Here is a 56,995-nt window from a genome sequence, read left to right as displayed (position 1 = left end):
TCGCGCCGCGACGGACAGTATGCGACCCGCGCGTGGTTATTCACGGGCGGATGACGCTGCAGGGCGGGCGTTTTCCGCCGGCGTGCCGCCTGCCACGCGAAGGTTAGCTTCCATTTCATCCAGTGCCGCCTGGTTTTCTAATCCCCACTGATACATCTGCTCAATCGGCCGGGCGAAGGTCATGCCCAGCGCGGTCAGCCGGTAATCCACTTTCGGTGGGATCACTTCGTAAACCTGACGCGCAATTAAGCCGCGCTGCTCCAGCTCTTTCAGTGTCTGAAACAGCATTTTTTTCGAAATCCCCTGCAGGCTACGCTGCAGTTCACCGGTTCGGGCGCGCTGTCCCGGCCAGTGATACAACGCGTGCAGCACCATCGTGCTCCATTTCACCGAAAACAGGTCCATCAGACGGCGCGGTGGCGAATCCGCATAGAAAAACAGTTTGCCATCAATCCAGACAGGCATCGCACTCTCCTTTATGGTCACCAAATGGTGACTACTATCAATTCTGCACCGCGTTGATTATAGTCTGCCGCCTTCATTCAGCCCACACCAGAATTTGAGGAAGGCACCATGAAAATTAACGCACTGGTGGCACAGGATGCAGCGCAACCGCTCGCTGCCGGCCAGATTACCTTGCGTCCGCTGCAGCAGCAGGACGTAAAAATTGAAATTCTTTACTGCGGCGTATGCCATTCCGATTTGCACATGGCACGCAATGAGTGGGCGGTCAGTCGTTATCCGCTGGTGCCGGGCCACGAGATCGTTGGACGCGTGCTGGAGACCGGAACTCAGGTTACGCGCTTCAAAGCCGGTGATGTGGTCGGTGTGGGCGTGATGGTGGATTCCTGCCGTGCCTGCCACTTCTGCCAGCAGCAGGAAGAGCAGTACTGCGAAGCGGGCTTCACCGCCACTTACAACGGCATCGATAAATACACCGGCGACAGCACCTGGGGCGGCTATGCGCAGAATGTGGTGGTCGATCAGCATTTTGTCGTGTCGATCCCGCAAAATCTGGCGCTGGCGGGCGTGGCACCGCTGCTGTGTGCGGGCGTGACGGTGTGGTCACCGCTGCGCCACTTTGGCGTCAAAGCCGGCGATAACGTCGGGGTAGTGGGGCTGGGTGGTTTGGGCCACATGGCGGTAAAACTGGCCAGCGCGCTGGGCGCTGAGGTTACCCTGTTTACTACCTCGCCGGAAAAAGGCGCTGACGCACGTCGTCTTGGTGCGACGCGCGTGGTGGTGTCGCGTGATGTCGCGCAGATGGCGGCATGCCAGACCTCGCTTGATTTCATCATTGACTGCGTGGCGGCACCGCACGATCTCGATCCTTACCTCGCGACGCTGAAGACCAATGGCCGTCTGGTGCTGGTCGGCATTCCTGACCAACCGCATCAGTCGCCGAACGTCACGCCGCTGGTGTTTCGCCGTCTGAGCATCAGCGGTTCATCCATCGGTAGCATTGAAGAGACTCAGGAGATGCTGGATTTCTGCGGCGAGCATAACATCACGGCAGATATTGAGCTGATCGCCGGTGAAGAGATCGAAACGGCCTTCGCGCGTATGCTGAAGGGCGAGGTGAAGTACCGTTTCGTCATTGATATGCTGGCGACTCGCTGGTAATTGCCCAGCCATGGCCGGCGATTTCAGGCTGAAATCGCCGGCTTTGCTATCAACAGATTACTCAGGCAATCTGTATTCCGTATCCGCATAGACCTGACTGCCTTCGCGTTTACCCACACCTAATACCATGACAGTGATGGTTTCATCCTGCACCAGGTACACCAGGCGATAGCCTGAAGCACGTAGTTTTATTTTGTACTGATCTTTTCGTCCGTGAAGTTGTGCTGAGGGGACACGGGGATTTTCCAGCCGTTGTACCAGCTTTTTCTTAAACTGCTCACGCACCGGATGACCCAGTTTCTTCCACTCCTTTTCAGCGGAAGGAACGAACTTTAATTTATAAGTCATCCAGCGAAATCTCTTTCGCATCCGCTAATTCAGAAATGCGTTCATCAGCGATACGACCCAGTTCTGCATCTTCTGCTAATTCCATCAGATATTGGTAAACAGCCGGTGGAACGCAGTAAAAAGCGGGCTCGTTGCGGTTTAAGATAGCAATGGTTTCCCCTTCCGCTGAACGCACTGTTCCCATGGGATCACGCTTTAAATCGGTGATGCTGGCAGCGGTGTTTGACAGGATCTGAAATGGCATGGTGAGATATCCGGACTTAGATAATGAAAACAGGTGAAGTATATTAACACTTTATGGTGCTGATATTAGCGCTTTAAGAAGTGCTTTAAAAGAGTATTTTGGCTAAATACTATACCGCTTTTATGACACAGCACATTTTCGCCCCGCAACAGTAAACAATTCCCGTTACGGTCCGATAACTCCTTCTGCAGACTCAACAAAAACAACAATGACAGGAGCGAGACATGGGACTGGTCTCCCGATTACGGAATGTGCGCATCACGCGCAAACTGGCGGCGGGCTTCGGCATCGTCCTGCTGCTAGTGGCGCTGGCCACAGCGCTCAGCGTGCAACGATTCAACCAGATTCACGACATCTATCAGAAAACCAATCTGATTTATGACATCAACATTGAAGTCTTTCAGGCCAAAATCAATCGTCTTAAATATCTGTATGGCGAGGACAAAGCGGGCGAAACCATGACGGATTACGTCACGCACGCTCAACAGCTGACGCAGCAGGCCCAGCAGCTGCCGTGGACGGCGGACGCCAGAGGGTTGCTCAACGATGTCGCCAGCCATCTTGCCCGTTTTCAGCACAGCATCACCGCCATGACCCAGGCAACCCGACAGCTCAACGATCTGCGCAGCCAGCTGGATGCGCTGAGCCAGCAGGACATGACGTCGCGCTATACCGGACTAATCCGGACCCCCGTCAGCACACCCGAAGTCACCAACCAGATATATCAGCTGCTGTTTGCCATCAGTAATGTGCGCGAAGAGGCCTGGGCGCTGCGCTTCAACGTCAGCGAGGCACTGCGCAATAAACTGGAACATGATTTTCAGCGCGCCGGGCAGGACATGAACACGCTATTGACTCAGCTGCCAGCGGAGCAGCAGGGCGGATTTAACGCGCTATGGCAGGATACCGAACGTTTTAAAGATCTGAGCCTGCAGGCGGCTGCGATTTACGGCCAGCTGCGTGTCGCGGAAAACACCGTCAAAGTGGCGGGCGATAACAGCAGCGCGGCGATCAAACAGATCATCGCCCTGGTTAAGGCGCGTAACGATGAACTGGCTAACGGGTCAGCGGCGCTCTCGCTGCTGATGGGCAGCCTGGCAATAGGGCTGGGCGTGCTGGTGGCCTGGACCATTATCCGGCAGATTACGCGCCCGGTGTTTCACAACCTCGCGCTGGCGGAACGCATTGCCAGCGGCGACCTCAGCTCGCAGTTTGTCACTAATCGCCAGGACGAGCTCGGCCAGCTCACCTCTGCCATGGGACGCATGAATGCGCGGCTGCGCGGCATGATTGGCGAGGTGCTGCACAGCGTCAGCAATGTGTCGCAGGCAGCCAGCACCATACATCAGGGCAACCTCGAGTTGTCGTCGCGCACCGCCCAGCAATCGGCTGCGGTGGTGGAAACCGCCGCCAGCATGGAGCAGCTGACCGCCACGGTGAAAAATAATGCCAGCAATGCGCGTCTCGCCAGCCAGATCGCGGCGGAAGCGACGCATAACGCCAGTCAGGGCGGTATCGCGGTACACAATGTCGTCAGCACCATGGGCGAGATCTCTGATAGTTCTAAGAAAATTGCCGAGATTACTGCGGTGATCAACAGCATCGCCTTCCAGACCAACATCCTGGCGCTCAACGCGGCGGTTGAAGCCGCCCGCGCCGGCGAGCAGGGGCGAGGCTTTGCCGTGGTCGCCAGCGAAGTGCGTAATCTGGCACAGCGCAGTGCCGGAGCCGCGAAAGATATTGAACGACTGATTGGCGAATCGGTAGGGCGTATCAGCAACGGCCATCAGCAGGTGGCGCGCGCGGGTGAAACGATGGAGCAAATTGTCAGTAGCATCGCACGCGTAAATGAAATCATGGCGGAGATCTCGGCTGCTTCTGATGAGCAGAGCCGCGGCATTGAGCAAATCGCGCGCGCAGTAGGTGAGCTGGACGGTACCACCCAGCAAAATGCGTCGCTGGTCAGCGCGTCATCCCATTCCGCACAGGCGCTGGAAGAGCAGGCATTCATGCTGCAGCGGCTGGTCAGCCAGTTCCGTTTGCAGGGAACTGTAAGCTAACAACACGCACAGCGGCAGCGAACTTCACCCGCTGGCCGCTGCTGCTATTGGCGGCAAAGCACTGTTATTTTCATTATCGCCAGTGTGCAAGGCGAAAATTCTTAAAAAAAGTCGCCGCAGGGCGACTTTTTCCCGATACACTGCCATTTTTGTCGACCTGAATTTTCCCGTGAATGAATTACTACTCGCCTGATGAAAACCATTTGAAGCGCCGGTCAAAACGCTTCGTTCGTCGTATGTTCATCATGCGTCAGCTCGGCACGATCCTCTGTTTCTTTCCGATTCTCTCAGTGCTACTGGAAATGCAGCGCGGACTGGCATTCAGCGCGCTGCTGTTTGTGAACGCCTTTTTCTGGCCATGGCTGGCGTATCAGCGTGCGCTTCGTGCCGAAGACTCAACTGGTACCGAACGCCAGAATCTGACGCTGGATGCCGCTTTCGGCGGAATCTGGGTAGCGCTGATGGCGTTAAGCCCGATGCCCTCTTTTGTCATCATGGCGGTGCTGGCATCGGATCGCTATGCCGCTGGCGGCGGCGCGCAGCTGATTGCCGCAATACAGGCATTTTTGTGCGGGTTTATTATGGTGTGGCTACTGGATGGCACCAGCGTACATCTGGCGTTCAGCACGCAAACCGTCTGGCTGACGCTGCCGCTGGCCACCTGTTACATGCTGGTACTCAGCGTGGCTTCCTACAATCTCACCTGGCATTTACGCACCCGCAACCGTGAACTGGAGCGCATCGCGCTGATGGATCCCGGCCTGAAAATCCCTAACCGGCGCCTGTTTGAGCGGCGGCTGGAGAGTGAGTTTCTCAGCACGCGGCGCGGCGATAGCAGCGGCTATCTGCTGTTGCTGGATGTCGATCACTTCAAAGTGGTCAATGATAGCTGGGGTCATGAGGCGGGCGATTTTCTGCTGGCCGAGATCTCGGCGCTGCTGCGCAACTATGTCGGGCTGCAGGACATTCCGGCGCGCTTTGGCGGCGATGAGCTGGGCGTTATCGTGCATCAGGCCAGCGATGAATCGGTGGTAGAATTGGCCGAAAGGCTAAAAGAGAAGATTGCCCAGCTGCGCTTACCGGCCTCGGCAGAGTTTCGCTGCTCTGTCAGTATCGGTATTGCGCCTGCGGTCAGCGCCGAATCGTTAAGCGACTGGCTGCGCCATGCGGATGAAGCGCTGTATGAAGTGAAGCGCGCCGGGCGCAACGGCGTGCGGCTGTGGCAAACGCCGCTGGCCCGCGCATCATAATCAGAAAAATTCAGGATCGCAGTTTACCGGAAAATTCAGCGAGTTGGCGATGAAGCAGGCTTCGTGTGCCTGATGATGCAATGCCCGCGCGCGATCGGCATCCGCAGGGTCGCGCAGTTTGATGCGCGGCTTCAGCGTGATATCGGTGAAGCGTCCACGCGCCCCCTCGACCATGTTCCCTTCGGCAGCATCTTCATACTCCTCCACCACAATGCCGGCATCGGCGCACAGGTGTAAATACCACAGCTTATGGCAGGTCGCCGCAGACGCCAGCAGCAATTCCTCAGGATTCCAGCGCGTTTTATCCCCACGAAATGCCGGATCGGCACTCAGCAAAATGGGCGGTTTACCGGGTGCCTGTAATTCGCTGTCACGATCGTAAGCGGTATAAGAAGCTGTGCCATCGCCGCGATTGCCGCTCCAGCGAAGGTGAATCTGGTAATGGTGCTGCTGTGCTGCCATGGGTAATGTCCTGTTAAGTGAGGTCACCTTAGCGGTTGTTATTCACAACGTTCGCGGCGTTTTGGTGCAAATTAATCAGGTGCGCGTGGATGCGCATCTGAACACCTTACAGTAAAACATCTGCGTAATCAGCGTATCTCATTGACATACATAAAGTGTTCCGTGCTGAAACGGTGATGCGCAAGAATCACCGGCGTGGCGCTTTGATCAAATGAGACCTCATCGATCACCATCACCGCGTGCGGCAGAGCAAGTTCCAGCAGGCTGGCATCTTCTTCTGTAGCGAGCGTGGCGCTGATCTGCTCGCGTACCGCCGCAACACGCACATCGTACTGCTCAAACAGGTAACGATACAGCAACTGCGGTAGCTGTTCCGCCGGTGGAAAGTCGGGCAGACGCGCGGCGGGCAGCACCAGTGTTTCATGCATGGCCGCAATGCCCTTCACCCGGCGCAGGCGTTTCAGGCGAATCACTGCGTCACCGGCCGCGATCTGCAGCTTATCGGCCTCGTCGGCGCTGGCGCGACTGTGCTGATACTCCAGCAGTCGCGTCTCCGACTGCAGCAAACCGCCCGATTTGTCATGCAGACGAAAATAGTGAAAGAAATGGCTGAGGTTATGCAGCGGCGCCCAGCCGGTAACCACCGTGCCGGTTTTGCGCCGGCGCATCAGCATCCCTTCCGTCGTGAGCGCCGCCAGCGCCTTGCGCACCGTACCGACCGAGACACCGAACTTCGCCGCCAGACTGTTTTCACTGGGCAAAATGGTGCCCGCCGGCAGTTCGCCCTGCAGGATGGATTCACTGATATGGCGCTTCACTACTTCGTACAGCGGAGCGCCTTCGCCTTCGTTCAGGCGACTGAATTGTGGAACGTCGTGCGCGTCATAGTTTTTTTGCATGTTTCCGATTACCGATTGACCCCAGCTGTTCATTTGCATTATCTATAAACTATATAGAAATACAATAAGTGAACAGTTTATGCAGGAAAATTCATCACTACAGCGCGCTCTGACCCATATCGCCGACGATCAGGCGCAGATTCTTGACGATCTGCAACGCATGCTGGCGGTGGATACCTGCTTCCCGCCCGGACTGGGTTACGCAGCATTCGCCGACCTGCTGAGCACGATGCTGCAGCCGCTGCATTTTAACCTGCAGCGCGTTTCGGTGCCCGACGCGCTGTGGCAGACGCCGGACGGCAGCGCGCAGGGCGAGCGGGTGAATCTGCTGGCCGCGCTGGATGCCGGCGCGGCTGAAAACTGCAATCTCTACTTTCACACCGATACGGTTCCGGCCGGTGATGGCTGGCGCTTTCCGCCGCTGGCGCTCAGCGTGGCGGAAAACAAGCTGTTCGGACGCGGCGCCGCGGATATGAAAGGCACCATCGTGGCCGCGCTGGCTGCGGTGCGGGCCGCGCAGCGCTATCAGCTCAGCCTGCGCTATAACCCTGTGTTTTTACTCTGTACCGATGAAGAGGGCGGCCTTTATCCCGGTATTCGTTATCTGGCGGAGCAGCAGTTATTTCACGGTCACCTGCTCAGCTTCAACGGCGGCGCGGTGCCGCGCATCTGGGCCGGCTGCTTTGGCAGTATCGATATCAAAATTATCGTCAGCGGCCGCTCGGCGCACTCCGGCGATCCGCTGCAGGGTATTAACGCCATTGAGGCTGCGCTTCCGCTGATGAATGCGCTGTATCAGCTGAAAGGCGAGGTGGAACAGCGGGTTTCGGCAATGCCCGCGCCGCCGCATTATCAGGGCCAGCCGCTCACCGCCTTACTGACGCTGGCCGCCGCGCACGGTGGCAGTAAAGGCTCCACCATTCCGGAACGCTTCGAGCTGCTGGTTAATCGCCGCTATGCGCCGGAAGAGCCTTTTGCCGACGTGTGGCAGGAGCTGACGCAGTGCGTGGATAAGGCGATGCAGGGCAGCGCCGCCAGTGACGTCACGCTACAACTGATTGGCCATCTGGCGCCGGTCGCCGATCCCACCGGTCCGCACTGGCCGCGCTGGCAGGCGGCGCTCAGCCAGGGCTTCGGCTTCCCGCCAGCAGAATTCAAAGCCTGGGGATCCGCCACCAGCTCGGATATGGGCTGGGTACAGCAGGCCGGCATTCAGGAAATTCTGCTGGGCGGACTTGCCCGTCCCGATAACCGCATTCATGCCGCCGATGAATACACCACGATGGCAGATGTTATTGCACTTTCGCAGTCGATTCTGGCGTATCTCGCCAATGATTTTCAGCCAACCCAGGGTAATTAATAAACCAACGAGGAACAGAAGATGTGCGCCATGAAAGGGTTAAACCGCAGACAGTTTATCGCCAGTTCAACCGCCCTGACCGGAGCGGCGCTGCTGCCCTGGTCATTCAGTGCCTCGGCTGCCGCCGTTGCCAGCGCGACCCCGGGCGGCACGCCGCGTAAAGGTGGCGTATTGCGCATCAGCGTTGACCAGGCGGTCAGCGTGCTCAATCCCCATCAGGTGCGGGTTAATCCGGAATATCTGGTGGCAGAGCTGTTGTATAGCGGCTTAACCCGCCTGACGCAGGCGATGAAAGCGGAAGGCGATCTGGCGCAGTCCTGGCAGCCGAACGACGACTTAACCCAGTGGACCTTCACGCTGCGGCCCGATCTGCGCTTCAGCGACGGTTCGCCGCTCACCGCAGCGGACGTGGTCGCCAGCCTGCAGGCACTGCTGGACCCGAAAAACGCCTCACCGGCGCTGCACAACATCGGCCCGATTAAAACGGTAAGCGCCAAAGACAACAACACCATCCTGATTGAGACCGAGGCGCCTTATGCCGATCTGCCGGTGATGCTGGCCTATCCGGATGCCAAAATCATCCCGGCGCATATCGCGCAGGGGCAGTACGACAAGCTGAGTAGCGCCTCGCTGGGGGCCGGGCCGTTCCAGCTGGTGTCTTACGATCCGGAACGCAAAATCGTGGTGAAACGCAACCCGCACTATTACGACGCCACGCGGCCGTATCTGGATGGCGTGGAAGTGGTGGTGTATCCCGACGCTATCGCTGAAAGCTCCGCGCTGATTGCCGGCGATACCGATCTGATGCTGAGTGCGCAGTCGAGCGAGTTCGCCCGCTTAGCCAAATCGGCGGGCGTACTGCCGCTGCGCGTGGCGTCCGGCCAGTTTCTTAACGTCAACATGGGCTGCGATCAAAAGCCGTTTAATGATGTGCGCGTCCGCCAGGCGCTGGCGTTATGCGTGGACCGCCAGGCATCGGTGGATTTTGTCGCAGACGGGCTGGGATCGCCGGGTAACGACACGCCGATCAACGCCGCTTATCCGTATTACGCACAGCTGACGCAAAAAGCGCTGGACTACAGCAAGGCCAAAGCGCTGCTGGCGGAGGCCGGTTATCCGAATGGGCTGGACTTAACGCTTATCGCCTCAGACAAGCCGTCAACCCGCACCCAGCTGGGGATTGCCCTGCGGGAGATGGCGAAACCGGGCGGTTTCCGTATCAACGTGCAGACCATGGCGCACAGCACCTATCTCGATCAGGTGTGGAAGAAGGGCAATTTCTACGTCGGCTTTTACAACATGCAGCCGACGCCAGATGCGGTGTTTTCTCTGCTCTATACCTCAACAGCGGCGTGGAACGAAACGCGCTGGAACAATGCGGCTTTCGACGGTGCGGTGATGGCGGCGCGCGAAACCAATGACGAAACGCTGCGCAGCCAGCTGTACGGCAAAGCCCAGCAGCTGATGCACGACGAGGTGCCCTCGTTAATCCCGACCTTCTTTGATTTGCTGGCTGCCAGTCGTGAGCACGTGGCGGGCTATCATCTGCATCCGCGCGGTGCGGTGTTCCGCCTCGATCATGTCTGGCTGACTGCTAACGCGCCAAAGCGCAGCCTGTAAGGAGCGACCGTGACAGCAAGTTACCTGCTTAAACGCCTGCTGCTGATGATTTACACGCTGCTGGTGGTGTCGCTGCTGGTGTTTGGCATCACTCAGCTGCTGCCCGCCGATGCCGCGGTTACGCTGCTGGGACAAAACGCCACGCCGGAAGCGCTGGCGGCGGTGCGGGCGCGGCTTGGGCTGGATGCGCCCGCCTGGCTGCAATACTGGCACTGGCTGACACAGGCGCTGCAGGGCAACTTTGGCGTGTCGATGCGCAATGGCCTGGCCGTCGGGCCAACGCTGCTGACGGCGCTATCGCGCTCGCTGCTGCTGGCGCTGTGCGCCCTGTTACTGATGCTGGTGATCGCCATTCCGCTCGGCATCTGGGCGGCCGTGCGGCGCGGTAAGACCGCCGATGTGCTGGTCAGCGTGATCTCGTACATGGGCATCTCGTTTCCGGAATTCGTCACCGCCACGCTGGTGCTGCTGCTGTTTGCCGATGTCTGGCAGATTCTGCCCGCTACCGGCTACGTGCCGCTCAGCGAAAATTTTATCAGCGGTATTCAGCACCTGATTCTGCCGTCGATCACCGTTGCGCTGATTCTGGTGGCACACGTTTCGCGCATGGTGCGCTCGGAAATGGTTGACGTGCTGCACACCGACTACGTTCGCGCCGCGTGGCTGAAAGGCCTGTCGCGCCGGCGCATCCTGTGGCGCCATGCGCTGCGCAATGGCCTGTTGCCCACCATCACCATTGTGGCGCTCGACGTCGGCTATCTGCTGGGCGGGATTGTGGTGGTGGAGGAGATTTTTGCCATTCCCGGTATTGGCCGGGAGCTGATTGTCGCGGTACAGGCGCGCGATCTGCCCACTATTCAGGCCGGCGTGATGATCCTCGCGGCAACCTATGCCGTGGTGAATTTCCTCGCGGATTTGGCCTATGTGATGCTCGATAAGCGGATTTCCTATGCCTGAAATACTGAAACGATTACTGCGCTCGCCGCAGGGTGCGGCGGGGGTGCTGATTCTGCTGCTGGCGCTGCTGATGGTGGCGGGCGGCGCGCACGTGGCACCGTTTGATCCGGAAGCGATCTCGATCCTGACGCGTTACCGCCCGCCCAGCGCAGAACACTGGTTCGGCACCGATCAGCTGGGGCGTGACATTTTCAGCCGGGTGCTGGTCGGCGCGCGATCCACCATTTTGCTGTCGCTGCTGGCGACCGCGCTGGCGATGGTTATTGGCTCGGTGCTGGGCACCGCCAGCGCCTACCTTGGCGGCAAAGTGGATGAATTCCTGATGCGCACCATGGATGCGGTGATGGCGATTCCCAGCCTGCTGTTTGCGCTGCTGATTGTCAGCACTTTGGGGCAGAGCAGCATGAACGCCGTGCTGGCCATCACCATCGCCTTTGTGCCGGGCATGGTGCGCATTGCGCGCAGCGTGGCGCTGGCGGCGCGTCAGCAGGACTACATCAGCGCCGCCATCGCGCGCGGCGAAGCGGGTTACTACATCATTCTGCGCGAAATGCTGCCGAACATTCTCGCGCCGATCATCGTGGAAGCCACCATTCGCGTGGCATTCGCCATCATGCTGTTTGCCACGCTGAGTTTTCTCGGCCTCGGCGCGCAGCCGCCCGAGCCGGAGTGGGGGCTGATGGTGTCCGAAGCGCGCAGCTATTTCTTTAAAGCACCGTGGATGATGATGATCCCCGGTCTGGCTATCGCGCTGGTGGCGATTGGCTTCAACCTGCTGGGCGATGGCCTGCGTGATGTGTTAAATCCAGGGAGCCACAAATGAAGAGTCCGCACAACCCGGTGCTGTCGGTGGACAATTACAGCCTCGATTATGCGTTAGCGCGCGGCCATTCGCTGCCAGTACTGCGCGATATCACCCTGCAGGTGATGCCGGGCGAAGTGCTGGGGCTGGTGGGGGAGTCCGGCTCCGGCAAGACCACCCTCGGCTGGGCGATCATGCGCTGGCTGGCCAGTAACGCACGCGAGCAGGCGGGTGATATCCGGCTGAACGGCGAAAGCCTGCTGCAGCTGCCAGCGCACCAACTGATGGCGCTACGCGGTAAAAAGCTTGGCATGATTTTTCAGGATCCCAGCGCGTCGCTGAACCCGACGCTGACGCTGGGTGAACAGGTCACCGAAGTGCTGCGACGTCATCGTGGGCTGTCAGCGCGCGAAGCGCAGCAGCTGGGGGAGTCGCTGCTGCGCGATGTCGAGCTGAAGCACCCGGCACGCATGATGCAGCGCTATCCGCATCAGGTTTCCGGTGGTGAGAAGCAGCGCATCCTGATCGCTACCGCCTTCGCCTGCCAGCCGGACTGCCTGATTTTTGATGAGCCGACCACGGCGCTGGACGTCATCAGCTCGGCGCAAATCCTCGATCTTTACGAGCGACTGCGCGCCGAGACCGGTGTCGCATCGCTGTATATCTCACACGATCTGGCGCTGGTGGCGAAAGTGGCCGACCGCGTGTGCGTGCTGGAGCAGGGCCGCATCGTCGAGCAGGCCGCGACGCGCACGCTGTTCAGCGCACCCGCGCATGCGTATACGCGCAAACTGATTGCCGCGGTGCCGGATCCGCAGCATCGGCTGGTCGCGGATGCGGCCGGCAGTCAGCCGCTGCTCAGCCTGCAGGCGCTGACGATTGATTATGGCCAGCACGGCGTGCTCGATCGGCTGCTGAAACGGGAGGCGAACACGACGCGGGCCGCCAATGCGGTTTCGCTGACGGTGCATCAGGGCGAAATTCTCGGCGTGGTCGGCGAGTCCGGTTCGGGTAAATCTTCACTCGGTAAGGCGATAACCGGCCTGGTGCCGTTCACTGGCAGTCTCGATTTCTGCGGCGCAACGTTATATGGCCGCGCGCAGATGGACCCGGCGTATCGCCGCCGTGTGCAAATGATTTTTCAGCATCCGGACGCGTCACTCAACCCGCGCATGACCGTCGGCGAAATCATCGCGCGTCCGCTGCGGCTGTATGGACTGCCACCAGGAGAAAGCGAGGCGCAGGCGGTGGCGCGTCTGCTGCAGGAAGTGCGGCTGTCTGCGGAATTTGCCAGCCGCTATCCGCACGCGCTGTCGGGTGGGCAAAAGCAGCGCGTAGCGATTGCGCGCGCCTTCGCTAACCCGCCGGACCTGGTGATTTGCGATGAAATCACGGCGGCGCTGGATGTGTCGGTGCAGGCCACCATCATCGAGCTGCTGCTGGAGCTGCGCCGTCGCTACGGCACGGCGTATCTGTTCATCACCCACGATCTCAATCTCATCCGGCAGATCGCTCATCGCGTGGCGGTGATGTATCGCGGCGATGTGGTGGAAGTGCTGCCCGGCGAGAATATGCGGGCGCAGGCACAGCATCCTTACACCCGTGCACTGCTTGATGCCGTGCACATCCCTGATCTGACCCAATCCGTGGCATAACGAGAAGCGCATGAACCCTGAAGAGTTAATTCATCACATCGATCGTGAATACTGCCTCGCTTTCCTGGCAAAAATGGTGCAGCACAAAAGTTACAGTGCCACCGAGGGCGAGCGCAAATTAGCCCGCTATATGGCACAACAGATGGCGCAGCTGGGCCTGGAGACTGAACTGCAGCCGGTGGCCGGCGATCGGCTGAACGCCATTGGGCGGCTGGCCGGCAGCGGAGGCGGCCACAGCCTGCTGTTCAACGGTCATCTTGATACTAACCCGGTCACCGAAGGCTGGACCGTCGATCCCTGGGCGGGAAAAATCGACGAGCAGTTTATTTACGGCATCGGCGTTTCTAACATGAAAGCGGGCGATGCCGCCTATTTCTGCGCGCTGAAGACGTTGATTGATGCCGGCGTGAAGCTCAGGGGTGACGTGATCCTCACTTATGTGGTCGGCGAGTTACAGGGCGGCATCGGCACGCTGGCGGCGATTGAGCAGGGCGTGCGCGCCGACTATTTCATCAATGCCGAACCCACGGATTTACAGGCGCTGACCATGCATGCCGGCTCGCTAATGTTCACCATTGAACTGACCGGCGATACGCGCCATCTGTCAAAGCGTGAGGAGGCGGTTGATGCGATTGCGGCGGCGGTCGAACTGATTCCGCAGATCAATAACATCACCTTCAGCGGAGCGAAAAGCGCAGAACACCGCAAAATTAACCGTGGTCATATTGGCACCGTACACGGTGCGCTGGGGCGGGATTTGCAGGAGTGGCGGCCGCCGCAGGTCGCGGATTTTGTCCGCCTGAAAGGCTCCGCCCGCTTTGCGCCGGGGCAAACGGTGGACGGCGTGCTGGCCGACCTGCAGGCCTTGCTGAATGTACTGTGCCAGCGTTATCCGGGTCTGCAGGCGCAGCTGTTCGATGACGGCCTGCGCGATAAACCCACCATGCTGCCGTTTGAGGTGTCGCCGGAATCGCCGATTGTTCAAGCGGTCAATCGCGGTTGGCAGACTGTGCGCGGCACGCCGCAGCCCACCGGGGTGATCACGCCGCCCGCCTTCTACGGTACCGATGCGGCCCACCTGTATCAGCATGCGGGCATGGAGGGCATCGTGTGCGGGCCCGGCGGCAAGTACAACACCATGCCGGACGAGCGCGTCGAGATCAGTGAGTTTCTCGATATGGTGCGCATCTATTTGCTGGCGATCCTCGACATCTGCCAGCCGGTTGAACCGGCGTCATGATCGCCGACGCGCTGTCACGGCTGCGCAGCGCCATGCGCGCCGCCGACATCGAGGTGATGCTGATCGATCATGGCGAACTGCTGGCATGGTTAACCGGTTATACCGTGTCGGAAACGCGTTATCGTGCCTGTCTGGTGCCGTTGCAGGACGAACCGTGGATGGTGCTGCGCCAGCTGGATGCCGCGCCGTGCCGCGCGCAGTCACCGCAGCTGGCGATTGACGCGTACCGTGATGAAGACGATCCGTGGCTGGCGGTGGCGCAAAGCCTGACGCGGCGCGGCTATCAGCGGGCGCGGCTGGGCGCGGATTATGCATCCTACGGCATGACGGTACATAGCTGGCAGCAGCTGGCGCGCCATCTGCCCGGGGTGCGCTGGTGTGATGTCAGCGGTCTGAGCGACCGGCTGCGCGGCGTCAAATTTCAGGCTGAAATCGCCAGCTTACGCCAGGCCGCCGGCATTGCCGATGCCACGCTGGCCCAGCTTAGTGCGCAGGTGCAGGGCGGCTGGCGCGTGCGTGATGTCGCCGCGCTGGCGGCGGCACAATTTCTGCGGCTCGGTGCTGACAGCGGTGAAACCGGACCGATTGTCATCGCCAGCGGCGATAGCGGCTTTTTGCATGCCAGCGGCCATGAGCAGCGTCTGCAAGCGGGCGATGTGCTGCACGTTGAGCTGATCCCAAAAGTGCGGCACTACAGCGCGCGCCTGATGCGTCCGCTGATTGTCGGTGAAATCTCTGCGGCGCGCGCGGCGCTGGCACAACAGCTGATCGCCATTCAGGATCGCCAGCTACGGGCGATGAAGCCGGGCATTGCGGCTTGTACGGTGGATGCCGTCGCGCGTGAGGCGGTGCTCAGCGCCGGGCTGCGTGAGGATTACAGCAACATCACCGGTTATGCGCTGGGTCTGTATACGCGCACTCCGCGTCCGAGCGATTTCAGCTGCTGTTTTCATCCTCAGGCGCCGTGGTTACTGGAGGAAAACATGGTGTTTCACATGTATATTTCAGCGCAGGGCCTCGCCTTCAGTGAAACCGTGCGCGTCACGGCACAGAGCGCAGAGCGACTCACCACGCTGCCGCGCCAGCCGTTTACGCTGCCGGCTAACAATTAACAGGATGATGTACAGTGCAGGACGTTGAATTAATCGATTTGGCTGCCACCTTGCCGGGCCTGATATTTGATCTGAAATACGCCACCGCCGATAACATCGCCGGATATGCCATTTATCGCGACGCGCAGGCGCTGCTGCATCCGGATGCCGCAGCCGCGCTGCGCCGCAGCTGCGATATCGCCCGGCTGGCGGGATTTCGCCTGCTGGTGCTGGACGCGTATCGTCCGCAGCAGGCGCAGTGGCACTTGTGGGATGCCTGTCCGGACGCGGATTATGTGGTGCCACCGGCGCGGGGCTCGAATCACAGCCGTGGCGTGGCGATCGATGTGACGCTGGTGGATGAGGCGGGCAACATTCTGGAAATGGGGACCGGGTTTGACGACATGTCTGCTGAGTCGCACCCGTTCCATCCCAACGTGCCGCAGCAGGCGCAGCGTCATCGCCTGTTGCTGAACGCCATCATGCTTGGCGGCGGTTTTGTCGGGATGCCCACCGAATGGTGGCACTTTGAACTGCCGGATGCGCAAAACTATCCGCTGCTCAGCGATCGCTTTGCCTGCGTCAGCCGGGCTGATCGCGCTCCTGTGAGTGATATTGCGCGTTAATAATCGCGTTGCTGAAGCGGGGGGTTCTGCGCCTTCCCGCCTTGACACGCCCTCCGTTCCGACCCCAGAATGCAGCTTGTTCCAAGGGGTGCCCTGTTAGAGGGCTGAGATTCTACCCGCGCGGCTGTCACGGCCGGCAACGTAGTGACCCTCTGAACCTGATCCGGCTAATACCGGCGTAGGGATGTGGAACCGGGGTCACTGCACGCCCTCATTCCCTCTTTGCGCCTTTCTGCGAATTCTGCGCATCACTCAGCCCCTGGCTGGCCGTTATGCCGCAGTCCAAAGAGGGCACCTTCATGACCGAAGCGTCAATCATTGCCGCGCTGCTGGCATTTATGCAGCGCGAAGAAACCACCGAAGCGGATTTCAACCAGCTGGCGCTGCAGCTGTTCGCGTGGCAATTCGAACACAATCTCCCTTACGCCCGTTTCGCCCGCCAGCACGGCCGTACGCCGCTGACGGTCAAACAGTGGCGGCAGATTCCGGCGGTGCCGATTACGGCGTTTAAAGATCTGACGCTGAGCTGCCGTCCAGTGGCGGAGATTCCCCACATCTTTATGACCAGCGGCACCACGGGGACCGGCCGGGGGCGCAGCTATCACCCGACGCTGGCGGTTTACGATCGCTCGATGCTGATCAATTTCCGCCAGCGCTTTATGGCCGGATATCCGCGCCTGCCGATGGCGATCCTGTTTCCACACAGCAGCGAGCTGCCCAACTCTTCGCTGGCCCATTATTTGACGCTGGCGATGCAAGAATGTGGCACGCCAGACAGCGAAGTGATGGTGGATGCGCAGGGGCTGAAACTGCCGCGTCTGATCGCCGCGCTGGAGCAGGCGCAGGCCAGCGGCCAACCCTATGCCCTGCTGGGTGCCAGCTACAGTTTTGTCCACCTGCTGGACGAACTGGCGCGTCAGCAGCGGCGTTTCAGGCTGCCGCCGGGCAGCCGCATCCTCGACACCGGGGGTTTTAAGGGCCAGTCGCGTGAAGTTGCGGCGGAAGCGTTTTATAGCGCGCTGCAGCAGACGCTCGGCGTGCCGCGTTCGCACTGCATCAATATGTACGGCATGACTGAACTCAGCACGCAGTTTTACGATGCCGGCAATGAAATCTGCCCGCCGGTGAAATCCGGACCGCACTGGATCCGCACGCGTGTGGTCAACCCGCTGACCGGTGCGGACGTGCCGGAAGGTGAGACAGGCGTACTGGTGCATCACGATCTCGCCCATTTCAATTCTGTTTCCGCCATTCTGACCGAAGATGCCGGCGTGATGGTGCCCGGCGGGTTTCAGCTGCTGGGGCGCGTCGCGGACGCCGATGCCAAAGGCTGCTCGCTGGCGATGGAATCGTTTCTCGCTGCCGCGCAGGCGCGGGCATGAAACTGTATGCCGGCCATCTGCCGGGCATCCGCCACAGCGAGGTGGCGTGGCACAGCCTGCACTTTGGCCAGCAGGGCAGCGCGCTGGAAGTGTGCGTGCCGGTGCTGTCCGAGGCGCAGATTGTCACGCTGGCGGCCAGCGTACGCGATAACGCGCGCCGCTACCTGCACACCCTGAGCGTAGCGCGCATCACCGCGTTGATTGATGAAGCTATCGCGCGCCTGCTTGACCGTTCGCACCCGGTGCGCCAGCAGGCGGAGCGGTTGCTGCCGCTGGTTACCGGCTATGACGCCGGGATGCTGCGGCTCGGTTTAACCGGCTATCTCAAAACCTTCCGTGAACCGCAGCTGCGGCGTTTTCTGGCGGAGGATTTCGGCAACGTGCAGATGCTGGACGATTTTCAGCCGCGGCCAAAAGGCGGCTTTGCCCGCGCGTTTGGTCCGCAGCTGTTGCTGCAGGTCTGGGCCGGCAATGTGCCGGGTTTGCCGCTGTGGAGCCTGATTGCCGGCCTGCTGGTGAAGGCGGGAAGCGTGGGCAAAGTGGCGAGCGCTGAGCCGCTGATGGCGGGCTGGTTCGCCCAGCTGCTGGCGGAGATCGATCCGCAGCTGGGCGACTGTCTGGCCGTCGTATGGTGGCAGGGGGGTGATGAAAGCACTGAGCAGCAGTGGTTCCGCGAGTCAGACGTGGTGATGGCTTATGGCGGAGAAGCCGCGCTGACGGCGATGCAGCGGCGTCTGCCGCCAGCCACGCGCTTTCTGCCGCACGGCCATAAAATCAGTTTTGGCATGGTGGCGCGGTCGGCGCTGGACGTCCGGCGCGGTACGGCGCTGGCGCGTCAGGTGGCTTACGATGTGATGCGCTATGACCAGGCCGGCTGTTACTCGCCGCAGGCGCTGTTTATTGAGCGCGGCGGCCGGGTGACGCCGCAGGAGTTTGCTGCTTACCTCGCCCATGAACTTGCCGCGCTGGCACAGCGCTATCCGCGCGCGACGCTGACGCTGGGTGAAAGTCAGGCTGTGGCCGCGTGGCGTAACGCGGAGGAAATGCATGCGCTGAGCGGTGACCGCACGCTGTACGGCGATGAGCACGATGCCTGGGCGGTGGTGTACGTCGACAAGCCGGAGCCGTTACAACCGGGCGCGCTCGAACGTACGCTGAAGGTGATTGCCGTGGATATGCTGGAGGAGACGGTAAGCTGGGTAGCCGCGCAGCGCGCGTATCTGCAAAGCGTTGGCCTCGCGGCCGCGCCCGAGGTGCTGTTTCGGCTGGCGGCGCAACTCGGAGCGGCGGGCGTCACGCGCATCACGGCGCTGGGTAACATGACTTCACCGGAGGCGGGCTGGCATCACGATGGCCGTTTTAGCCTGCTGGATCTGGTCACACTGTGCGAAATCGAACAGGCGGCGGAAACCGCCGCTGAACATTATGCGCCCTATCTTGACTGAGCGGGCGTGGAGAAACGCAATGAAATTCAGCAATCACACCGTGCTGGTGACCGGCGCCAGTCGCGGTATTGGCGCCGCCATTGCCCAGGCCTTTGCCGCCGAAGGCGCGTTTGTCGTGGTCAACTATTTACGTAATCACGACGCCGCTGCGCAGGTAGTCGCGGCCTGTGAAGCACAGGGCGGGGGGGCACTGGCGATTGCCGCCGATGTGACCTGCGCCGCACAGGTAGCCGATATGATGCAGCAGATCGACGCCGCTACCGGACGACTGGATGTGGTGGTGAACAATGCCTTCGCACCTTATCGCTTCGATCCGGACCAGCGCCAGCGCTTCTGGGAAACGTCCTGGTCCGCTTACCAGACGCAGTTTGATGGCGCAGTGAACGCCTGCTACAACGTGTGTCAGGCGGCCTTGCCGCTGATGCGCCGCCGGGCGCGCGGCAGTATCATCAATCTGGTGAGTGATTTGATCGCCCGGCCAGCGGTGGCTTATCACGACTATATCACCGCAAAAACCGCGCTGACGGGCTTTAGCCGGACGCTGGCGGCCGAACTGGGGGCGCTGGGTATTCGGGTGAACTGCGTGGCGCCGGGACTGGTGTATCCCACCGATGCCAGTCAGCATACGCCAGAAGCGGTACGCCATGCGCTGACAGCGCAAACGCCGCTCGGACGACTGGCGCGCGCTGCGGATATCACCGGGCCGGTGCTGTTTCTGGCATCAGCATGGAGCGAATTTGTCACCGGCCAGACGCTGTATGTCGATGGCGGGTTGGTGATGCAGGACCATTAAGCCAGGTCGCCAGTCACCGCACTGGCGACCTGCCACCGCCCGCCCGGTACCTCAATCCCTTATTCCGCCATGCCCACCGTCATGCAGCTATCTGCGCATTGCAGGCAAATTTCCGCACAGGTCTGACAGTGTGGATGCTGGTGCTTCTGGCACTCCCAACCAGCCAGCTGACAGGCCATCGACGTGATGGTACAGAGCTGCTCGCTCAGTTCACTCTGAGCAGCCAGCAGTTGGGCGGTTACGCGACACAGCGCCGCGCACTGCTGATTCAGGCTAATGCAGACGCTCATCTCACTGGCGTCAGCGTCCAGCAGACAGGCGGCTGCACATTGGTCGCAGGCGGTCGCGCAGCGATAGCACAGCGCAATACAGTCATTGAGGTCAGCGTTCATGCGTTTCCCTTAGCGTCAGGTTAATAGCGACGCAATAGTGAGCGTGAATGGAGAATTTAGCTAAAAGCGGGGTGATATCAAGCGGATAGCGGGTAATTAATCCATGTAAGGTGCATTGCGTATGCAATAATTCCTTAAATATTGCGGAGTTAGCCAATTGTAAGCTTGTGTATATATATCAGCCCGGGTAATTAACGCAGATTAAATAAAAGTGTACAACTCTGCGTGGCTTGTACAAATATAGGGTGCCTGAAGCTGATAGTTAGATAATCAATGATTTAATTTTAGGATAAATAAACTGAAAAGCGGTCGCCTGATAAGCGAAGCGGTAAATAACGCAGGATCGCTGAAGATTTGATCGATTAATTGTTTTCGGATGGGAAAATTACTCTCCTGACAAGGTTAGACGTGCGTTTAAGCGAAGCGTAAACGCGATGTCAGGAGAGCACAGTGCAAAAAGTTATCGAGGTTAAATCAATACAAAGATGGGGAGTAGTTATTTACGACGACTGATCTTTCCTCCCTTCCTGCCGGCTTCAATGGCGCGCTGTGGGTCATTTTTGAAGTTACCACCACTGACCTGACCGCCTTTGCGGCCTGCTTCAGCCGCGCGCTCCTTATCGGCGGCGAAGTTGCCTGAACCCCCACGACGTTGCGTCACTTTTTCTTCCTCTTCAGGTTTCTTCTTTGGATCCTTCATTTTTTCCTCTCTGTTCATACCCGCATGAAGCAAAAATAAATGTAGCGATGTTTTTACCATAATCAAGCCAGGAATAATCTTAACTTTTAATTTACAGCACGTTGGTTGTTTAACGATGAGTCAATTTCAGCTGATTTATTCCGGCAAATCATTTGGGGGGGGATTGTTAACATTTTACTTTCATAAAGGGAAGCGTTCTTTTAGCGGCGCTAATGTGAATTGATGACGTTATGACAATTAACCGCTGTCGCATTTCTTAAAAACCTTTCTTGCACAGCCCGGCTTGCTTGCTACGTTTAATTAAGTTGTTCGCCTGGACTTAATTAGCGCTTCGCTTATTTTTCAGATAACCAGCCTGAAAGCGATGAGGTCAAAGCGTGCTGCCCGATCAGGGATCCATCTCTGACGCCGTTGAGGTAGATCGCCCGTGTCATTCACTTTGGAGCAAACCATGACGAAGGAATCTGTATATCTGGACTGGCTGCGCGATGCGCATGCTATGGAGAAACATGCGGAGAGCCTGCTGAAGGCGGCTGCATCACGTCTGACGGATCATCCCGCATTGCAGGCGCGTATTGAGCAGTATCTTGAGCAGAGCCGTGACCAGCAGCAGCAGGTGAAAACGCTGCTGCGCCAGTATGACAGCAGCTGGTCGGTGCTGAAGGAGTCGTTAGGCCGGATGTCGGTGGTCGGTCAGGCCGCCAGCGACATGCTGCAGGATGAAGAGGGCATCCGTGTGGCCGTCAGCAGCTACGTGTTCTGTAACTATAAAATCGCCACCTACTCGACGTTGCTGGTGGCCGCAGAGCAGGCGGAAGAGGGGGAGGATGTCAGGATTGTGCGGCGCATTCTGCAGCAGGAAAGCCAGATGGCCAGCTGGCTGCTGCAGCTGCTGCCACAGGCGGCAGAGGAAGCCATTGTGCTGCGCACGGAACCTGAGCTTTCCGGCACGGATTAAGTCATCCTGCGGCGCGCCCTAGAGATCAATCACCAGTTCCGCCGATTTGCTGCGCGAGCAGCATAAGGCGATGTACTGCTCCGGGGCGCTTTTTTCGCTGTCAGACTGCACGGTATCGCGGTGATCGATCTCTCCAGCGGTAACCCGCGTCAGGCAGGCGCCGCACATGCCCATCTCGCAGGAGAGCGGAACGTCGACGCCATGCTCCAGCAGCACCGTGGCAATGGTTTTGTCAGGCGGAATGGTACATTGCTGCCCACTGCGTGCCAGCGTCACGGTAAAGCCTTCTTCAGCCCCAGCCTTGCGGGCGACAGGTTTGAACGCTTCAGCGTGTATGTTGGCGCTGTCCCAGCCGCGCGCCAGCGCCTGCTGCTGCATGTGCGTCATAAACCCTTCCGGCCCGCACAGGTACAGATGCGTGTCGGCGGCAGCATCAAGCAGTTCCGCCGGTGGATAATCACGGGCGCTGCGGCCTTCGCTGCTGTACCAGATTTCACAAAATCCATGCTGGTAACGCTGCGCCAGTTCGGCGGCAAAAGCTTCATCACCGCGCTGGCGCACGAAGTAATGCAGCACAAAAGGCACGGCGGCGGCCTCCAGCGCCAGCGCCATGGCGTACAGTGGCGTAATGCCAATTCCAGCCGCCAGCAAAATGACTTTAGCGGCCGGTTGCAGAGGAAACAGGTTGCGCGGTGGCGAAATCGCAATCGTCTGGCCGGGGCGCAGCGTGTCGTGCACGTAGCGCGATCCCCCGCGTGATTGCCCGTCGCGGGCAATACAGATTTGATAGCCGCGCGCGTCATCGCAGCGTCCGGTCAGTGAGTACTGACGTATCAGGCCATCACGCAGGTGGACATCAATGTGCGCACCCGGTTGCCAGTCCGGCAGCGGCTGGCCATTTTCTGCCACCAGCGTGACGCTGAGATTGTGACGTCCCTGACGATACAGGCCATCCACCACCACATTCAGCAGATCACTCATCGTTGCCTCCTTACACCAGGAAAAATTCGCCGAAGCCCATGCGCTTCAGACCACGACGATAAGCAATGGAGCTGCGATCGGCCGGGATATGCGCTTCCAGAGCGGGGTCGAGCGGCAAACGCTCCGGCTGCTGGGTTTCCACCATCAGGCGGTCTTCTTCGAACACGCGCTGATTGAAGGCGTGCACCTCTTCAACCGGGATGTGCAGGTCAAAATTACGCGCGATAGGTGCAAACATGCGCGTTTTGCGCGCCGATACCGGCGACGCGGCATTCATGATCACCAGGCGCGATTCGCCGGGGAAATGAATGGTCAGCGTGGCGGTAAACGGCAGATGCATCTCGAAATGACGCAGCCAGCTAAATCCTTCCGGCGCCTGCTGCGGACTGTCAGCGGCAAAGTTACTCACTGAGCTCCAGTAATCCACGGCAAAGCCGGTCTCGGTTTCGACCGGGTTATAGGCAGGTACTACCTGGTTGTTGGGATCGGCGAAGGTTTCCGTGTGCACCCAGGCGAAGTGCGCCACATCCAGAAAACCTTCCACCTGGCGTCCGGCAAAGCCGTTGACGTCAAAACCGGGGCAGTTGATCTGTTGAAAACCGGCATCATCCCAGTGCGGCATGGTGGGCAGCGGCGCGGGCTGGTCAGCATCCGGTGCGAGGCACACCCAAATCAGACCAAAGCGCTCTTCCACCGCATAGCTGATCAGATTGAGTTTGGCCGGAATCGGCTGATCGGGGCTGGACGGGATGCGATTGCAGCGGCCACCGGCACCGAAGCGCAAGCCGTGATAAGGGCAGACGATACCCTCTTCATCATGAAAACCCAGCGTCAGCGGGACGCCACGATGCGGGCAAACGTCGCGTGCCGCTACCACCTGACCCTGCAGACGATACAGCACCAGCTGCTCGTCAAGCAGCACCGCTTTGGTCGGTGCGCCGGCGATATCACAGGAACGGGCAACCGGATGCCACTGTCGCGCCAGACGCAGCCAGTCATCAGGTTCAAACGTGCAGTGTGCGGGAGGCGTAATGTTATTCATGCTGTTGTCCTGTCAGGTGCTCACACAAGGCGAAATAGAAGGCTTCATTTTTGTCAGGACATTGTTAATATGCTTGCCTGTGCAAATCCATCAGCAAGAATGCAGCCAGGTGTTGCAAAAAACCGTACAGGTGAGCAATGAGCCCGTTTTCCCGCTTTGCCGTCTATTTTGCCGAAGTGGCGCGCAGTGGCAGTTTGCGCAAAGCCGCTGAGCAACTGCACGTTTCCGCTTCTGCCATTAACCGGCAGATTCTGCAGGCGGAAGAGAGTTTTGGTACGCCGCTGTTCGAACGTTTGCCGGAAGGGCTGCGCATGACCACCGCCGGAGAATTGTTGTATGACGATGTGATGCGCTGGCAGCGTGAGTTTCGCGTCACGCGGCAGCGTTTCGATGATATTCAGGGACTCAAGCGCGGTAACGTCACGGCCGGGCTGGTGCAGTCGCTGACCAAAGGCAGCGTGGCAGACGCCATCGCCGATATCGCACGCCAGCATCAGTGGCTGCGGCTGGAGCTGACGGTAGACAACAGCCACCGCATCAGCCAGATGATTCGCCAGTCGGAAATCGATTTTGGCCTGATTCTCGATCCCGCCGGGCAGAGCGGACTGGAAGTGCTGGCGTTTGCCGAACTGGAGATGGGCGTGGTGATGGCCGCTGACCATCCGCTTAGCACGAGGCCGCTGCTGTCGCTCAGTGAGCTCAGTCATGAGCGACACATTGTGCCTGGCGCCGCGCTGGTGGTCCACGAACGTGTCGATGCGCTGTACCGCAAGCAGGGCCTGGCGCCGGAAAACATTATCGCCTGTAACGACATCCGCCTGATTCGCAGCCTGATCGCGCAGGGCACCGGCATCAGCGTGCTGAGCCTGCTGGACGTAATGACCGAGGTGCAGGAGAACCAGCTCTGCTTTGTACCGCTCAGGCACAGCGTGATGCGACCGCTGACCCTGGCGCTGTGTACTGCGCCGTCACGCCAGCTATCGCGGGCGGCGCAGATGGTGATTCAGCGCATGACTGAGGTGATAGAGGCGATGGCCAGTGTCAGGCCCGCAGGCGGGCCGTAATCACGTTCAGTGCCCGGTTTCGGCATGCGGCGCGCGGGTTTTGCTGGCACCGGCACCGCCCGATGGACGGGCGATAATAATACCGAGAATACCGCCGACAATCAGCGCTATCGCCACAATCAGCAATCCTGAGTGATAACTCTGCGTCGCATCTTTCATTTTTCCCAGCAGCGGCGGTAAACCCAGTCCGACAAAGTTTGCCACCGTATTGATAAAGGCAATCGATGCCGCAGCGGCTACGCCAGCTAATTTTTCTGTGGTCACGGCCCAGAATATTGGCGTCAGGGCAAAGTTAAGCCCGACGGTGAAGACCAGCAAAATATAGGCGAGCAACAGGCTGCCCGAATAAATCGCGCCGGTTAATGCCAGGCCCGATAAAATTAATGGCAAGCCCATATGCCAGGCGCGTTCACCGCTGCGATCGGAATGGCGTCCGTTTAAATACATAAATACGCAGGCCATCACAAAGGGCAGGGCGGATAGCAGGCTGATAATAAAATTGCTCTGTTCTGCGGCCATGCTTTTAATAATCAACGGCATGAATAACGTAATGCCGATGGAGCCGAACGCCTGTAAAAACCACACCAGACTAAGCAATAACACCGTACGATCTTTTAATGCCTGCAGCCAGGAGTGGTTCTTATTCAGGATAACACCCAGATTGTCCTGTTCGAGGCGCTGACGCAGCCAGTGTTTTTGCGGTGTAGTTAACCAGACAGCATCGTCAGGCTTATCGGGTAAGCGCCACAGAACCAGACAACCAAGCACCACTGCGGGAATGCCTTCCAGCGCGAAAAGCCAGCGCCAGCCTGCGATATCGGCAATGCCATGCATATTGAGAATGGCACCGGAAATGGGCAGACCAATAATCGACGCGCCCACCGATCCCATATAAAAGAAAGACATTGCCCGTGCGCGGTTACTTTTAGGGAACCAGCAGGAAATATAATAGATAATACCCGGCGCAAAACCGGCTTCGGCCATACCGAGTAAGAAACGCATCACATATAACTGATTGGCGCTATGAACCAGCGCCATGCCGGTACTGACAATGCCCCAGGTAATCATAATGCGCGCTATCCAGCGCCGGGCACCGACTTTGGTCATAATGACATTGCTGGGAATCTCAAACAGAATGTAGGAAATATAGAACATGCCGACACCGAGGCCGTACATGCTGGTGGTAAGCCCGAGATCGGCATTCATTTGCAGCGCAGCGATAGAGATATTGGTTTTATCGAGATTAGCGACAAAATAACAGATTACGATAAACGGGATGATGCGCTTATTTAATTGACTCAACGTAGAACCAGAAACATCGGAACTTATCATATCCACCTCGTCACGCAGCATTACGCCACTCCGCGCCGGCAGACAGGCGCAAGGGTAGCGATGTCATGAATGATCTGTTTCGCTTGCTAAGCAATAAATGAAGTGCAGCCGAAAATAAAAATCATTTTATTTCGGCCACGCGGCAGCATTAACTATGCCGATAGTGATATTGCACATGAGCGATATAAATCGTCATGAGTAAGAAGTGTAGTACAATCTATTTTGATTGTACTACAATAGAGATCACAGATTGGACGATTGGCAGGCGTTAAACGATCGCGGCGTAATCACCGGTACCCTCCGGCCAGGGTGTGAGCAGGTCGAAGCCGGTATCCGTGACGGCGACAGTGTGCTCCCACTGCGCGGACAGGGAGCGATCTTTGGTCACCACCGTCCAGCCATCAGACAGCACGCTGGTGCCCGCTTTGCCGGCGTTAATCATGGGCTCAATGGTAAAAATCATGCCAGCCTGCAGCGCCAGCCCCTGGCCCGGCGTGCCGTAATGCAAAATTTGCGGATCGCCGTGGTAGATCTCGCCGACGCCGTGACCGCAATACTCGCGTACCACGGAAAAACCGGCCTTTTCAGCGACCTGCTGAATAGCCGCACCGATATCGCCCAGCGTTGCACCGGGTTTCACCACCCGAATGCCTGCCACCATTGATTCATACGTCACGTCAACCAGGCGCTTAGCGCGTACCGAAGGCTGACCGACGAAATACATGCGGCTGGTGTCGCCGTACCAGCCGTCTTTGATGACCGCCACGTCGATATTGACGATGTCGCCGTCTTTGAGCTTTTTCTCGCCCGGAATCCCGTGGCACACCACGTGATTAACCGAGGTGCAAACGGTACGGGTATAACCCTGATAGCCAATGTTAGCCGGAATGACCTTTAGCTCATTGACAATATAGTCGTGACAGCGGCGATCCAGTTCATCGGTGGTGACGCCGGGTTTCACCCAGGGCGCGATCATCTCCAGGACTTTGGCGGCGGCGTGACCGGCGGCACGCGCCCGTTCAATCTCTTCAGCGGTATGCAGTTTGATACTCATTGCGCGATTCCCTGCGGAATAAAGGAAGGTTGGTCAAGCAGCTGCGCCAGTTCAGCGCCGCCATCACGTTCGACCCGCATCAGCAGACGCGTCAGTTCCTGATGGCTGAGCTGCGGATAAAGTTCGGCCAGCATGCCGATTTTCATCCAGTGCTCCGCCTGCGCGTTGATCGAACGACTGAGCGCCGTGCTGGCGATGCGCAGGTTCTCATGCATTAAATCTGAAATTTTGACGATACCCATGGCTGGCCTTTATATGAAACGTATATGCTATGTATATAGCGTATCCACAACGGCATGATTTGCAAGTTCAGATTTTCGCCTGTCGGTAAATTTGCGAAATTTGTCAGAAAATCAAAAACATTGTTTAGACCAATACGTTCTCGTCTCCACGCGGACCGGGATACTTTTTGGTCATAGAAAGATTTTTATGACCGGGTAGCCGCTGCGATTCTCGTGAAGAGAAATGAGGTGATACGAAAACGGCACGGCTTTTGCTTGACTCACTTTTTGGCATCAAAGGGTGGGGGAGCAATGGATGACGCACTGAGTTGGTTACAGGCCTCAAGGCAAAGCGATATTGCCAGCCTGCAACGCCTTCGCCAGACCGGCAAACTCATTACCACCGTCAGCGAGCTGGTGCATCAGCTTCAGCGCGAGCGGGGGGCGAGCAATCTGTGGATATGTTCAGAAGGCAGGCTTTACGGCGAGCAGCGGCTCGCCAGTGAGCAGGATGTGACGCGCTGCCAACGGGATTTTTGCCAGGCCTTACCCAGGGTTGAAGCCCAGCCGGGATACAGCCGCTTCTGTAACCTGATCGCCGCCGCGCTGCAGGCCCTGGCTGGATTACCGGCGTTGCGCCAGCAGATTACGCAACAGCAGATCGCGCACGCGCAGGCCGTTGCGGCGTTCAGTACCATTATCCGTAGCTTACTGAACCTGGTTTTTGAGGCCGCCGACACCGCCAGCCATCCTGACATTACCCGCGCGCTCATTGCGCTGTTCAGCTTTATGCAGGGCAAAGAGCTGACGGGACAGGAACGCGCCCTGGGAGCGGCCGGCTTTGCTGCCGGACAATTCAGCGCGGAGCAGCGCAGCGCCATGGTGGCCTTAATTGAAGCACAGGAACAAAGCTTTTCGACCTTCCAGCAGTTTGCCGATGAGGCGGTTTTACACCACTGGCAGCCGCTGGCGCAGGCCAGTCGTGAAATTGAACGACTGCGACGCATTGCCTGTACCGACGGTCGGCGGGACGACAGTGGCGCGCTGCACTGGTTTTCGCTGCTGTCACAGCGCATCGACCAAATGAAATTGCTGGAGGATCGGCTGTCAGCCACGCTGATGTTGCGCTGCCGCGAGGCGATCGCACTGGCACAGCATCAGGCAGCTGAACCTCTGCATGTGGCGCAGTCGGGCTGCGATTTTACATTATATGTCTCCGGGGTGGACTGGCTGCCCACCGAGTCCGGTGCGCTGAACAGCGACGGGCTGGCACCCCAGCTGGGTCGTTCACTGCTGTCGTTGATCACGGAGCAGTCTCAGCGTTTACAGCATCAGGCCAATGAGCTGGCCACCCTGCGCGCCACGCTGGAAGAGCGCAAACTGCTCGACCAGGCCAAAACCTGGCTGATGCAGCAGCATGGGCTGAGTGAAGAGCACGCCTGGCAACGGCTGCGTAAAAGCGCGATGGATCAGAATAAACGGCTACCGGAAATCGCCCAGGCGATCGTCACGGTGGCAGCCACAATGAAGAGATAACTCTAAAGCGTTAGCTGCACAATGCTTGTGCGTGGTCTGCGTCACAAACGTGCAAAATCGGTTAAAAAACCAGCCCGGCGAAAGCCCTGATCGCCACGCGCAGGGCCGTTTCAAAGCTGGCATGCAGTTTGCTTTACCCTATTAAGTGTATGCATTTGCTTTGCCAACGGCGGTAAAGCGAGTGCTTTTGGATAAAGGCGTCCATCTCCCTGTAAAAGCAGTGGAGAGGACGCCTTTTTTATTTCCTGAGGGTGGCAAAAAATGAGCAAATCGCCAGTTTCACTGTCTCGACGTCAACTGCTGTTATCCAGCGCCGCCGCTGGCGGGCTGTGGCTGTTACCGGGATTGCGCAACACCGTATGGGCGGCGGGTTCCGATGCGCCAGAAAAAGCCACCGTGCGGGTGGGATTTATCCCACTGACCGACTGTGCGCCGGTCGTCATGGCCTCGGTGAAAGGCTTCGACAAAAAATATGGTCTGACGCTACAGCCCAGTAAAGAAGCCAGTTGGGCAGCCGTCCGCGACAAACTGATCTCCGGTGAGCTCGATGCGGCACACGTCCTGTACAGCATGATCTATGGCCTGCAACTGGGCGTTGCCGGCCCTCAGCATGCGATGGCGAACCTGATGACGCTCAATAACAATGGCCAGGCAATCTCCCTGTCGAACCAGCTTAAAGCGCAAAAGGTCACCGATGCCGCCAGCCTGAAAAAGACCATCGACAGCAAGGCCAAAGGCAGTCTCACCTTTGCGCATACCTTTCCGACCAGTACCCACGCGATGTGGCTCTACTACTGGCTGGCGAATGCCGGTATCAATCCATTTGATGACGTGCGCACTGTCGTCGTGCCGCCGCCGCAGATGGTGATGAATATGAAGATTGGCAATATGAGCGGCTTCTGTGTGGGCGAGCCGTGGAATCAGCGCGCTATCAGTGATGATATTGGTTTTACCGTCGCTACCAGTCAGCAGATTTGGCCCGATCACCCCGAAAAAATTCTTGGCACCCGCGCCGCGTGGGTGAAAGAGAACCCCAATACGGCGCGCGCGCTGACGGCGGCTGTCCTGGAGGCGGCACGCTGGATCGATGCCTCCGATGATAACCGCCGCGAAACGGCGCAGGTGCTGGCCGGACGCGCATGGATCAACACCAAACCTGAGATTCTGCAGGGTCGCATGCTCGGCCAGTACGAAAACGGGCTGGGACAGAAATGGCAGGACCCGCATGCGATGCGCTTCTTCCATGACGGCAGCGTCAGTTTCCCGTATCTGTCCGATGGCATGTGGTTCCTCACCCAGCTTAAGCGCTGGGGAATGCTGACCGAGGATCCGGACTATCTGGGCGTCGCAAATCAGATCAACCGAATTGATATCTACAAACAGGCAGCGAGCGCCGTCGGCAACATCACGTTGCCCGGCAGTGAGATGCGCAGCAGCACCCTGATCGACGGCAAGGTGTGGGATGGCACGAATCCTGCCGTTTACGCCGCCAGCTTTGCCATTAACCACAAAGAGAGGTCGTGATGAAAAGCCAGACTCGCTCCCTGACGCAGCCTGAGACGCTGCCCACCCGGGCCACGGTGGTGCCCCTTCAGGTCACGCCAAAAAAGATGCGCTCGCCTGCGCGCCTGCGTCCGTTTTTGCAGCGTGCCATTCCCGCGCTGTGCGGTGTGATGCTTCTGCTTCTGATCTGGCAGATCGCGGCCCTTTCCAGCAAAGGCTTTCCCGGCCCGTACGCCACCTGGGAAGCGGCGAAAATCCTGTTCGCCGATCCGTTCTATAACAACGGCCCTAACGATCAGGGCATCGGCTGGAATGTGCTGGCCTCGCTGCAGCGCGTCGCTATCGGCTTTGGCCTGGCCGCGCTGGTGGGGATTCCCGCAGGCTTTCTGCTGGGGCGTTTTGCCTTTGTGGCACGCATGTTCAATCCGGTTATCGCGCTACTGCGTCCGGTCAGCCCGCTGGCCTGGCTGCCTATCGGCCTGCTGCTGTTCCAGCGCGCCGAACCGGCCTCCAGCTGGACCATTTTTATCTGTTCTATCTGGCCGATGATTATTAATACCGCCGAAGGTGTACAGCGCATTCCACAGGATTACCTCAATGTGGCGCGCGTGCTGCAACTGTCGGAATGGACCATCCTGCGCCGCATCCTGTTTCCCGCCGTTCTGCCTGCGGTGCTGACCGGGGTCCGCCTGTCGATTGGTATCGCCTGGCTGGTGATCGTGGCTGCCGAAATGCTGACGGGAGGCCTGGGGATCGGCTTCTGGATCTGGAACGAGTGGAACAACCTCAATGTTGAAAACATCCTGATTGCCATTTTGCTGATTGGCGTCGTCGGCCTGCTACTGGAGCAGGGACTGATGCTGCTGGCGCGTCGCTTTAGCTGGGATAAATAAGGGGAACACTATGCAACCTATCATTCGTGTACAGCAGGTCAGCCAGCGTTTTACCACTTCCGGCGGCGATTTTCTGGCGCTCGATAATGTCAGCTTTGATATTCATCAGGGGGAAACCCTGAGCCTGATCGGCCACTCCGGCTGTGGTAAATCCACGCTGCTCAACCTGATCGCCGGTTTAACCCGACCTACCAGCGGCGTCCTGTTATGCGATAACCGCGAAGTCACCGGCCCCGGCCCTGAGCGCGCCGTTGTGTTTCAAAACCACTCGCTGTTGCCCTGGCTGACGGCGTATCAGAACGTTGAGCTGGCGGTAGAGCAGGTGTTTAAAGGCAAGATGAACAAGGCGGAAATGCGTGACTGGATCGAGCACAACCTGAACCAGGTGCAAATGAGTCATGCCATGCATAAACGCCCCGGCGAGATCTCCGGCGGCATGAAGCAGCGTGTCGGTATCGCCCGCGCGCTGGCAATGAAACCTCGCGTGCTGCTGCTCGACGAACCCTTCGGTGCGCTGGATGCCTTAACGCGCGCGCATCTGCAGGACAGCGTCATGCGCATCCAGCAGGCGCTGAACACCACCATCGTCCTGATTACCCATGATGTGGATGAAGCCGTGTTGCTGTCCGATCGGGTACTGATGATGACCAACGGTCCGGCGGCGCAGGTGGGCGATATCCTGACGATCGACCTGGTCCGGCCGCGTTCACGCGTGGCGCTGGCGGATGACGTGCGTTATCACCAGCTGCGCCAGAAAGTGCTGCATTTTCTCTACGAAAAACAGACTTCGGCGGCATAAGGACGACACCATGAGACAACGGCTGCTGGTTGCGGGTAACGGGATGGCGGGCATGCACATGGTAGAAACTCTGTTGCAGCTGGCGCCGATGCGTTACGACATCACTGTGATTGGCCGTGAGCCGCACGGCAACTATAACCGTGTGCTGTTGTCGCCGTTGCTGGCCGGAGAAACCACCGTTGAGCAAACGCTGATCCACGACCCTGACTGGTATCACCGTCACGGCATAACATTGCGGGTGGGAGAGACGGTGGAACAGGTGAATATTGCTGAGCGGACCTTACGCACCGACCAGCGCCTGCTGCACTGGGACCGCCTGGTACTGGCGACCGGATCGCAGCCCTGCAGACCGTCTGTTCCAGGCAGCGACCTGCCGCATGTCAGCACCTTTCGCACGCTGCAGGATGTGGACACTTTGCTGGCCGGGCACGGTCCGGTAGTGGTGGTCGGTGGGGGCTTTCTGGGTATTGAAGCCGCCGCCGGACTTCAGGCGCAGGGACGTCAGGTCACGCTGATACATCGACAGTCACGTTTGCTGGACAGACAGCTGGATATCAGGGCAGGGGAATTACTGCTGGCTCAGCTCCGGGCGCGCGGCATTCGCTGTGAACTGAATGCCAGTCTTGCGGCGATCCGCACGGATAGTGTGATCCTCCACGATGGCCGTGTGCTGGCGGCGCAGCAGGTGGTGATGGCCATTGGTGTCCAGCCGGCGATCGCCCTGGCGCAGGCCGCCGGTATTCCCTGTCAGCGCGGCATTCTGGTGGATCGCCAGTTGCGCACTGCGCACGCCGGAATTTATGCCGTAGGCGAATGTTGTGAAATCAGCGGCGAGACCTTCGGTCTGGTCGCGCCCTGTCTGGCCCAGGCAAAGATTCTGGCGGCGCAACTGGCCGATCGGCCTCAGGGAGATTTCTACAGTGCGGCCACGGGCACCCGTCTCAAAGTCAGCGGCATTTCCCTGTTTAGCGCCGGTGACGTTCGCGAAGCCCCGTCTGTCACCAGTTTTGACCCGATCGCCGGGCACTATCGACGCCTGTTCCTCAAAGACGGCCGACTGAACGGCGTGCTGCTGTATGGCGACTGCCAGCAAAGTGGCGCGCTGCTGAACCAACTCCATAATGCCGGACCGGTTTCTGTGAATACGCTGTTCGGCCTTGATGAACCTGAAACGCAGCCGCTGGCTGCAGGAAACCCTGTGATGAGCCAAACGAAACCTGTATTAGCCGTGGTGGGTCACGGCATGGTCAGCCACCATTTTCTGGAGCAGCTGGTCGCCCGTAACCTGCATCAGCATTATCACATTGTGGTCTACGGCGAAGAGCGCTATCAGGCTTACGATCGGGTTCACCTTTCTGAGTATTTCATCGGTAAAACGGCAACAGAGTTGTCGCTGGTGAGCGAGGATTTTTTTGCCCGGAACGCAATTGAACTGCGCAGCGGTTGCCGGGTAGAGGCGATCGATCGCCAGCAGCGCAGCCTGCGTGACAGCGCGGGACGTGAGCTGGCCTGGGATAAGCTGGTGTTGGCCACCGGCTCCCGCGCCTTTGTACCACCGGTACCCGGCCATGACGCCGGGCGCTGCTTTGTCTACCGCACGCTGGACGATCTGGATGCCATCGCAGCTTGTGCCCGCCAGAGTCAGCGCGGCGTGGTGATCGGAGGCGGGCTGCTGGGGCTGGAAGCCGCCAATGCGCTGAAGCAGCTGGGGCTGGAGACGCACGTGGTTGAGTTTGCGCCGCGCCTGATGGCCGTGCAACTGGATGACGGCGGGGCGCTGATGCTGCGGCAAAAGATCGACTCGCTGGGCGTGACGGTGCATACCTCGAAGCAGACCGAACAGATTGCCACCCAGCCTGACGGCAGTCTGGTGCTGCACTTTGCCGATGGCGGCGAGCTGACCACCGATCTGGTGCTGTTCTCTGCCGGTATCCGCCCGCGTGATGAGCTGGCCCGGAGCGCCGACATCAGCGTGGGGCCGCGCGGCGGCATTACCATCAATGATCAATGCCAGACGAGTGACAGCGACATTTATGCTATCGGCGAATGCGCGTTGTGGAACGGGCAGATTTTTGGCCTGGTAGCACCTGGCTACCAGATGGCGCGTGTGCTGGCCGGGCATCTGGCGGCCGAACCGGCGCAGTTCACCGGTGCCGACATGAGCACTAAACTGAAGCTGCTGGGCGTAGAAGTCGCCTCCTTTGGCGATGCGCACGGCAAAACGCCGGGCAGCCTGAGCTACCACTGGGCCAACGGGCCAAAAGGCATTTACAAGAAGATCGTGGTTAGCGCCGACAATGCACGACTGCTGGGCGGCGTGCTGGTGGGAGACAGCAGCGACTATGCCACGCTCCTGCAAATGATGTTAAACGCCATGCCGCTGCCGACGGCAGCGGAAGCGCTGATTTTGCCTGCGTTGAATGGCGCGCCGGCCAAAGGGTTGGGCGTCGCTGCGCTGCCGGACAGTGCCCAGGTGTGTTCCTGCCATAACGTCAGTAAAGGCGATATCTGCCATGCGGTGCAGAGTGGCTGTGGCGATATGGCCAGTATAAAAAGCTGCACTAAAGCCGCAACAGGCTGTGGCGGCTGCGCCGCGCTGGTAAAACAGGTGATGGAGCTTCAGCTGGAAAACCTGGGCGTCGCTGTTAAAAAAGACATCTGTGAGCACTTCGCCTATTCCCGTCAGGAGCTGTATCACCTGATCCGTATTAATGGCATCAAAACCTTTGACGATCTGCTGGCCAGCCACGGACGGGGTTGTGGTTGCGAGGTATGCAAACCGCTGGTGGGGTCGCTACTGGCCTCGTGCTGGAACGATTACCTGCTGAAAACGGCACATTTACCGTTACAGGACACGAATGACCGTTACTTTGCCAATATCCAGAAAGATGGCACCTATTCGGTCGTACCGCGCGTGCCGGGGGGCGAGATCACGCCACAGGGCCTGATTGCCATCGGCGAAGTGGCCGTGCGTTACGATCTCTATACCAAAATTACCGGCGGCCAGCGTATCGATCTGTTTGGTGCGCGGCTGGACCAGCTGCCTGCTATCTGGGAAACCCTGCTGGAAGCCGGTTTTGAAACCGGTCATGCCTACGGAAAATCCCTGCGTACGGTGAAATCCTGCGTCGGCTCGACCTGGTGCCGTTATGGCGTGCAGGATTCTACCGCCTTCGCCATCGCGCTGGAGAACCGGTATAAGGGTCTGCGCGCACCGCATAAGATCAAGATGGCGGTGTCCGGCTGCACCCGCGAATGTGCGGAAGCACAAAGTAAAGATATCGGGGTCATCGCCACGGAAAACGGCTGGAACCTGTACGTCTGCGGCAATGGCGGCATGAAGCCGCGCCATGCGGAACTGTTTGCCAGCGATCTGGACGATGACACGCTAATCCAGTACGTCGACCGGATTCTGATGTTCTACGTGCGCACGGCGGATCGCCTGCAGCGTACCAGCGTCTGGATGGATAACATGGAGGGCGGGCTGGACTACCTGCGTGAGGTGGTGATTCATGACAGCCTGGGGATCGCCGCCACGCTGGAACAGGAAATGCAACAGGTGGTGGACACCTGGCAATGCGAATGGCAGACCACGCTGGCCGATCCCTCGCGACGTGCGCTGTTTACCGCCACAGTGAACAGCGATCAGCCGGATGAAACGCTGCACTATGCACGCGTGCGCGGACAGCGCCAGCCACACAAGGCTAGTGGTATTCCCCTGATGCATCTGCCCGCCGAACCCTGGAGCGAAATCTGCCCACTGGAGGCCATTCCGCCAGAGGCCGGCATCGGAGCCCGTCTTGGCAGCGTCCGTATTGCCTTATTCCGCATGGGTGATGACTGTTATGCGCTGGAGGATCGTGAGCCGGGCAGCGAAGCCAGCGTACTGTCACGCGGTATCCTTGGTGATGTTGCGGGGGAGCCGGTGGTGATCTCGCCGCTTTACAAACAGCGTGTACGCCTGCGTGACGGACAGAGCCTTGATAATCCCCAGCATCAGCTGCGTTGCTGGCCGGTTAAACTGGAGGACGGCCAGGTCTGGGTCGCAAACCGTCCGCTTAACCTGATGGCGCAGGCATCATGAAAACTACCTGCGCTTATTGCGGGGTGGGCTGCGGCGTCGAGGTCACGCAGCCGCAGAGCGCGTCGCCTCAGGTCAGTGGCGATACCCGTCATCCGGCGAATGCCGGGCGGCTATGCGTAAAGGGCGCGGCACTGGGCGAAACCCTGACACAGGCCGGACGGTTGCTGCATCCTCAGCTTCATCACCAGCGGGTCAGCATGGAGACGGCACTGGATGCCGCGGCTGATGGTTTGCGCAGGATTATCGATGCGCATGGCCCGGAGGCGGTGGCTTTCTACGGTTCCGGCCAGTTGCTCACGGAAGATTACTATGTGGCGAACAAGCTGATGAAAGGCTTTCTCGGCGTCGCCAACATCGATACCAATTCACGCCTGTGTATGGCCTCCGCGGTGACAGGCTATAAACGGGCATTTGGGGCGGATGCCGTACCGTGCTGTTACGAGGATCTGGATGAGGCCGAGGTAGTCATTCTTGTCGGCTCGAACGCCGCCTGGGCCCATCCGGTGCTGTTTCAGCGCCTGAAACAGGCAAAAGTGCAGCGCCCTGAGATGCAGGTTGTGGTTATCGATCCGCGCCGCACGGCCAGTTGTGAATTCGCCGATCTGCATTTACCGCTCCGGCCGGGCAGCGATCCGGCCCTGTTCTCGGGCCTGCTGCACTGGCTGGAACAGCATGACGGCATTGACGTCACGATGCTGCCGCATCTGGACGGTGTAGACACAACCTTACGGGCCGCGCGGCAGTGGGATGGTGCGGCGGTGGCAGCCCATTGTGATATCAGCCATGAAGTGATCGCCGCGTTCTACGGGTTGTTTACCCGGCATGAGCGCGTACTGACCTTATGGTGCATGGGCATTAACCAGTCACAAAGCGGCAGTGACAACAACAATGCTATTCTCAATGCGCACCTGCTGAGCGGCAAGATTGGCCGACCCGGCTGCGGCCCGTTTTCGCTGACCGGACAGCCGAATGCGATGGGCGGGCGGGAAGTAGGGGGGCTGGCCAACCAACTGGCGGCGCATATGAGTTTCACCGCAGAAGATTGCGACCGTTTACAGCGTTTCTGGCGCAGTCCGCGTATGGCGCGTGAGCCCGGCCTGACGGCGGTTGATCTGTTTGACGCCATTGACCGTGGAGCAATCAAAGCTGTGTGGATTATGGGCACCAATCCGGCGGTTTCGATGCCAGAAGGCAATCGCATTGCCCGGGCGCTGGCTGCCTGTCCGCTGGTAATTGTGTCAGACGTGCTGGCGCAAACGGATACCACCGCCTTTGCGCATATTTTGCTACCCGCGCAGGGCTGGGGGGAAAAGAACGGCACCGTGACCAATTCTGAACGCCGGATTTCCCGTCAGCGCGCGTTTATGCCTCCGGCCGGAGAAGCTAAACCGGACTGGTGGTTACTCGCGCAGGTCGCCCAGCGTCTGGGCTTTCATGAAGGCTTTACCTGGACGCATCCGGCAGCCATCTTCCGCGAGCATGCGGCGTTGTCGGGGTTTGAGAACAACGGCCAGCGCGCCTTTGATATCAGCGGTCTGGCCGGTATGAGCGACGCACAGTGGGATGCGATGAAGCCGGTACAGTGGCCAATCAACGCTCGTTATCCCGAGGGCTGCGCCCGGCTGTTTAGCGACCGGCACTTTTACCATCCTGATGGTAAAGCCCGCCTGTTGCCACCGGCCACGCCGCAGCCAGTGGTGTGCGAAACGGCTTACCCGTTATTAATGAACAGCGGACGGATCCGCGATCAGTGGCACACCATGACGCGTACCGGCCTGGTTCCCCGGCTCATGCAGCATTGTGATGAGCCATTTGCAGCCCTGCATCCGCAGGACGCACAACGCTATGGCCTGTGCGCGGGCGCACTGGCACGGGTGCAGTCCGACGCGGGCTGGGTGACGGTGCGTGTGACGCTGGACAGCGGTCTGCGGCGCGGTGAGATCTTTGTCCCTATGCACTGGAACCGACAGTTCAGCCTGCAGGGCACGGTTGGCGGACTGGTGGCTTCAACCCGCTGTCCAGTCTCGGCACAGCCTGCATTTAAACAAACCGCTGTGCGTATCCACCCGCTCAACGCCAGCTGGCAGGGCTGGCTCTGGCAGCGCGACGCAAGCCCGCCTGATGCACTGCGCTACTGGGCGCGAACACCCTATGAGGGCGTGCAACGCTTTAGCGTGGCTGGAGACGGTTCACCAGAACAGTGGCTCATGGCAACGATCCCGCTGGCCGGGCTGCAACTGCAAACCGCTCATGCGGCGGAACCGCATTACCGCCTGCTGGCCTGGCGTAACGGTGAGCTGCTCCTGGTCTTTTATGCAGGCGCGTCTTTACCCGAGATCAATCATGACTGGGTTGCGCAGGCTTTTCGCCAGGCACCTGTGAATGCGGCGGACCGGCATGCTCTGCTGGCGGGACAATCGGCACAACGTGCCGTGGCTGGCCGGACGATCTGTAGCTGCTTTGGCGTTGGGGAAAACACCATCTTACAGGCGATTAAACAGGGCTGTCACAGCACTCAGGCACTGGGTAACGCACTCAACTGTGGTACCAACTGCGGCTCCTGCCTGCCGGAGCTAAAACACCTTTTGCTTTCCGTTGCTGTACCGGAGGAAGAATGATGATTGCGATCAACCCTTTAGATAAACTGCTGGCGCCGGACAACGCGTCCAGCCCTGGCAAAGTCTGGCTGGTAGGGGCCGGACCGGGGGATGTGGATCTACTGACAGTCAAGGCGCTGCGCCTGCTGCAACGTGCGGATGTCGTGGTCTATGATCGCCTGGTCAGCGAAGCGGTGATGGCGGAAGTCGTCAGCAGTGCACTCTGTATCGACGTGGGTAAACAGCCGGGTCATCACGGCCTGAAGCAGACTCAGATTAATCAACTGCTGGTGGACCTGGCTGCCAGCGGGCGCAATGTCGTGCGTTTAAAAGGCGGCGATCCCTTTATCTTTGGCCGTGGCGGTGAAGAGATGGTCAGCCTGCAGCAGGCGAATATTGTCTGCGAAGTGGTGCCCGGTATTACCGCCGCAGTGGGCTGTGCGGCTGCCAGCGGCATTCCGCTGACGCACCGTGACTGTGCCCAGTCATTGCGCTTTATCACCGGACACGGGCGCAGCGGCGAACCGCAGCTGGATGCGGCGGCGCTGACCGCGACCAATCAGACGCTGGTGTTTTACATGGGATTAAGCTGGAGCAGCGTGATTAGCGCCCGGTTACGGGAATATGGCCGCAGCGAGGCGACGCCGGTGGCGATCATTGAAAACGGTACGCGTCAGAACCAGCGGGTGCTGATCACCACGCTGGCCGGGTTGCCTGAAACTATTGAACAGCAAAAACCGGTGTCGCCGTCGTTACTGATTGTGGGCGATGTGGTGCGCTATTACCGGGCTGATCGAGTCGCAGCGCATGGGGAGGAGTTGGCGTTAAGTGATAGTGCAGTGCAGTGATGCTTAACGTGCCGAAGGAAGGGACACGGTTTTTACGGCTGGGGGATGAGACGGTCGCAAAAGCATTATCGGCGAATATGTTAGTGAGAGCCCCTATCTTAAGCGCCTTTCACATGAAACTGATGCCTGACAGTTACCTCACTCAGACATTTTTCTTAAGATTTTACCCTGAATAAACGCTATCGCTGCATTACACAATCGGCAATCTGTCGGACACTGAGATACGTTTGCATGGTATCCAGAACGCTTCATCACAACCTGACATTGACCACTGCCAGTCGCGCCATACTTTTTTCTTCTCAGTCCAGGTAAACTTTATTCTGGCTGGTATAGGCTGGCCGAAATCTGTCCGAATAGAGGCCGAAAAAATTCTAACTGTCTGATTATAAAGAGATGCTTTGATTAGTATTGCTACCATTCATAAGCTGGTGGTTAGCGCATATCTCTTTGAATTTACTAGATTAAATGTGCGTTTTTTAACAAATATGATATGTATATAGCATATCCACAACGGCATGATTTGCAAGGTCAGATTTTCAGCTGTGCGTAATTGCCTGTGCCTCATACCAGCGAGTACTCATCGCCACGGAGGTCGAAATACTTCTGTGTCATCGCGAGATTCTTATAACCCGGTAACCGCTGTGTAAACACCTCACCCTAATGCGCTTCATATAACCTTCCCGATAAACTGCGGATCTCATGGAAAGTGGGCGGGTTGTCCGCCTCATCCAGACCGCTGCGTGTTCGCGCGCGCGTAAATGCCTGCGTCAGATTTTCCGGGCGTACCGGACCGGGTCTCCGTGATCACGGCTCCGTATATACCAGGCGAACTGGCGTGACACTCTATGTGAGAAGAGTGAAATCATGTTTCCAGTCGGTATTGCTGGGACGTGCTGTTGGCTGACGCTATGCGGGGGGAAACCGGCTCGAAAAATATCAGTCTAGTGACACGCCTGCAGACGTCATCGGTTCATGCATCAGGATGGCGCAGCTGCTCCATGAAGAAGTAAGAAAGATTGAACGGCAGGTAAAGCGGACATTCAGGCCAGCCCAGACCTGAAACGGGATTGTGCGCTGCTGACGTCGATTAAATCTGTCTGGCCCCAACTGGGGATGCACATGCTGGTTGTGCTGCGCAGCCATAACGTTGAATCAGCAGATCAGGCTGCGGCTTTTCCGGGCGTGGTGCCTCTTGAAAAACGTTCGGGTACGGCCACGCATATCTTAAATCGGCCGCCTCAGCTTAGAGCAAAGCTCTACATGTCTGCCCTATGCGGAAAAATTAACAATAAACGGATGCGTAATATCTACAAGGAAATGTGTCTCAGGGGCAAACCTAAAATGGTAGCCATCGGTGCACTGATGCGAAAACGGGGTCATCGGTGTTATGGCGTTCTGAAAACGGCAACAATTTTTGTGATCTGGAATCAAGAGTTGCATTTAACGACTGATTTATATGAATCTTATTTTACACCCTATCCAGGGATGTAGGTTTTGTCTTCATAATAAACAGGCTCTGCGCAGGATATTTTTGGTTTCCTGGCAAAGCCTTATGAGGCACAGGACGGACTCAAAAGAATCTGTCTGTATTCCGGGAAAAGATCTCAGTCGGTTTCGACAATAAACATTCGTGCTTCCTGAGCTTCCCGGCGTTCGGCCTTGATGGGGGCGTATTTTTCAGAGTTGTAGAAGGCTAATGCCTGGTTAAGGGTTGGAAACTCAAATACGCCAGCTAATGGCAGAGGCACCTCATCGCCTTCAAGAACCTCCGAGACGGTGCCAAAATGCAGAATTCGCCCGCCGGCTTCTTTCAGAGCTGCCTGAAACCGGGGAGCGAGTTTAGACTGCCTGTCAGGGTCGATAACACGCAGATTGATGTGCACGTACGCTGGCATAATGCTTCTCCTGTTGTTAAATAATGCATATACACTATTATTGGTTGATCGGGATTTCAAGAGGTACTACATGAGCGGTTTTGATCCAAAATATTTCAGGGAAATAGCAGCTGAATGTCCGGGATTTCAGGCTCGTGCCACGGCGCGCGCAGTCACGCGCTACTACAATGTCTGTTTCAAATCGCTCGGTCTCACCGCCGAGCAATTTAGCCTGTTGGTTGGAATTGGAGCTTTCGAGGGCGCCACAATAGTTGATCTTGCGGTCAGCGCGGGAGTTGATGCGACAACCCTGAGCCGAAATGTTCAGAACATGGAATTGAGAGGTTTAGTCCGTTCCGAAGGTGGACGCGGTCGCGCAGGAAAGCGGCTAAGTCTGACGGATTCCGGATACCAGCTCATGGCAAAAGCCTTGCCTGTATGGAAATCAGCTAAAGATAAGTTGTCCATGAAGATGGGTGATGACCGACTCCGGTCAGCAACACGGGCAATGGAGGAGTTAGCCAGGGCAATAAATATCGACCAGAGCCCTGAAGCAGATCGCAACTCCCACAATTAAAATACGGTAGCTGAATGACAATCTCCCCGTATCAGCACTCCTGATTGAGCATCTTGCAAAAATAGGTTTCCTCCATATGAACGATCTTTTACCTTATTTTTCTTAAGGCATGCAGAGCGTTCAGGTGTGAAGCTGGACGGCGCCATACGCCCGGCGTAGTCGGTTACAGTCGTATAAATCGTGCCATACCCTACCTTTCCCTGTATATGCCCAGAAAGTGCGGGCATGCTCATATCCGCGTCAGCACTGGGCTAAGCAGGTATTCTCAAAAAACAGGTGTGGAGTATGGGGCTTATAACACGGGACGAGTGAAGAGTTACATGCTTTCACATACTGACCATTGGGATGTTGGTACTTTGTAAAAATGCATGCTGAATGTCCGTTTTGTGCCAGGAGCGGACCATCATTAGTTTATCCAGTTATAAGAAATGATGCAGGTAACATATTTTTATCAACTTATAAGGGGTTCCGGTTATGAAACCCCTTAGGTTGACTAATCACAATTTTCAGCTTTTTGATTTTTTTCCGGACTCACAACCATCCAGACAGCTATCCCTATAGTTATCGCACCGATAATGAAACCATTATTAATGGTTTCGTTCAGTACCAGGTATCCCCACAGTACGCCAAACGGAGGAATTAAGAATGTAACGGTTAAGGAGCGTAACGGTCCGATATCGGCAATCAGTCGAAAATATAATATATACGCTAACGCAGTACAGATCACCCCCACAGCAATGACACTAATCCATGGCTCTTGCTGTAGCCAGTTAACGGCAGGCCCAACGCTGATACTCCATATGAAAAAGGGCAGTAAAAAAATAGATGCTCCCATTTGACTGCCGAAAGCAACGATTTTAGGATCGAGTCCACCTTTGTCTGAAATCCAGCTACGTGTCAAAAAACTGGAAAGCCCATAGCAACTGGTAGCGATGAGGCAGGCAATAACACCGGTAATTTGTTTATCCGATGACTGTGCTTCACCGATGGTGGTTATCACTATGATGCCGACAAGTCCCAGGAACATGCCTGCCCATTTTCTAAATGTTAATTTCTCGGCAAAACATGAAAACCCGATGAGCGCTCCCATCAAAGGGGTTGTTGCATTCATAATAGCGGAATACCCGGCAGGCAACCACCTGGCCGCAAGGCAATACATGAGAAAAGGCAATCCAGAGTTTATCACGCCAAGTATGACTGAAGGCTTGAACTTATCTTTAAAATCAAAAGAAGATTTAAACATAAACAAAATAATAGCGAGGCCCGTGAAACCTAAAAACACTCGCAAAAAAGCAGTATTAATGGCACCGAACTGTGGCACGGCTATGCGCATAAAAAGAAAGCTCGCCCCCCAGATAGCGGCAAGCAGCAATAACCGAAAATAGTCAGCAATACGCATAACAGTTCCTTTTTATTTAAATGGAAGTAACAGCGAAACTGTGAAACATGTCAGACGTGCTGACAAACAAGATTTTTGTTTATACTTAAGATTTCCTAACTCATGGAACTGTGTATCCGATGAAAATGCCACCTTTACATGCGCTTATGTGTTTTGAGTCTGCGGCAAGGCTGATGAGCATGAAAGCTGCCGCCGAAGAGTTATGTGTGACATCCAGCGCGGTCAGCCAGCAGATTGCAAAACTGGAAAACATGACGAATATCCGGTTGTTTATACGTAGTCCTCGCCGTCTCGAACTGACAACTGAGGGGCGCATCTATCTGAGGGCGATAAGACCCGCTTTTATCCAGATAGCAGAAGCAACACAACGCTTAATGAATGAGGGAAAGGCCAACAAAGTAACGGTCAGTTGCACAAGTGGTTTTGCCATTCAATGGTTGCTGCCACGGCTACCTGCATTTGAAAAAGCCAACCCGGGTGTGGAAGTGCAAATCAGTGCAACCAACAGGCAGGTTGATTTATTGTCTGAAGGGATTGATTTTGCTATCCGTCACGGCGCTGGTAACTATCCCGGACTGGAGTCTGAGTGTCTGGTGAATGACAAACTTCTCCCGGTTTGTAGTCCCCGCTTAATAACCAGAGAATACGATCTTTCATCGCCGGGCGATATGGCAAATTACACGCTGCTGCACGATGAGCACCGGCTGGACTGGGCCGTCTGGTTCCGGGCTCTGGGTATTGAAGATGTGAATACTGACACCGGTCCTGTTTTCATCGATTCTAACGGCGTGATTGAAGCTGCAATCGCGGGTAAAGGTATCGCCCTCGTACGCAGTGCCCTAGTAACTGAAGAACTGGAAAGTGGTTTATTAATTAACCCACTGCAAGTAGAGGTTAATTCGCCGATTGCGTATTATCTGGTGTATGACGAGTCAGCTATATTGCAGAAGATAAGTCGTCGATTCCGTGACTGGATAACCCTGACCGCCGCAGCGCAACATGAGCACGCAGCAATACACAAGAGAGTTAAATAAAGATGTTGATGCTGTCTTCCACCTCTAATTATGTCTCAAAAATCTTATATTTTTTGTGCCTAAAGGCGTTTTGCAGAATGCGAAATTGATTTTAATATCCCCTCAGGTAATAAGCCCTCAACGTCCGCTTCTCGCTCTCAACAGCCCCTGGGCATCAGAGGAAGCTCTGTGCCAGAAGCGGATGTTGTACTCTCAAAGGAGTTGTGCCCGGGCATTGAGAAATACTTGTTATATTTGATTTTATTTTCTGGTATAGATATCAGGACGTGTGATACTCCATGCATAGTTTTCCCGATTAACAGGCTCGTAGCCAAATTTTTCATAGAGCCAGGGCGCTGTGGTTGTAAACAACATGATCCTGCGAAGCCGCTCAAAAACAGGATGATCATGTATGCATTGCATCACCCATCTACCCAACCCTTCTCCCTGATATTCCTCCAGGATATAAACATCACAAAGGTAAGCAAACGTAGCGTAATCTGTTATTAAGCGCGCGAAACCAATCTGGGCGTCATCGTGATAAACACCGAAATTAAGGCTGTTTTCAACGGATGCACGGACAAGAGCCAGATCAATCCCTTTTGCCCAGGTTGACCTCGTGAGATAGAGATGGATAGCCTGCACATCCAGTTTTTTTCTGTCTGTACTTATCAGGTAGTTATCTTTATGCCACTCATATTTCTCTGAAATACTCACGCTCAATCCTGTTTAGGAATTCCCGGGAAACCTGACCTTACCACCTGATGGAAAATCGGACTATCAATACTTCTCAGGAAAAAATGAATCCTGCACTCTTATGCCAGCGTTTAATTCAGCGCTTTTGCGCAGCGGGCTCCGTTTCCTGGAAAATAGTGTCCATCATTACTGGACAGTAGTAATCAGCCGGTATCAGGCCCCATGATGAACTCCCGGCTGATTCAGGGTTATGCATCCAGACTAATAACCACTTTCCCGATATGTCCGGCAGCCTCAAGGTAGCGATAAGCTTTCCGTGTATCGGCAAAAGGGAAAATACGATCAATTACGGGATAAATCGTGGAGGTTTCAATCGCTCTGACCGCCGCGCGCAAATCTGAAGTCGAACCCGTATTGTTACCCACAATATTCAACATCTTTTGCATTACGGGCAGAACAGGCATGCTGACTTCAGCACCACCAACAAAGCCAATAACGAAAATGGTTCCGTTATGAGCTGCTGCGTTAATCGATTTCGCAAATGTTGAGCCACCCACTGATTCCAGTACGAGATCAGCGCCATGCCCCTCAGTCAGCTTAAGCACCCGTTGATCCCATTCGGGCACCTCGTGATAGTTAATTCCATCATCCGCATCCAGGGCTTTCACTCTTTCCAGCTTTTCATCAGAAGAGGAAATGATGATCACCCGTGCACCTGCTGCCTTCGCATATTGCAATGCAAACAGACTCACCCCTCCCGTGCCAAGCAGTAAAACTGTGCTGCCGGGCTGTATTTTACCGCGCACTATAGCGTTCCATGCGGTCGTTGCGGCAATGGGTAACGTCGCTGCCTGCTGCCAGTTGAGAAAGTCGGGTATACGCACCAGTGACTTAGCAGGCACTACAGCGTATTCTGCCAGCCCACCGTTGGTTGTAACTCCGCGTAATGTTTGATGATGTTCGGATCGTATTGCTCCAGCATGCCAGTGAGACATCATACCCGGCACCACACGTTCGCCGATTTGCCAGCCTACAACTCCCTCTCCAGACTCAACAATTTCTCCCGCGCTGTCTGCACCAGGAATAACCGGCTGCGAAACAGCGCCGAATTTACCAGTGGCCAGCGCCAAATCAAGGTAATTCAGACTCACAGCATGCTGACGAATCAGCACTTCTCCATACCCTGGTTGTGGTCGTGAAATATCACATATTTTTAAGCCGTCTATTCCTGCAGCGGATAAGTGGATAGCTTTCATGGTGTCCCCCGGTTCAATTAATACGACCATTTTGAGGCAGAACTGACGCTATAATGAGCCTGAAAAACAAATAACTGTTGCATGAGGTGCAATAATGCATGATGACGATTATCGTCAGCGGGAAGCTTTTCTTGCGGTAGTGCGCGCTGGCAGCTTTAGTGCTGGTGCGCGCGATTTGGGAAGAGATGTCTCTGTCGTTTCCCGGCGTGTAGCTGCATTAGAAAAACGTCTGGGAATTCGCCTGCTGGAACGCACCACCCGCCGCATACGTCCCACAGAAGAGGGCTTACGCTATCGGCAAAAAATTGAATTGGCTGATGAATTGCTGCGGGAAGCGGAAGAGGAAGCCCGTGATTTGGCAGCGCGTCCGGCCGGGACGATTCGCCTTACCGTTCCAGCCTCATTCGGACGAAAGTGGGTCGTGCAGGCCTTACCATTCTTTTTGAAAGCCTATCCTGACATCCGTATTGTGCTGCACTGCAGCGATCGCTACGTAGATTTACTGGGTGATAATTTTGATATGGCAATCCGTATTGGTGTTCTGAAGGACAGCAGATTAATTGCCCGAAAGCTGGCAAATACAAGTCGCATTTTATGTGTCGCGCCGGATTACCTGGAGCGCCATTCTCCTGTAACACACCCTCAGGACCTTCGTAAGCATGATTGCCTGGGTTTCACGCCCATGCACAGCTGGCCCGAATGGCGACTCGAGAAAGACGGCCAACAGATAGCGGTACCTGTTAAGACGCGTTACGAGAGTGACGAAATGGATGGCCTTATACTGGCCGCTCAATCGGGTATGGGGATATTACTCGCGGCCAACTGGCTGGTACAGAAAGAACTGGCTGAGGGTTCACTGGTGCCAGTGCTGTCGGACTGGCAGGCAACAGGCGAGGATGGTGTCTGGTTAATGAAACCTTCAAGCCAGTTGCAGTCGGCAAAAATCAGTGCATTAACAGACTGGCTGACTTCATGGTTTTCTACACCACGCTGGTAGCCTGCGGGACGCAATATGAAACAGCCTGTCACCTGTACTGAATAGCAGATGGGTTATGTATGTAAAACGTGTGCAGTCCAGCAGTCGACATACCCCAGATAATGTCGGCGCTCCTGGAGGTAATAACATATTTCTTCACGCTGCTGCCGCTCCACTTCGTCATGGATCACCGGCAGGTTAGATCGCTCTTTATAGGCTACGGCAGACTCAGCTAAACCCCGTTAACACTGCTCCGGCGGAATCATGATGTCATATAACCTTGCTGCCCGATGCAGATAACAACGGGACATAAATTGCCAGTTTGAGTGAAGGGGAGTCATTTGACGTAAACGTTGAATAGCAGTATGTCCGCGTTATCCCGTCCTTCCCTGTGAGTTTTTTCTCTCCGGACACCGGCGCCGTTATCACATGCTCGCTCCACCATGTATCAAACTCCGGACATTCACGGCTTAAGCGTTCTGCCAGCGCAGTGAAGGTCTCATCGTCTGCATTTCGTGAATAACTGGAATGAAACAGGCCGAGCATTCTCTGTGCCTCTGCAGGCCAGGTGTCGCCAAAAAGGTATCTGGCCTGCTCTGTAGTGAACATGAAAACCATGATATTTCGCTCATCTGCAGCCAACAGGCTGAAATCCGTGATGACCTGTTCTGCTGCAGAATTCCACACCAATACATCCCATCTGTCATTGGTGACGTAGGCAGGCTCATTCAGCGCCCTGACCAGATGCGATAAGCTAGCCGGGACTTCATGTTCGATATCTGCACTTTTTTTCCGGCCTGTCAGTGTTTTCAGGTGCAGAAATTCTGCCTCGTTCAACTGCAGAGCTTTACCCAGGGCGTTAACTATCCGTTCGGAAAGCGTGTTGACCCGTCCCTGTTCGATTTTGGTATACCATTCCGTACTTATTCCCAGCATCGCCGCAACTTCCTCACGCCTTAGCCCGGGCGTCCGCCGTCTTTCTGGCCCGGCAGAGGGGGGACGCTCAGGCTTCACCCTGGCACGTCGTGAACGTAAAAACTGACTGAGCTCAGTATTCTTAACCATTTTTTGAACCTGGTAGTAAATTATACCTGTATAAAACTAGTGTATTTTACGCCGTTTTTGGTCGCCCTATGATGGTTTCATATTGTTCTATGCCCTCAGGAGAATATGACCATGAAAGCTGCTGTGCTTACTGCCTTTGGCCATCCGCTAGACGTTAAGAATGTGCCTGCACCGGTGATGGGAACCGGGGAAGTCATTGTCGATGTGGTTGCGGCGCCCGTTCTCTCCTACACGAATGAAGTACTGAGTGGGGAGAGAAAATATCTGTTACCTGTGCCGGTCATCCCGGGCTGTGGTGCCATCGGAAAGGTTCGCCAGACCGGCCCTGACTCAGCCTGGCTGAAACCAGGAGACTGGGTATTCTGCGATCCGACGGTGCGTTCCCGTGACAACGCGCTGTCGCCAGAAATTGTCCTTCAGGGCTGGAGTGCCCGTGGTGAAGGAGGACAAAAAATCCAGCAATATCACCTGAATGGCAGTCTTGCTGAACAAATACGCATTCCGACTGAAAACGCAGTGCCCATTGGCGACATATCGCCTGCAGAAGCGGGGCGGTGGTGTGCCATCAATACGCTGCTTATAGCCTATGGCGGATTGTTATCTATGGATTTGAAAGCGGGAGAGCGCCTGCTGGTCAGTGGTGCAACCGGTAATTTCGGCAGCTCCGCTGTGCTTGCTGCACTGGCCATGGGAGCCCATAAAGTCATCGCACCGGGCCGTAGTGAACGGATGCTGAACGATTTGAAAAAACGTTTTGGATCGCGTGTGGAAACAGTAAAGCTCACAGGTACAGCAGAGATCGATATCGCTGCCATGAAGCACATGGCCGGGGGACCCATTGATGCGGTCCTTGATTTCCTTCCGCCGTCTGCGCAGGCCTCTGTCGTCCGGAATGCGATTATGTCAGTCAGACCTTATGGTCGTGCAGTCCTTATGGGCGGTGTTGGCATGCTGGGTGGGGACGATCTTTCGCTACCTTATCCCTGGATAATGCGTAACCTCATTACCGTAAAAGGGCAGTGGATGTATGAACCTTCGGCAGTCCCTACGCTCTGCGGCCTTATACGCGCGGGACTGCTTGATCTGAGCCACTATGACGTAACCGAGTTTCCGCTTGAGAGAGTGAATGATTCAGTCGCGCATGCTGCGAAAAACAGCGGGCCGTTTAAACTCACCGTCGTGCGTCCCTGACCAAAGGCGCCGCGATGGACCGGATTACTCTCTTACGACGGCCCTGCGTATGGGTTCAATCACAAAATTCTGGCACAAAAAAGCCCGCTGCGCGGGCTTGATAAGAACCGATTAATGCGGAATCTCAGAGACCTCTTTGACATCCGCTTTGTTGATCTGCTGTTTGACACCATTGGCATCAACGTAGCCCAGCAGTCCGCTTTCCGCTTCCTGCGGTTTACCATCGCTGACAATGGTACGGCCATCATTGGTATGAATGGCGTAGCTGGTACGGGTACAGCCGGTCAGGGCGCTCAGTGCCACAATGGCTGCCAGTGGTAACAAAATCACTTTTTTCATGTCGCTCTCCCTATCGAGTAGATCAGTTGTTCAGTTCACTCATATTGGTGATCTGGTCACGGTTAATCTGTTCTGTTTTACCGGTTTGCGCATCTTTATAAGAGACCAGGCCAGTATCACTGTCCACCTGTGGCTTACCATCGGTGACGATAGTGCGTCCGTCGGTGGTTTTAATCGCCTGATTCGATGAACAGCCGGCGATGGCAAAAATCGATGTCAATAACACAGCCGCTACAGTCAGTTTCTTCATAGTAATTTCCCTGATTGGTCTGAAGTCCAGCTATAAGCGTAGAACAAAATCCGGATTCTGGTCTGACCTGACCCGCTTTCTTTGCACAAATAATGCGGTTTAGCGTGCAATTGATGAGGAGGAAATTACCAGGCGCGGCTAATGTGTTTCGCCGCGTATATTGGGAAGGCAGGATAGCGTTGCGATATTACTCAGCGGCCAGGCGACCAAGCAGCAGAGAAAAAATAGCCTCGTAATGCGTTTTCAATATCACATCGTCGCACTGGTCGAGACTTGCTATTAGCGCGACAAAAAGGGTTTTTCGGTTCAGCAACTTGCCGCTACACAAAATTTCCTGCACCAGCGTGCCAAGTAACTCATGCTGCTTTGCCTGCAGCGATCCACCAGTCCATGGTAATGCATCTTCAGAATTATTATGAAAAGGATCGTATCGCATCATCATTACCCTGATAGCAGTGCGTTAATTCAGCTTTTTGGCCAGCAGCCTGATCGCATTATCGCAGGCCTGCTGGATGGCCGGATTCTCAGAGCGCAAGCCCGTGCGATACAGCGCGCCAATTATTTGCTGAACAGATAAGGTTTCACCCGGTTGTACAATCTGTGTGACGACTTTGCCCAATAAAAGATAGATCTCATCGGCATCTTCTAATTCATCGTGCTTCACTCAACCCCCGGAACAAATAAACATAAATCTAAGTAATATGTTACTGACTGATAAATATTATTAAGCGCGCGATTCCAGGGTTTAAAAAGTTATCGCGGCGAATATTAATTAGGAAACGCCTATTTCCTAATAGGCCAGACGAATCAGTCCAGAATGCTGAGCACCATATTAATGGTTTCTTTGCCATTAGTCACATCCTGAATTTTGCCTACCACACGCATACCAAATGCCACGCAAAGCAGCAGTCCGGCGGCGGTGTCGGCATCCAGTCGTGGCGAAATCGATCCGTCCTCTTGCCCCTGCTCAACCAGCGAAGTCAGGAAGTTGCGGTTGCGTAATACCGCTTCACGCACCAACTGGGATAACTCTTCATCCAGCGTTTGCAGTTCCACGGTACTGCCAACCACCAGGCAGCCGCGTCTGCCCTCGATCTCGCTGGCTGAGTCGAGATAAAACTGCAACAGCTCAGCAATGCGCGCCCGGCCGGTCGGGTACTGTTGCAAACGGGTGCGCAGGTCCACATTGCGCAGCAGGATGTAGCGCTCAAACACCCGCAGAAACAGGGAACGTTTATCCTGAAACGCTTTATAGATACTGCCCGCCGTCAGGTTCATCGCTTCACCTAAATCGGCAATCGAGGCCGCATGAAAACCCTTCTGGCGGAACACGATCATAGCGCTGTCGAGCGCTTCGTCGATATCAAAGTTGCGCGGTCTGCCGCGCTCTCTGGCAGCCGGCGCCGGATTGGGTTTACTGGTCATAATGCGTGCTATTTAGAATGAATCGTTTCCAAATTATCCGGCTTATCGGTGACAGGGTCAAATCCTGCACAAACGCCTGGCCCGGCGTGCACTGATCGACAGCGAGCCGCGTTAATGTTCAGCCCAGCTAGTTGAGAATTTTTGACCGCCGGAGGATGATAAACCTTTTGCCGGGCCGGGACCTTTTCATGCTGATCTCCACTGAGGATACGCGCACTTTCAACACCGACATCCGCCTGGCGGCGACGCTGGCCGCCGTGGCGGGCGCACTGAACACTGCGGCGTTCGAAACGGTTGGTTTCTTCTCCGCCAACATGACCGGAAACGTCTCGTCACTGTCCGATCATCTGGCGAAAGCCAATCTGCATATCGGGCTGTTCTTCCTGCTGATTGTGCTGTTATTCATCGCCGGTTCGTCGGTCTCGACGCTGATCATCAATTCCGGCCGCAGGCGGCAGATACGCGGCATCTACGCCATCAATATTCTGCTGGAGGGCATAGCGTTGCTGGTACTGGGGATTGTCGAAAGCGGCTTTCATTTCAGCGAGGGCGGCGTGTTACTGATTCTCAGCCTGAGCTTTCTGATGGGCCTGCAAAATGCGGTGGTAACGCGCATCTCCAATGCCCGCGTGCGCACGACGCACGTTTCCGGCACGTCAACCGATATCGGCATTGAGCTGGCGATGCTGTTCGACGTGCTGCGTCGCAAAGAGTCACCAAAAGACGCGCCGCTGTACATTGAGCGGCTAAAACTGCATTGCTACACCGTGCTGGCGTTTCTCGCTGGCGGCGTGCTGGGCATTCTGCTGCTGCAGTGGCTAAGCTACGCGCTGCTGATCGTCATTGGGTTACTGCTCAGCGCGCTGGCGCTGTCGGCGCTGAAACGTGCGGGCAGCAACCCGCTTCACGCCCGCTAAGGAAGGGAATCATGATCTCGCTCGACGACCGCCTGCAAGCCATCTGGCAGCTGCTTAGCACAGCCACCACATCGCGTTCGGCTTTCACCCTGATGCAGCTGGCAACGGTGACCGCTGACGGCCAGCCCAGCATGCGCACCGTGGTGATAAGGCAGTTTTTGCCCGCGCTGCCGGCCCTGCGTTTTACCGCCGATCGGCGCAGCGCCAAAATGCAGGATATTGCAGCCCAGCCGCAGGTGGCGTTACTGGCTTATGATGCCGCCAGGCGCGTTCAGCTCAGGCTGGCAGGCACGGCTCAGCGCGTTGACGATGCACAACAGCGTGCCGCAGCCTGGCATGCATTGCGCCCGCATTCGCACGCGTTGTTTCAGTCACCGGTCAGGCCGGGCAGCGTGATTGCCCATCCTGATAACGCACAGCCTGTCAGCGCGCAAAAAGCGTGCACCGGGCCCGACGAACACTTCGCGCTGGTGCAGATCACCTTGCATAGCGTGGAGTGGCTGGATGTCAGCCGTGAGCTCCATCAGCGCGCACGATTCGAGGCCACTGTGGATGGATGGCAGGGCAGCTGGCGCGTGCCCTGAGATTTATTGTTCCGCCGGTGTTTTTGCCTGATGCGAGCGGCCAGCCGCACCGGCGCACACCAGCGCCAGCAGTACCATGATCAGTACCGGCAGCATCGCCATGCGCAATCCGGCATGTTCGCCGATAAAGCCCAGTCCGGGCGGGCCGACCAGAAACGCCAGATAACCCAGCGTGGCGGCAATCGTGACGCGCACCGCGCTGTTATGGCCATCGCCCGCCGCCGAGACCGTTAGCGGGAAGCCGAGCGACGCGCCGACGCCCCAGAACAGCACGGCCGCCGCCGCCAGCCATGGGTTATCGGAGAAAATCACCAGCGTCAGCCCCAGCGCGGCGGAGAATGCGCTGGCGCGCAGTACCCAGACGCGGCCCAGACGATCAACCACCAGCCCACCGAGAAAGCGCCCCAGCGTCATGCCAGCGGTGAAGCCCGCGTAGACCAGCGTGCTTTGGGTATGATTGAGGTTATGGCCGTCGATCATCAATAACGGCAGCCAGTCGTTAGCCGAGCCTTCCGCCAGCGCCATCGCCAGAATCACCACGCCGAGCACCAGCAGCTGGCGGTCACGCAGTTCACGTCCAACCTGGGCCAGAAAGCCGCCATGATGCGGCTGTTCGCTGCGTTCGCTGTCGCTGGTGGCGGGCAGATGGCGTAGCGCCAGGGCGGCAATCAGTAGGTTTACCAGCAGCACCACGCTAAAGTGCCAGTGGGTGCTGATATCGGCTGCGGTCATGGCCAGACCCGCCAGTGCGCCGATCAGCGTGCCGAAACTGAAGAAGCCGTGAATGATCGTCATGATTGACTCGCCGATGCGCCGCTCAAACGCTGCCCCTTCGACATTAACCACCACATCCATCAGCGCGGTTCCGCCGCCCAGCAACACCAGACTGGTAAACACCAGCCCGCTACTGGCGAGCGTTAACGCAGCGGTCATCAGCACCAGGCCACTGAGCAGGATCAGGTAACCCGTGCGCATCACCCGGCTGGTGCCAAAGTGCGCGACCAGCTTACCGGCCAGCAGCACGCCCAGCATGGAGCCACAGGAGAAGCCAAACAGAATCAGGCCCATCATTTCCGTCGAGGCGTGCAGCACATCGCGCATAAAGGGGGTGCGGCTAACCCAGGAAGCCCAGGTAAAGCCAGGAATAAACATCAGGCCAAAGATGGCCCATTTACCGCGTGTCTGTTGCTGAGGGTGCATAAGGTTCCTTTAGGGAGCGGTGGGCAAGCGGGGGTGAAACGCTTTCGTTGCTGATGGCCGTTAGCATGGTTCACAGAATAGCAGTTTTGCTGGCGCTCGTTGAGGCAATGTCGCTCGCGCCAGCGCGCCGGGGGAATTCGTCAGTGGGAGAAAGCCCCTCCGCGCGACGACGCGGAGGGCAAAGGGATTAGAAACTCTGCCAGTCGGCATCGCTGGCCAGTGCCAGGCGTCCCGGCTGTGGCGCTTTGTGGCTCGCCGGCGCCGGCTTGATGACCGGCGTTGCGCCGGATTCCGCCAGCACGAAGCGGGTCACCAGCTGGTTGAGCGTTTGGGCCTGTTCCTGCAGCGATTGTGACGCGGCTGAGGCCTGCTCCACCAGCGCGGCGTTCTGCTGCGTCACATCATCCATCTGATTCACCGCCTGCTGCACCTGGCTGATACCCTGGCTCTGCTCAACCGCGGCTGCGGCGATTTCGCTCATCAGTTCGCTGACCTGATGGATAGCGTCATTCATCACCTGCATATTGCTGCTGACGTCGCTGGCCTGGGCGGCTCCGGCTTCAGTCAGTCGATGCGACTCTTCAATCAGCCCTTTGATTTCGCGTGCGGCCGAGGTTGAGCGCTGCGACAGGCTGCGTACTTCACCCGCCACCACCGCAAAGCCCTTGCCGTGCTCACCGGCGCGTGCGGCTTCGACTGCCGCGTTGAGCGCCAGGATATTGGTCTGGAAAGCGATGCCTTCGATCATCGAAACAATGTCCGTGACCTTGCGCGAGCTACCACGAATATCATCCATGGTCGAGAGCATGGTGCTGAGCGAGGTACCACTTTTTTCCGACAGCGAACTGGCGTTAGCCGCCAGCTGGCTGGCCTGACGCGTGTTATCGGCGGTCTGACGTACGGTTTCACTCAGTTCAGTCATGCTGGCCGCAGTCTGCTCCAGTGAGGCGGCCTGCTGTTCGGTACGCGCAGAGAGATCTTCATTGCCGGCGGCGATTTGCACCGATGCGCTGCTTACCGAATGCGACGCGCTGCGCACGGCACTCAGCGAACCGGCCACGCTGCGCATCAACTGATTAAAGGAGCGCGCCATATTGCCCACCTCATCGCGACGGCTTTCGTCTGCGCTGAGCGTCAGGTCGAGATTTTCACTGGCGCGCATCATCACTTTGCCGACATCCGCCAGGCTGCGGCGGATGCGCAGTACGGTGAACAGGGCGAACAGACCGAATACCAGCACTGTTGCAACCACGCCGCTGATGGTCGTCCACAACACATTATGGAAGGTGCTGCGGTTGGTGGCGCGTAATTCGTCGCCAATGGCGATGTTCAGCATCAGCTGCTTCTGGTAATCGGCAATCAGCTGACGAATAGCGGCACCGATGCCGCTCTGGCCCTCAATCAGGTCGAGGCTGATGGCATTCTGGTGTGCACGCGACGCACTGAGAAAAGCGGGCAGCCGCTCAGTCACGCGCTGAATATTGCTAAAGGCCACCTCAGTCAGGCGCTTATCTTCCTCGCTGGAGATATCATGCTTCATGTAGTAATCGGTGAGCGATTTCAGCCCGCCGATCTGTTTATCAATGTCCGCTTCGACGGCGGGCATGTTGCTGTCCTGCAACTGGGTCTGGTGTTTGTACAGCGTCAGCGCCAGCTGATTGCTGCGATCAATTAACGTGTTGAGGTCTTTGATCGAAGGGATGGCATTGGTTTGCACATATTCAAAGCGTTCCTGAAAGCCGGAAAGCAGTGAGATGGCGAGCACGGCTTGTAGAATGATGGCGCCAAACAGCATGGAAAAGGTCAGTAACAATCGTTGGGAGATGTTCATCTTATTATCCTTAATCTAAACGCACCCCGACGCCTGACGCGGCGGGTACAAGGGCAGATTAAAGAACATCGGCAGATTGTGGTTTTTAGTTAATGAAATTTTAGCGCCGGGTAGCAGAAGAGGCTGGCGGGTTAACAGTGGAGCCGGTCGCCGTTAACGGCGACCCTACGGTGCATGTCCCGTTATTTCCGTAGGGTGCGCATTCATGCGCACCTGGAAACGGGGAGTGCATGTCCCGTTGTTTCCGCAGGGTGCGCATTCATGCGCACCTGGAAACCGGGATTGCATGTCCCGTTATTTCCGTAGGGTGTGCATTCATGCGTACCTGGAAACCGGGGGTGCATGTCCCGTTGTTTCCGCAGAGTGCGCATTCATGCGCACCTGGAAACCGGGAGTGCATGTCCCGTTGTTTCCGCAGGGTGCGCATTCATACGCACCTGGAAACCGGGGGTGCATGTCCCGTTATTTCCGTAGGGTGCGCATTCATGCGCACCTGGAAACGGGGAGTGCATGTCCCGTTGTTTCCGCAGGGTGCGCATTC

At 57.0% G+C, this 56,995-nt stretch carries 54 protein-coding genes, 1 pseudogene and 1 riboswitch; of the genes and pseudogenes, 30 read left to right on the top strand and 25 right to left on the bottom strand.

Annotated elements, in window-relative coordinates; genetic code table 11:
* Positions 1-36 precede the first annotated feature (36 nt).
* Positions 37-465, bottom strand: coding sequence for a helix-turn-helix domain-containing protein (locus KOL70_RS16560; protein WP_215481058.1), 429 nt, complete (start codon positions 463-465; stop codon positions 37-39).
* Between the two features lie 108 nt (positions 466-573).
* Between KOL70_RS16560 and KOL70_RS16555 the strand changes: the two genes are divergently transcribed.
* Positions 574-1,623 carry an NAD(P)-dependent alcohol dehydrogenase gene (locus tag KOL70_RS16555; RefSeq protein WP_215481056.1) on the top strand — a complete coding sequence of 350 codons (1,050 nt, stop codon included), beginning with the start codon at positions 574-576 and terminating at the stop codon, positions 1,621-1,623.
* 57 nt (positions 1,624-1,680) lie between these two features.
* Here the strand turns inward: KOL70_RS16555 and KOL70_RS16550 are convergent, their stop codons facing one another.
* On the bottom strand, positions 1,681-1,971 hold the full coding sequence (locus KOL70_RS16550) for a type II toxin-antitoxin system RelE/ParE family toxin (RefSeq protein WP_058758676.1): 291 nt from the start codon (positions 1,969-1,971) through the stop codon (positions 1,681-1,683).
* A complete protein-coding gene (locus KOL70_RS16545; RefSeq protein WP_058758675.1) occupies positions 1,961-2,215 on the bottom strand; it encodes a type II toxin-antitoxin system Phd/YefM family antitoxin in 255 nt (84 codons plus the stop codon). The genes KOL70_RS16550 and KOL70_RS16545 overlap by 11 nt, the downstream gene beginning before the upstream one ends.
* Positions 2,216-2,439: 224 nt before the next feature.
* Between KOL70_RS16545 and KOL70_RS16540 the strand changes: the two genes are divergently transcribed.
* A complete protein-coding gene (locus KOL70_RS16540) occupies positions 2,440-4,275 on the top strand; it encodes a methyl-accepting chemotaxis protein (RefSeq protein ID WP_215481054.1) in 1,836 nt (611 codons plus the stop codon).
* A 173-nt stretch (positions 4,276-4,448) separates the two neighbouring features.
* Positions 4,449-5,525 carry a diguanylate cyclase gene (locus KOL70_RS16535; RefSeq protein WP_021508737.1) on the top strand — a complete coding sequence of 359 codons (1,077 nt, stop codon included), beginning with the start codon at positions 4,449-4,451 and terminating at the stop codon, positions 5,523-5,525.
* Here the strand turns inward: KOL70_RS16535 and KOL70_RS16530 are convergent, their stop codons facing one another.
* Both KOL70_RS16530 and KOL70_RS16525 read right to left on the bottom strand, forming a co-directional pair.
* Positions 5,526-5,987 (bottom strand): OsmC family protein, encoded by a 462-nt coding sequence (locus KOL70_RS16530; protein ID WP_215481052.1) that lies wholly within the window; start codon positions 5,985-5,987, stop codon positions 5,526-5,528.
* A 128-nt stretch (positions 5,988-6,115) separates the two neighbouring features.
* Positions 6,116-6,886, bottom strand: coding sequence for a GntR family transcriptional regulator (locus KOL70_RS16525; protein WP_021508734.1), 771 nt, complete (start codon positions 6,884-6,886; stop codon positions 6,116-6,118).
* Positions 6,887-6,965: 79 nt separating this feature from the next.
* Here KOL70_RS16525 and KOL70_RS16520 point away from each other — a divergent pair, with 79 nt between their 5' ends.
* The 11 genes from KOL70_RS16520 (at position 6,966) to KOL70_RS16470 (ending at position 19,857) form a co-directional block, all read left to right on the top strand.
* Entirely contained in the window at positions 6,966-8,246 is a 1,281-nt protein-coding gene (locus KOL70_RS16520; protein ID WP_152390861.1) for a M20 family metallopeptidase, read from the top strand.
* A gap of 21 nt (positions 8,247-8,267) precedes the next feature.
* On the top strand, positions 8,268-9,866 hold the full coding sequence (locus tag KOL70_RS16515; protein WP_058758669.1) for an ABC transporter substrate-binding protein: 1,599 nt from the start codon (positions 8,268-8,270) through the stop codon (positions 9,864-9,866).
* A gap of 9 nt (positions 9,867-9,875) precedes the next feature.
* Positions 9,876-10,823, top strand: a complete 948-nt coding sequence (locus KOL70_RS16510; RefSeq protein WP_021508731.1) for an ABC transporter permease — start codon at positions 9,876-9,878, stop codon at positions 10,821-10,823.
* Entirely contained in the window at positions 10,816-11,646 is an 831-nt protein-coding gene (locus KOL70_RS16505; RefSeq protein ID WP_058781361.1) for an ABC transporter permease, read from the top strand. Before KOL70_RS16510 ends, KOL70_RS16505 begins: the two co-directional genes overlap by 8 nt.
* Complete coding sequence (locus KOL70_RS16500; protein ID WP_215481050.1) at positions 11,643-13,280, top strand: ABC transporter ATP-binding protein; 1,638 nt, start codon at positions 11,643-11,645, stop codon at positions 13,278-13,280. The genes KOL70_RS16505 and KOL70_RS16500 overlap by 4 nt, the downstream gene beginning before the upstream one ends.
* 10 nt (positions 13,281-13,290) lie before the next feature.
* The gene (locus tag KOL70_RS16495; RefSeq protein ID WP_215481048.1) at positions 13,291-14,520 is read left to right on the top strand and encodes a M20 family metallopeptidase; all 1,230 of its coding nucleotides are present in this window, start codon (positions 13,291-13,293) and stop codon (positions 14,518-14,520) included.
* Positions 14,517-15,632: a Xaa-Pro peptidase family protein gene (locus KOL70_RS16490; protein ID WP_215481047.1), complete on the top strand. Its 1,116-nt coding sequence runs from the start codon at positions 14,517-14,519 to the stop codon at positions 15,630-15,632. The genes KOL70_RS16495 and KOL70_RS16490 overlap by 4 nt, the downstream gene beginning before the upstream one ends.
* A gap of 14 nt (positions 15,633-15,646) precedes the next feature.
* On the top strand, positions 15,647-16,237 hold the full coding sequence (ddpX, locus tag KOL70_RS16485; RefSeq protein WP_215481046.1) for a D-alanyl-D-alanine dipeptidase: 591 nt from the start codon (positions 15,647-15,649) through the stop codon (positions 16,235-16,237).
* A 74-nt stretch (positions 16,238-16,311) separates the two neighbouring features.
* Positions 16,312-16,441, top strand: a riboswitch (TPP riboswitch).
* A gap of 68 nt (positions 16,442-16,509) precedes the next feature.
* Complete coding sequence (locus KOL70_RS16480) at positions 16,510-17,619, top strand: long-chain fatty acid--CoA ligase (protein WP_254185872.1); 1,110 nt, start codon at positions 16,510-16,512, stop codon at positions 17,617-17,619.
* On the top strand, positions 17,616-19,064 hold the full coding sequence (locus tag KOL70_RS16475; RefSeq protein ID WP_215481044.1) for an acyl-CoA reductase: 1,449 nt from the start codon (positions 17,616-17,618) through the stop codon (positions 19,062-19,064). Before KOL70_RS16480 ends, KOL70_RS16475 begins: the two co-directional genes overlap by 4 nt.
* A 19-nt stretch (positions 19,065-19,083) precedes the next feature.
* Positions 19,084-19,857 (top strand): SDR family oxidoreductase, encoded by a 774-nt coding sequence (locus KOL70_RS16470; protein ID WP_059011983.1) that lies wholly within the window; start codon positions 19,084-19,086, stop codon positions 19,855-19,857.
* 59 nt (positions 19,858-19,916) lie between these two features.
* Here the strand turns inward: KOL70_RS16470 and KOL70_RS16465 are convergent, their stop codons facing one another.
* On the bottom strand, positions 19,917-20,249 hold the full coding sequence (locus tag KOL70_RS16465) for a four-helix bundle copper-binding protein (RefSeq protein WP_058781368.1): 333 nt from the start codon (positions 20,247-20,249) through the stop codon (positions 19,917-19,919).
* Positions 20,250-20,745: 496 nt separating this feature from the next.
* The gene (locus KOL70_RS16460; protein WP_010615780.1) at positions 20,746-20,910 is read right to left on the bottom strand and encodes a general stress protein; all 165 of its coding nucleotides are present in this window, start codon (positions 20,908-20,910) and stop codon (positions 20,746-20,748) included.
* Positions 20,911-21,400: 490 nt separating this feature from the next.
* Here KOL70_RS16460 and KOL70_RS16455 point away from each other — a divergent pair, with 490 nt between their 5' ends.
* A complete protein-coding gene (locus KOL70_RS16455; RefSeq protein ID WP_058781369.1) occupies positions 21,401-21,907 on the top strand; it encodes a DUF892 family protein in 507 nt (168 codons plus the stop codon).
* A gap of 18 nt (positions 21,908-21,925) precedes the next feature.
* Here KOL70_RS16455 and KOL70_RS16450 read toward each other — a convergent pair whose 3' ends face one another.
* Positions 21,926-22,888 (bottom strand): PDR/VanB family oxidoreductase, encoded by a 963-nt coding sequence (locus KOL70_RS16450; RefSeq protein WP_215481042.1) that lies wholly within the window; start codon positions 22,886-22,888, stop codon positions 21,926-21,928.
* A gap of 10 nt (positions 22,889-22,898) precedes the next feature.
* Positions 22,899-23,930, bottom strand: a complete 1,032-nt coding sequence (hpxD, locus tag KOL70_RS16445) for an aromatic ring-hydroxylating dioxygenase subunit alpha (protein ID WP_215481041.1) — start codon at positions 23,928-23,930, stop codon at positions 22,899-22,901.
* Between the two features lie 137 nt (positions 23,931-24,067).
* On the opposite strand from hpxD, the gene KOL70_RS16440 reads away from it, so the two are divergent.
* Positions 24,068-24,994: a LysR family transcriptional regulator gene (locus KOL70_RS16440; protein WP_021508717.1), complete on the top strand. Its 927-nt coding sequence runs from the start codon at positions 24,068-24,070 to the stop codon at positions 24,992-24,994.
* Between the two features lie 6 nt (positions 24,995-25,000).
* Here the strand turns inward: KOL70_RS16440 and KOL70_RS16435 are convergent, their stop codons facing one another.
* From KOL70_RS16435 to KOL70_RS16425, 3 genes are all read right to left on the bottom strand, one after another.
* The gene (locus KOL70_RS16435; protein ID WP_216864122.1) at positions 25,001-26,326 is read right to left on the bottom strand and encodes an MFS transporter; all 1,326 of its coding nucleotides are present in this window, start codon (positions 26,324-26,326) and stop codon (positions 25,001-25,003) included.
* A gap of 268 nt (positions 26,327-26,594) precedes the next feature.
* Positions 26,595-27,380 carry a type I methionyl aminopeptidase gene (gene map, locus KOL70_RS16430; RefSeq protein WP_150059739.1) on the bottom strand — a complete coding sequence of 262 codons (786 nt, stop codon included), beginning with the start codon at positions 27,378-27,380 and terminating at the stop codon, positions 26,595-26,597.
* Positions 27,377-27,622 carry a ParD-like family protein gene (locus tag KOL70_RS16425; RefSeq protein WP_010615787.1) on the bottom strand — a complete coding sequence of 82 codons (246 nt, stop codon included), beginning with the start codon at positions 27,620-27,622 and terminating at the stop codon, positions 27,377-27,379. Before KOL70_RS16425 ends, map begins: the two co-directional genes overlap by 4 nt.
* 291 nt (positions 27,623-27,913) lie before the next feature.
* Here KOL70_RS16425 and KOL70_RS16420 point away from each other — a divergent pair, with 291 nt between their 5' ends.
* From KOL70_RS16420 to KOL70_RS23625, 8 genes are all read left to right on the top strand, one after another.
* Positions 27,914-29,137 (top strand): nitrate regulatory protein, encoded by a 1,224-nt coding sequence (locus tag KOL70_RS16420; RefSeq protein ID WP_021508714.1) that lies wholly within the window; start codon positions 27,914-27,916, stop codon positions 29,135-29,137.
* Between the two features lie 261 nt (positions 29,138-29,398).
* Positions 29,399-30,661 (top strand): CmpA/NrtA family ABC transporter substrate-binding protein, encoded by a 1,263-nt coding sequence (locus tag KOL70_RS16415; protein WP_215481039.1) that lies wholly within the window; start codon positions 29,399-29,401, stop codon positions 30,659-30,661.
* Positions 30,661-31,533 (top strand): nitrate ABC transporter permease, encoded by an 873-nt coding sequence (gene ntrB / locus KOL70_RS16410; protein ID WP_021508712.1) that lies wholly within the window; start codon positions 30,661-30,663, stop codon positions 31,531-31,533. The genes KOL70_RS16415 and ntrB overlap by 1 nt, the downstream gene beginning before the upstream one ends.
* Before the next feature lie 10 nt (positions 31,534-31,543).
* Positions 31,544-32,332 carry an ABC transporter ATP-binding protein gene (locus KOL70_RS16405; RefSeq protein ID WP_021508711.1) on the top strand — a complete coding sequence of 263 codons (789 nt, stop codon included), beginning with the start codon at positions 31,544-31,546 and terminating at the stop codon, positions 32,330-32,332.
* A gap of 10 nt (positions 32,333-32,342) precedes the next feature.
* Complete coding sequence (nirB, locus tag KOL70_RS16400) at positions 32,343-36,416, top strand: nitrite reductase large subunit NirB (protein WP_215481037.1); 4,074 nt, start codon at positions 32,343-32,345, stop codon at positions 36,414-36,416.
* The gene (locus tag KOL70_RS16395) at positions 36,413-39,034 is read left to right on the top strand and encodes a nitrate reductase (RefSeq protein ID WP_215481035.1); all 2,622 of its coding nucleotides are present in this window, start codon (positions 36,413-36,415) and stop codon (positions 39,032-39,034) included. Before nirB ends, KOL70_RS16395 begins: the two co-directional genes overlap by 4 nt.
* Complete coding sequence (gene cobA / locus KOL70_RS16390; protein WP_215481033.1) at positions 39,031-39,861, top strand: uroporphyrinogen-III C-methyltransferase; 831 nt, start codon at positions 39,031-39,033, stop codon at positions 39,859-39,861. Before KOL70_RS16395 ends, cobA begins: the two co-directional genes overlap by 4 nt.
* 1,119 nt (positions 39,862-40,980) lie before the next feature.
* Positions 40,981-41,352, top strand: coding sequence for a transposase (locus tag KOL70_RS23625; RefSeq protein WP_254185871.1), 372 nt, complete (start codon positions 40,981-40,983; stop codon positions 41,350-41,352).
* 113 nt (positions 41,353-41,465) lie between these two features.
* On the opposite strand, the gene KOL70_RS16380 is transcribed toward KOL70_RS23625, so the two are convergent.
* Positions 41,466-41,756 carry a DUF1330 domain-containing protein gene (locus tag KOL70_RS16380; protein WP_088517520.1) on the bottom strand — a complete coding sequence of 97 codons (291 nt, stop codon included), beginning with the start codon at positions 41,754-41,756 and terminating at the stop codon, positions 41,466-41,468.
* A gap of 70 nt (positions 41,757-41,826) precedes the next feature.
* On the opposite strand from KOL70_RS16380, the gene KOL70_RS16375 reads away from it, so the two are divergent.
* Positions 41,827-42,312 (top strand): MarR family winged helix-turn-helix transcriptional regulator, encoded by a 486-nt coding sequence (locus tag KOL70_RS16375; RefSeq protein ID WP_215481031.1) that lies wholly within the window; start codon positions 41,827-41,829, stop codon positions 42,310-42,312.
* Positions 42,313-42,805: 493 nt separating this feature from the next.
* On the opposite strand, the gene KOL70_RS16370 is transcribed toward KOL70_RS16375, so the two are convergent.
* On the bottom strand, positions 42,806-43,711 hold the full coding sequence (locus KOL70_RS16370; RefSeq protein WP_215481029.1) for a DMT family transporter: 906 nt from the start codon (positions 43,709-43,711) through the stop codon (positions 42,806-42,808).
* A 119-nt stretch (positions 43,712-43,830) separates the two neighbouring features.
* Between KOL70_RS16370 and gcvA the strand changes: the two genes are divergently transcribed.
* Positions 43,831-44,745 carry a transcriptional regulator GcvA gene (gene gcvA / locus KOL70_RS16365; RefSeq protein ID WP_215481027.1) on the top strand — a complete coding sequence of 305 codons (915 nt, stop codon included), beginning with the start codon at positions 43,831-43,833 and terminating at the stop codon, positions 44,743-44,745.
* 240 nt (positions 44,746-44,985) lie between these two features.
* On the opposite strand, the gene KOL70_RS16360 is transcribed toward gcvA, so the two are convergent.
* Together KOL70_RS16360 and KOL70_RS16355 are read right to left on the bottom strand one after the other, a co-directional pair.
* Positions 44,986-45,441 (bottom strand): GNAT family N-acetyltransferase, encoded by a 456-nt coding sequence (locus KOL70_RS16360; protein WP_215481025.1) that lies wholly within the window; start codon positions 45,439-45,441, stop codon positions 44,986-44,988.
* A gap of 227 nt (positions 45,442-45,668) precedes the next feature.
* The gene (locus KOL70_RS16355) at positions 45,669-46,676 is read right to left on the bottom strand and encodes an NAD(P)-dependent alcohol dehydrogenase (protein WP_215481023.1); all 1,008 of its coding nucleotides are present in this window, start codon (positions 46,674-46,676) and stop codon (positions 45,669-45,671) included.
* Between the two features lie 94 nt (positions 46,677-46,770).
* On the opposite strand from KOL70_RS16355, the gene KOL70_RS16350 reads away from it, so the two are divergent.
* On the top strand, positions 46,771-47,673 hold the full coding sequence (locus tag KOL70_RS16350; protein ID WP_058775118.1) for a LysR family transcriptional regulator: 903 nt from the start codon (positions 46,771-46,773) through the stop codon (positions 47,671-47,673).
* Between the two features lie 53 nt (positions 47,674-47,726).
* Here the strand turns inward: KOL70_RS16350 and KOL70_RS16345 are convergent.
* Positions 47,727-47,876 (bottom strand): annotated as a pseudogene (locus KOL70_RS16345) (DNA polymerase III subunit theta); the annotation flags it as partial.
* Between the two features lie 46 nt (positions 47,877-47,922).
* Positions 47,923-48,717: a helix-turn-helix transcriptional regulator gene (locus tag KOL70_RS16340; protein ID WP_215481022.1), complete on the bottom strand. Its 795-nt coding sequence runs from the start codon at positions 48,715-48,717 to the stop codon at positions 47,923-47,925.
* Positions 48,718-48,828: 111 nt separating this feature from the next.
* On the opposite strand from KOL70_RS16340, the gene KOL70_RS16335 reads away from it, so the two are divergent.
* Entirely contained in the window at positions 48,829-49,908 is a 1,080-nt protein-coding gene (locus tag KOL70_RS16335) for a zinc-binding dehydrogenase (protein ID WP_215481020.1), read from the top strand.
* 111 nt (positions 49,909-50,019) lie between these two features.
* Here the strand turns inward: KOL70_RS16335 and KOL70_RS16330 are convergent, their stop codons facing one another.
* The 5 genes from KOL70_RS16330 to KOL70_RS16310 all read right to left on the bottom strand — a co-directional run bounded on the left by KOL70_RS16330 (position 50,020) and on the right by KOL70_RS16310 (position 51,922).
* Positions 50,020-50,247, bottom strand: coding sequence for a YgdI/YgdR family lipoprotein (locus KOL70_RS16330; protein ID WP_021508704.1), 228 nt, complete (start codon positions 50,245-50,247; stop codon positions 50,020-50,022).
* Between the two features lie 22 nt (positions 50,248-50,269).
* A complete protein-coding gene (locus KOL70_RS16325) occupies positions 50,270-50,497 on the bottom strand; it encodes a YgdI/YgdR family lipoprotein (RefSeq protein ID WP_021508703.1) in 228 nt (75 codons plus the stop codon).
* A 187-nt stretch (positions 50,498-50,684) separates the two neighbouring features.
* Positions 50,685-50,939, bottom strand: a complete 255-nt coding sequence (locus KOL70_RS16320) for a biofilm development regulator YmgB/AriR family protein (protein ID WP_215481018.1) — start codon at positions 50,937-50,939, stop codon at positions 50,685-50,687.
* 18 nt (positions 50,940-50,957) lie between these two features.
* A complete protein-coding gene (locus KOL70_RS16315) occupies positions 50,958-51,161 on the bottom strand; it encodes a hypothetical protein (RefSeq protein WP_021508701.1) in 204 nt (67 codons plus the stop codon).
* Positions 51,162-51,304: 143 nt separating this feature from the next.
* Positions 51,305-51,922 (bottom strand): TetR/AcrR family transcriptional regulator, encoded by a 618-nt coding sequence (locus KOL70_RS16310; RefSeq protein ID WP_058775115.1) that lies wholly within the window; start codon positions 51,920-51,922, stop codon positions 51,305-51,307.
* A 188-nt stretch (positions 51,923-52,110) separates the two neighbouring features.
* Between KOL70_RS16310 and KOL70_RS16305 the strand changes: the two genes are divergently transcribed.
* Together KOL70_RS16305 and KOL70_RS16300 are read left to right on the top strand one after the other, a co-directional pair.
* Positions 52,111-52,839 (top strand): YoaK family protein, encoded by a 729-nt coding sequence (locus tag KOL70_RS16305; RefSeq protein WP_010615793.1) that lies wholly within the window; start codon positions 52,111-52,113, stop codon positions 52,837-52,839.
* Between the two features lie 11 nt (positions 52,840-52,850).
* On the top strand, positions 52,851-53,423 hold the full coding sequence (locus tag KOL70_RS16300) for a pyridoxamine 5'-phosphate oxidase family protein (protein WP_215481016.1): 573 nt from the start codon (positions 52,851-52,853) through the stop codon (positions 53,421-53,423).
* 3 nt (positions 53,424-53,426) lie between these two features.
* On the opposite strand, the gene KOL70_RS16295 is transcribed toward KOL70_RS16300, so the two are convergent.
* Positions 53,427-54,623: an MFS transporter gene (locus KOL70_RS16295; protein WP_215481014.1), complete on the bottom strand. Its 1,197-nt coding sequence runs from the start codon at positions 54,621-54,623 to the stop codon at positions 53,427-53,429.
* Positions 54,624-54,810: 187 nt separating this feature from the next.
* Positions 54,811-56,454 carry a methyl-accepting chemotaxis protein gene (locus KOL70_RS16290; protein ID WP_215481012.1) on the bottom strand — a complete coding sequence of 548 codons (1,644 nt, stop codon included), beginning with the start codon at positions 56,452-56,454 and terminating at the stop codon, positions 54,811-54,813.
* Between the last annotated feature and the right edge of the window lie 541 nt (positions 56,455-56,995).

The organism is Pantoea sp. B270 (genome assembly GCF_018726825.1).
GTDB classification, from domain to species: Bacteria; Pseudomonadota; Gammaproteobacteria; order Enterobacterales; family Enterobacteriaceae; genus Pantoea; species Pantoea dispersa.
This window is presented reverse-complemented; position numbering and strand designations above follow the sequence as displayed.

Bases quoted from the DNA above. Each gene is read 5' to 3' on its own strand.
- KOL70_RS16325 (WP_021508703.1), bottom strand. From the start codon at position 50,497: ATGAAGAAACTGACTGTAGCGGCTGTGTTATTGACATCGATTTTTGCC.
- KOL70_RS16440 (WP_021508717.1), top strand. From the start codon at position 24,068: ATGAGCCCGTTTTCCCGCTTTGCCGTCTATTTTGCCGAAGTGGCGCGC.
- cobA (WP_215481033.1), top strand. From the start codon at position 39,031: ATGATGATTGCGATCAACCCTTTAGATAAACTGCTGGCGCCGGACAAC.
- ntrB (WP_021508712.1), top strand. From the start codon at position 30,661: ATGAAAAGCCAGACTCGCTCCCTGACGCAGCCTGAGACGCTGCCCACC.
- KOL70_RS16380 (WP_088517520.1), bottom strand. From the start codon at position 41,756: ATGCCAGCGTACGTGCACATCAATCTGCGTGTTATCGACCCTGACAGG.
- KOL70_RS16415 (WP_215481039.1), top strand. From the start codon at position 29,399: ATGAGCAAATCGCCAGTTTCACTGTCTCGACGTCAACTGCTGTTATCC.
- KOL70_RS16305 (WP_010615793.1), top strand. From the start codon at position 52,111: ATGCTGATCTCCACTGAGGATACGCGCACTTTCAACACCGACATCCGC.
- KOL70_RS16295 (WP_215481014.1), bottom strand. From the start codon at position 54,623: ATGCACCCTCAGCAACAGACACGCGGTAAATGGGCCATCTTTGGCCTG.
- KOL70_RS16310 (WP_058775115.1), bottom strand. From the start codon at position 51,922: ATGACCAGTAAACCCAATCCGGCGCCGGCTGCCAGAGAGCGCGGCAGA.
- KOL70_RS16395 (WP_215481035.1), top strand. From the start codon at position 36,413: ATGAAAACTACCTGCGCTTATTGCGGGGTGGGCTGCGGCGTCGAGGTC.
- map (WP_150059739.1), bottom strand. From the start codon at position 27,380: ATGAGTATCAAACTGCATACCGCTGAAGAGATTGAACGGGCGCGTGCC.
- KOL70_RS16370 (WP_215481029.1), bottom strand. From the start codon at position 43,711: ATGCGTATTGCTGACTATTTTCGGTTATTGCTGCTTGCCGCTATCTGG.
- KOL70_RS16335 (WP_215481020.1), top strand. From the start codon at position 48,829: ATGAAAGCTGCTGTGCTTACTGCCTTTGGCCATCCGCTAGACGTTAAG.
- KOL70_RS16490 (WP_215481047.1), top strand. From the start codon at position 14,517: ATGATCGCCGACGCGCTGTCACGGCTGCGCAGCGCCATGCGCGCCGCC.
- KOL70_RS16495 (WP_215481048.1), top strand. From the start codon at position 13,291: ATGAACCCTGAAGAGTTAATTCATCACATCGATCGTGAATACTGCCTC.
- KOL70_RS16470 (WP_059011983.1), top strand. From the start codon at position 19,084: ATGAAATTCAGCAATCACACCGTGCTGGTGACCGGCGCCAGTCGCGGT.
- KOL70_RS16435 (WP_216864122.1), bottom strand. From the start codon at position 26,326: ATGATAAGTTCCGATGTTTCTGGTTCTACGTTGAGTCAATTAAATAAG.
- KOL70_RS16405 (WP_021508711.1), top strand. From the start codon at position 31,544: ATGCAACCTATCATTCGTGTACAGCAGGTCAGCCAGCGTTTTACCACT.
- KOL70_RS16300 (WP_215481016.1), top strand. From the start codon at position 52,851: ATGATCTCGCTCGACGACCGCCTGCAAGCCATCTGGCAGCTGCTTAGC.
- KOL70_RS16320 (WP_215481018.1), bottom strand. From the start codon at position 50,939: ATGATGATGCGATACGATCCTTTTCATAATAATTCTGAAGATGCATTA.
- KOL70_RS16555 (WP_215481056.1), top strand. From the start codon at position 574: ATGAAAATTAACGCACTGGTGGCACAGGATGCAGCGCAACCGCTCGCT.
- KOL70_RS16350 (WP_058775118.1), top strand. From the start codon at position 46,771: ATGCATGATGACGATTATCGTCAGCGGGAAGCTTTTCTTGCGGTAGTG.
- gcvA (WP_215481027.1), top strand. From the start codon at position 43,831: ATGAAAATGCCACCTTTACATGCGCTTATGTGTTTTGAGTCTGCGGCA.
- KOL70_RS16550 (WP_058758676.1), bottom strand. From the start codon at position 1,971: ATGACTTATAAATTAAAGTTCGTTCCTTCCGCTGAAAAGGAGTGGAAG.
- KOL70_RS16530 (WP_215481052.1), bottom strand. From the start codon at position 5,987: ATGGCAGCACAGCAGCACCATTACCAGATTCACCTTCGCTGGAGCGGC.
- KOL70_RS16340 (WP_215481022.1), bottom strand. From the start codon at position 48,717: ATGGTTAAGAATACTGAGCTCAGTCAGTTTTTACGTTCACGACGTGCC.
- KOL70_RS16455 (WP_058781369.1), top strand. From the start codon at position 21,401: ATGACGAAGGAATCTGTATATCTGGACTGGCTGCGCGATGCGCATGCT.
- KOL70_RS16515 (WP_058758669.1), top strand. From the start codon at position 8,268: ATGTGCGCCATGAAAGGGTTAAACCGCAGACAGTTTATCGCCAGTTCA.
- KOL70_RS16525 (WP_021508734.1), bottom strand. From the start codon at position 6,886: ATGCAAAAAAACTATGACGCGCACGACGTTCCACAATTCAGTCGCCTG.
- KOL70_RS16425 (WP_010615787.1), bottom strand. From the start codon at position 27,622: ATGGGTATCGTCAAAATTTCAGATTTAATGCATGAGAACCTGCGCATC.
- KOL70_RS16355 (WP_215481023.1), bottom strand. From the start codon at position 46,676: ATGAAAGCTATCCACTTATCCGCTGCAGGAATAGACGGCTTAAAAATA.
- KOL70_RS16505 (WP_058781361.1), top strand. From the start codon at position 10,816: ATGCCTGAAATACTGAAACGATTACTGCGCTCGCCGCAGGGTGCGGCG.
- KOL70_RS16520 (WP_152390861.1), top strand. From the start codon at position 6,966: ATGCAGGAAAATTCATCACTACAGCGCGCTCTGACCCATATCGCCGAC.
- KOL70_RS16480 (WP_254185872.1), top strand. From the start codon at position 16,510: ATGCCGCAGTCCAAAGAGGGCACCTTCATGACCGAAGCGTCAATCATT.
- KOL70_RS16375 (WP_215481031.1), top strand. From the start codon at position 41,827: ATGAGCGGTTTTGATCCAAAATATTTCAGGGAAATAGCAGCTGAATGT.
- nirB (WP_215481037.1), top strand. From the start codon at position 32,343: ATGAGACAACGGCTGCTGGTTGCGGGTAACGGGATGGCGGGCATGCAC.
- KOL70_RS16535 (WP_021508737.1), top strand. From the start codon at position 4,449: ATGAATTACTACTCGCCTGATGAAAACCATTTGAAGCGCCGGTCAAAA.
- KOL70_RS16540 (WP_215481054.1), top strand. From the start codon at position 2,440: ATGGGACTGGTCTCCCGATTACGGAATGTGCGCATCACGCGCAAACTG.
- KOL70_RS16545 (WP_058758675.1), bottom strand. From the start codon at position 2,215: ATGCCATTTCAGATCCTGTCAAACACCGCTGCCAGCATCACCGATTTA.
- KOL70_RS16420 (WP_021508714.1), top strand. From the start codon at position 27,914: ATGGATGACGCACTGAGTTGGTTACAGGCCTCAAGGCAAAGCGATATT.
- KOL70_RS16560 (WP_215481058.1), bottom strand. From the start codon at position 465: ATGCCTGTCTGGATTGATGGCAAACTGTTTTTCTATGCGGATTCGCCA.
- KOL70_RS16290 (WP_215481012.1), bottom strand. From the start codon at position 56,454: ATGAACATCTCCCAACGATTGTTACTGACCTTTTCCATGCTGTTTGGC.
- KOL70_RS16500 (WP_215481050.1), top strand. From the start codon at position 11,643: ATGAAGAGTCCGCACAACCCGGTGCTGTCGGTGGACAATTACAGCCTC.
- KOL70_RS16475 (WP_215481044.1), top strand. From the start codon at position 17,616: ATGAAACTGTATGCCGGCCATCTGCCGGGCATCCGCCACAGCGAGGTG.
- KOL70_RS16450 (WP_215481042.1), bottom strand. From the start codon at position 22,888: ATGAGTGATCTGCTGAATGTGGTGGTGGATGGCCTGTATCGTCAGGGA.
- hpxD (WP_215481041.1), bottom strand. From the start codon at position 23,930: ATGAATAACATTACGCCTCCCGCACACTGCACGTTTGAACCTGATGAC.
- KOL70_RS16465 (WP_058781368.1), bottom strand. From the start codon at position 20,249: ATGAACGCTGACCTCAATGACTGTATTGCGCTGTGCTATCGCTGCGCG.
- KOL70_RS16330 (WP_021508704.1), bottom strand. From the start codon at position 50,247: ATGAAAAAAGTGATTTTGTTACCACTGGCAGCCATTGTGGCACTGAGC.
- KOL70_RS23625 (WP_254185871.1), top strand. From the start codon at position 40,981: ATGCTGGTTGTGCTGCGCAGCCATAACGTTGAATCAGCAGATCAGGCT.